This window comes from Corynebacterium sp. HMSC14B06 (assembly GCF_001807075.1).
Classification (GTDB): Bacteria; Actinomycetota; Actinomycetes; order Mycobacteriales; family Mycobacteriaceae; genus Corynebacterium; species Corynebacterium jeikeium_D.
The window spans coordinates 1-57,671 of sequence record NZ_KV787356.1 but is presented as its reverse complement, the minus strand read 5'-3'; the positions used below and the strand labels follow the sequence as shown (position 1 = coordinate 57,671).

General features: G+C 58.7%; 46 protein-coding genes, 1 tRNA gene, 1 other RNA gene and 1 pseudogene (1 of these 49 running past the window's edge). 20 read left to right on the top strand and 29 right to left on the bottom strand.

Annotated elements, in window-relative coordinates; genetic code table 11:
- The 3 genes from HMPREF3130_RS01165 to HMPREF3130_RS01155 all read left to right on the top strand — a co-directional run.
- A protein-coding gene (locus tag HMPREF3130_RS01165) for a dicarboxylate/amino acid:cation symporter (protein WP_070429152.1) crosses the window boundary here: on the top strand, positions 1 to 326 show its end. 1,039 nt of this gene lie to the left of the window's left edge; only the last 326 of its 1,365 coding nucleotides appear in the window; its start codon lies off the left edge, out of view; its stop codon occupies positions 324 to 326.
- Positions 327 to 336: 10 nt separating this feature from the next.
- Positions 337 to 1,191: a serine hydrolase domain-containing protein gene (locus HMPREF3130_RS01160; RefSeq protein WP_049170149.1), complete on the top strand. Its 855-nt coding sequence runs from the start codon at positions 337 to 339 to the stop codon at positions 1,189 to 1,191.
- Between the two features lie 267 nt (positions 1,192 to 1,458).
- Entirely contained in the window at positions 1,459 to 2,082 is a 624-nt protein-coding gene (locus HMPREF3130_RS01155; protein ID WP_070429151.1) for a DUF3145 family protein, read from the top strand.
- Here HMPREF3130_RS01155 and HMPREF3130_RS11000 read toward each other — a convergent pair.
- Both HMPREF3130_RS11000 and aceE read right to left on the bottom strand, forming a co-directional pair.
- Positions 2,058 to 2,423 carry an acyl carrier protein gene (locus HMPREF3130_RS11000; protein WP_083276308.1) on the bottom strand — a complete coding sequence of 122 codons (366 nt, stop codon included), beginning with the start codon at positions 2,421 to 2,423 and terminating at the stop codon, positions 2,058 to 2,060. The genes HMPREF3130_RS01155 and HMPREF3130_RS11000 overlap by 25 nt on opposite strands.
- A complete protein-coding gene (gene aceE, locus HMPREF3130_RS01145; protein WP_016423080.1) occupies positions 2,423 to 5,179 on the bottom strand; it encodes a pyruvate dehydrogenase (acetyl-transferring), homodimeric type in 2,757 nt (918 codons plus the stop codon). Before aceE ends, HMPREF3130_RS11000 begins: the two co-directional genes overlap by 1 nt.
- 276 nt (positions 5,180 to 5,455) lie before the next feature.
- Between aceE and HMPREF3130_RS01140 the strand changes: the two genes are divergently transcribed.
- The 4 genes from HMPREF3130_RS01140 (at position 5,456) to HMPREF3130_RS01125 (ending at position 7,764) form a co-directional block, all read left to right on the top strand.
- Positions 5,456 to 5,866, top strand: coding sequence for a DUF3052 domain-containing protein (locus tag HMPREF3130_RS01140; protein WP_005511050.1), 411 nt, complete (start codon positions 5,456 to 5,458; stop codon positions 5,864 to 5,866).
- A 187-nt stretch (positions 5,867 to 6,053) separates the two neighbouring features.
- Positions 6,054 to 6,125 (top strand) — tRNA-Val (locus tag HMPREF3130_RS01135).
- A gap of 72 nt (positions 6,126 to 6,197) precedes the next feature.
- Positions 6,198 to 6,803, top strand: coding sequence for a zinc metalloprotease (locus tag HMPREF3130_RS01130; RefSeq protein WP_141698021.1), 606 nt, complete (start codon positions 6,198 to 6,200; stop codon positions 6,801 to 6,803).
- Between the two features lies 1 nt (position 6,804).
- A complete protein-coding gene (locus tag HMPREF3130_RS01125) occupies positions 6,805 to 7,764 on the top strand; it encodes a cobalamin biosynthesis protein (protein ID WP_222865368.1) in 960 nt (319 codons plus the stop codon).
- Here the strand turns inward: HMPREF3130_RS01125 and HMPREF3130_RS01120 are convergent.
- Positions 7,761 to 8,747: an SURF1 family cytochrome oxidase biogenesis protein gene (locus HMPREF3130_RS01120; protein ID WP_049170162.1), complete on the bottom strand. Its 987-nt coding sequence runs from the start codon at positions 8,745 to 8,747 to the stop codon at positions 7,761 to 7,763. The genes HMPREF3130_RS01125 and HMPREF3130_RS01120 overlap by 4 nt on opposite strands.
- Positions 8,748 to 8,886: 139 nt before the next feature.
- Between HMPREF3130_RS01120 and HMPREF3130_RS01115 the strand changes: the two genes are divergently transcribed.
- Positions 8,887 to 9,465: a GtrA family protein gene (locus HMPREF3130_RS01115; RefSeq protein WP_246815084.1), complete on the top strand. Its 579-nt coding sequence runs from the start codon at positions 8,887 to 8,889 to the stop codon at positions 9,463 to 9,465.
- Here HMPREF3130_RS01115 and HMPREF3130_RS01110 read toward each other — a convergent pair.
- Both HMPREF3130_RS01110 and HMPREF3130_RS01105 read right to left on the bottom strand, forming a co-directional pair.
- Entirely contained in the window at positions 9,462 to 9,971 is a 510-nt protein-coding gene (locus HMPREF3130_RS01110) for a low molecular weight protein-tyrosine-phosphatase (RefSeq protein WP_016423075.1), read from the bottom strand. The genes HMPREF3130_RS01115 and HMPREF3130_RS01110 overlap by 4 nt on opposite strands.
- Positions 9,972 to 10,033: 62 nt before the next feature.
- Entirely contained in the window at positions 10,034 to 10,714 is a 681-nt protein-coding gene (locus HMPREF3130_RS01105; protein WP_049192884.1) for an HAD hydrolase-like protein, read from the bottom strand.
- A 35-nt stretch (positions 10,715 to 10,749) separates the two neighbouring features.
- Here HMPREF3130_RS01105 and cobC point away from each other — a divergent pair, with 35 nt between their 5' ends.
- From cobC to rnpB, 5 genes are all read left to right on the top strand, one after another.
- Positions 10,750 to 11,883: an aminotransferase class I/II-fold pyridoxal phosphate-dependent enzyme gene (gene cobC / locus HMPREF3130_RS01100; protein WP_070429149.1), complete on the top strand. Its 1,134-nt coding sequence runs from the start codon at positions 10,750 to 10,752 to the stop codon at positions 11,881 to 11,883.
- 69 nt (positions 11,884 to 11,952) lie between these two features.
- Complete coding sequence (locus tag HMPREF3130_RS01095) at positions 11,953 to 13,140, top strand: Nif3-like dinuclear metal center hexameric protein (protein WP_070429148.1); 1,188 nt, start codon at positions 11,953 to 11,955, stop codon at positions 13,138 to 13,140.
- Between the two features lie 5 nt (positions 13,141 to 13,145).
- The gene (locus HMPREF3130_RS01090; protein WP_016423071.1) at positions 13,146 to 13,889 is read left to right on the top strand and encodes a zinc ribbon domain-containing protein; all 744 of its coding nucleotides are present in this window, start codon (positions 13,146 to 13,148) and stop codon (positions 13,887 to 13,889) included.
- On the top strand, positions 13,890 to 14,579 hold the full coding sequence (locus HMPREF3130_RS01085; protein ID WP_049192887.1) for a histidine phosphatase family protein: 690 nt from the start codon (positions 13,890 to 13,892) through the stop codon (positions 14,577 to 14,579). It abuts the gene before it with no gap.
- A gap of 59 nt (positions 14,580 to 14,638) precedes the next feature.
- Positions 14,639 to 15,103: RNase P RNA component class A (rnpB, locus tag HMPREF3130_RS01080), an RNA gene on the top strand.
- Between the two features lie 11 nt (positions 15,104 to 15,114).
- On the opposite strand, the gene HMPREF3130_RS01075 is transcribed toward rnpB, so the two are convergent.
- Positions 15,115 to 16,278 carry a galactokinase family protein gene (locus HMPREF3130_RS01075; protein WP_049170173.1) on the bottom strand — a complete coding sequence of 388 codons (1,164 nt, stop codon included), beginning with the start codon at positions 16,276 to 16,278 and terminating at the stop codon, positions 15,115 to 15,117.
- A 263-nt stretch (positions 16,279 to 16,541) separates the two neighbouring features.
- Here HMPREF3130_RS01075 and HMPREF3130_RS01070 point away from each other — a divergent pair, with 263 nt between their 5' ends.
- Positions 16,542 to 16,745 (top strand): SPOR domain-containing protein, encoded by a 204-nt coding sequence (locus HMPREF3130_RS01070; RefSeq protein WP_016423068.1) that lies wholly within the window; start codon positions 16,542 to 16,544, stop codon positions 16,743 to 16,745.
- A 12-nt stretch (positions 16,746 to 16,757) separates the two neighbouring features.
- Here HMPREF3130_RS01070 and HMPREF3130_RS01065 read toward each other — a convergent pair whose 3' ends face one another.
- Both HMPREF3130_RS01065 and panB read right to left on the bottom strand, forming a co-directional pair.
- Positions 16,758 to 18,578, bottom strand: a complete 1,821-nt coding sequence (locus HMPREF3130_RS01065; RefSeq protein WP_049189595.1) for a CYTH and CHAD domain-containing protein — start codon at positions 18,576 to 18,578, stop codon at positions 16,758 to 16,760.
- A 30-nt stretch (positions 18,579 to 18,608) separates the two neighbouring features.
- Positions 18,609 to 19,418 (bottom strand): 3-methyl-2-oxobutanoate hydroxymethyltransferase, encoded by an 810-nt coding sequence (gene panB / locus HMPREF3130_RS01060; RefSeq protein WP_224783789.1) that lies wholly within the window; start codon positions 19,416 to 19,418, stop codon positions 18,609 to 18,611.
- Between the two features lie 140 nt (positions 19,419 to 19,558).
- Between panB and HMPREF3130_RS01055 the strand changes: the two genes are divergently transcribed.
- The 3 genes from HMPREF3130_RS01055 (at position 19,559) to HMPREF3130_RS01045 (ending at position 26,455) form a co-directional block, all read left to right on the top strand.
- Positions 19,559 to 20,899, top strand: coding sequence for a glutamine synthetase family protein (locus HMPREF3130_RS01055; protein ID WP_005511085.1), 1,341 nt, complete (start codon positions 19,559 to 19,561; stop codon positions 20,897 to 20,899).
- Positions 20,900 to 20,966: 67 nt separating this feature from the next.
- Entirely contained in the window at positions 20,967 to 24,143 is a 3,177-nt protein-coding gene (locus HMPREF3130_RS01050; RefSeq protein WP_210387115.1) for a bifunctional [glutamine synthetase] adenylyltransferase/[glutamine synthetase]-adenylyl-L-tyrosine phosphorylase, read from the top strand.
- Between the two features lie 98 nt (positions 24,144 to 24,241).
- The gene (locus HMPREF3130_RS01045; protein ID WP_049189592.1) at positions 24,242 to 26,455 is read left to right on the top strand and encodes a hypothetical protein; all 2,214 of its coding nucleotides are present in this window, start codon (positions 24,242 to 24,244) and stop codon (positions 26,453 to 26,455) included.
- 29 nt (positions 26,456 to 26,484) lie between these two features.
- Here the strand turns inward: HMPREF3130_RS01045 and HMPREF3130_RS01040 are convergent, their stop codons facing one another.
- The 9 genes and pseudogenes from HMPREF3130_RS01040 to HMPREF3130_RS01005 all read right to left on the bottom strand — a co-directional run bounded on the left by HMPREF3130_RS01040 (position 26,485) and on the right by HMPREF3130_RS01005 (position 39,853).
- Complete coding sequence (locus HMPREF3130_RS01040) at positions 26,485 to 27,912, bottom strand: MFS transporter (protein WP_070429146.1); 1,428 nt, start codon at positions 27,910 to 27,912, stop codon at positions 26,485 to 26,487.
- Positions 27,913 to 27,990: 78 nt separating this feature from the next.
- Positions 27,991 to 29,724 carry a thiamine pyrophosphate-binding protein gene (locus HMPREF3130_RS01035; protein ID WP_239271815.1) on the bottom strand — a complete coding sequence of 578 codons (1,734 nt, stop codon included), beginning with the start codon at positions 29,722 to 29,724 and terminating at the stop codon, positions 27,991 to 27,993.
- Between the two features lie 135 nt (positions 29,725 to 29,859).
- Positions 29,860 to 31,308 (bottom strand): threonine synthase, encoded by a 1,449-nt coding sequence (gene thrC / locus HMPREF3130_RS01030; protein WP_069359210.1) that lies wholly within the window; start codon positions 31,306 to 31,308, stop codon positions 29,860 to 29,862.
- 123 nt (positions 31,309 to 31,431) lie between these two features.
- Entirely contained in the window at positions 31,432 to 32,676 is a 1,245-nt protein-coding gene (locus tag HMPREF3130_RS01025) for a dicarboxylate/amino acid:cation symporter (RefSeq protein WP_070429144.1), read from the bottom strand.
- A gap of 80 nt (positions 32,677 to 32,756) precedes the next feature.
- Positions 32,757 to 34,160, bottom strand: a complete 1,404-nt coding sequence (gene brnQ, locus HMPREF3130_RS01020; protein WP_070429143.1) for a branched-chain amino acid transport system II carrier protein — start codon at positions 34,158 to 34,160, stop codon at positions 32,757 to 32,759.
- 467 nt (positions 34,161 to 34,627) lie between these two features.
- Positions 34,628 to 36,319, bottom strand: a complete 1,692-nt coding sequence (gene ptsP / locus HMPREF3130_RS01015) for a phosphoenolpyruvate--protein phosphotransferase (protein WP_070429142.1) — start codon at positions 36,317 to 36,319, stop codon at positions 34,628 to 34,630.
- 88 nt (positions 36,320 to 36,407) lie between these two features.
- Positions 36,408 to 36,674, bottom strand: a complete 267-nt coding sequence (locus tag HMPREF3130_RS11440; protein WP_224433282.1) for an HPr family phosphocarrier protein — start codon at positions 36,672 to 36,674, stop codon at positions 36,408 to 36,410.
- A 177-nt stretch (positions 36,675 to 36,851) separates the two neighbouring features.
- Positions 36,852 to 37,667: pseudogene (locus tag HMPREF3130_RS11435) on the bottom strand (PRD domain-containing protein); the annotation flags it as partial.
- 65 nt (positions 37,668 to 37,732) lie between these two features.
- The gene (locus HMPREF3130_RS01005; RefSeq protein WP_070429140.1) at positions 37,733 to 39,853 is read right to left on the bottom strand and encodes a glucose PTS transporter subunit IIA; all 2,121 of its coding nucleotides are present in this window, start codon (positions 39,851 to 39,853) and stop codon (positions 37,733 to 37,735) included.
- A gap of 261 nt (positions 39,854 to 40,114) precedes the next feature.
- On the opposite strand from HMPREF3130_RS01005, the gene HMPREF3130_RS01000 reads away from it, so the two are divergent.
- Together HMPREF3130_RS01000 and HMPREF3130_RS00995 are read left to right on the top strand one after the other, a co-directional pair.
- Positions 40,115 to 41,032 (top strand): 2-dehydropantoate 2-reductase, encoded by a 918-nt coding sequence (locus HMPREF3130_RS01000; RefSeq protein ID WP_048732590.1) that lies wholly within the window; start codon positions 40,115 to 40,117, stop codon positions 41,030 to 41,032.
- 52 nt (positions 41,033 to 41,084) lie between these two features.
- Positions 41,085 to 41,702, top strand: a complete 618-nt coding sequence (locus tag HMPREF3130_RS00995; RefSeq protein WP_049192898.1) for a DNA-3-methyladenine glycosylase I — start codon at positions 41,085 to 41,087, stop codon at positions 41,700 to 41,702.
- 86 nt (positions 41,703 to 41,788) lie between these two features.
- On the opposite strand, the gene HMPREF3130_RS00990 is transcribed toward HMPREF3130_RS00995, so the two are convergent.
- The 6 genes from HMPREF3130_RS00990 to glnA (HMPREF3130_RS00965) form a co-directional block, all read right to left on the bottom strand.
- On the bottom strand, positions 41,789 to 42,415 hold the full coding sequence (locus HMPREF3130_RS00990; RefSeq protein WP_049192899.1) for a hypothetical protein: 627 nt from the start codon (positions 42,413 to 42,415) through the stop codon (positions 41,789 to 41,791).
- A 309-nt stretch (positions 42,416 to 42,724) separates the two neighbouring features.
- Positions 42,725 to 43,015 carry a PspC domain-containing protein gene (locus HMPREF3130_RS00985; RefSeq protein ID WP_070429139.1) on the bottom strand — a complete coding sequence of 97 codons (291 nt, stop codon included), beginning with the start codon at positions 43,013 to 43,015 and terminating at the stop codon, positions 42,725 to 42,727.
- A gap of 52 nt (positions 43,016 to 43,067) precedes the next feature.
- Positions 43,068 to 43,262, bottom strand: a complete 195-nt coding sequence (locus tag HMPREF3130_RS00980; RefSeq protein ID WP_048732581.1) for a PspC domain-containing protein — start codon at positions 43,260 to 43,262, stop codon at positions 43,068 to 43,070.
- Between the two features lie 163 nt (positions 43,263 to 43,425).
- Positions 43,426 to 44,883: a type I glutamate--ammonia ligase gene (gene glnA / locus HMPREF3130_RS00975; protein ID WP_048732579.1), complete on the bottom strand. Its 1,458-nt coding sequence runs from the start codon at positions 44,881 to 44,883 to the stop codon at positions 43,426 to 43,428.
- 72 nt (positions 44,884 to 44,955) lie between these two features.
- Positions 44,956 to 46,128 (bottom strand): ornithine cyclodeaminase family protein, encoded by a 1,173-nt coding sequence (locus HMPREF3130_RS00970; protein ID WP_049170206.1) that lies wholly within the window; start codon positions 46,126 to 46,128, stop codon positions 44,956 to 44,958.
- Between the two features lie 957 nt (positions 46,129 to 47,085).
- Positions 47,086 to 48,522: a type I glutamate--ammonia ligase gene (glnA, locus tag HMPREF3130_RS00965; RefSeq protein ID WP_070429138.1), complete on the bottom strand. Its 1,437-nt coding sequence runs from the start codon at positions 48,520 to 48,522 to the stop codon at positions 47,086 to 47,088.
- A gap of 404 nt (positions 48,523 to 48,926) precedes the next feature.
- Here glnA (HMPREF3130_RS00965) and HMPREF3130_RS00960 point away from each other — a divergent pair, with 404 nt between their 5' ends.
- Positions 48,927 to 49,445: an RDD family protein gene (locus HMPREF3130_RS00960; RefSeq protein ID WP_016423046.1), complete on the top strand. Its 519-nt coding sequence runs from the start codon at positions 48,927 to 48,929 to the stop codon at positions 49,443 to 49,445.
- Between the two features lie 2 nt (positions 49,446 to 49,447).
- On the opposite strand, the gene HMPREF3130_RS00955 is transcribed toward HMPREF3130_RS00960, so the two are convergent.
- The 6 genes from HMPREF3130_RS00955 to sucB all read right to left on the bottom strand — a co-directional run.
- The gene (locus HMPREF3130_RS00955; protein WP_172954657.1) at positions 49,448 to 51,067 is read right to left on the bottom strand and encodes an aspartate:alanine exchanger family transporter; all 1,620 of its coding nucleotides are present in this window, start codon (positions 51,065 to 51,067) and stop codon (positions 49,448 to 49,450) included.
- A 268-nt stretch (positions 51,068 to 51,335) separates the two neighbouring features.
- Positions 51,336 to 52,115 (bottom strand): DUF4191 domain-containing protein, encoded by a 780-nt coding sequence (locus HMPREF3130_RS00950; RefSeq protein ID WP_069359204.1) that lies wholly within the window; start codon positions 52,113 to 52,115, stop codon positions 51,336 to 51,338.
- A gap of 93 nt (positions 52,116 to 52,208) precedes the next feature.
- A complete protein-coding gene (gene lipA / locus HMPREF3130_RS00945; RefSeq protein WP_069359203.1) occupies positions 52,209 to 53,267 on the bottom strand; it encodes a lipoyl synthase in 1,059 nt (352 codons plus the stop codon).
- Positions 53,268 to 53,276: 9 nt separating this feature from the next.
- Positions 53,277 to 54,080, bottom strand: coding sequence for a lipoyl(octanoyl) transferase LipB (gene lipB / locus HMPREF3130_RS00940; protein WP_048732570.1), 804 nt, complete (start codon positions 54,078 to 54,080; stop codon positions 53,277 to 53,279).
- Between the two features lie 152 nt (positions 54,081 to 54,232).
- Positions 54,233 to 55,858 (bottom strand): inorganic phosphate transporter, encoded by a 1,626-nt coding sequence (locus HMPREF3130_RS00935; RefSeq protein WP_016423042.1) that lies wholly within the window; start codon positions 55,856 to 55,858, stop codon positions 54,233 to 54,235.
- 569 nt (positions 55,859 to 56,427) lie between these two features.
- Positions 56,428 to 57,671 (bottom strand): 2-oxoglutarate dehydrogenase, E2 component, dihydrolipoamide succinyltransferase (sucB, locus tag HMPREF3130_RS00930; RefSeq protein WP_070429137.1); only part of this gene is annotated, 1,244 nt, incomplete at its 5' end.

Genomic DNA, 57,671 nt, shown 5'->3' with positions numbered 1-57,671 from the left:
TCTTCGTCTCCGTCATCGGTTCGGCTGCAACTGCTGGCACCACCGGCGCTACTGTCATGCTGACCCTGACTCTGTCGACCCTTGGCCTGCCACTCGCCGGTGTCGGCCTCCTGCTGGCTGTCGAGCCGATCGTGGATATGGGCCGCACTGCGGTGAACGTTACCGGTCAGGCCGTGGTCCCGTTGGTCGTCGCAAAGCGTGCGGGAATCTGGGATAAGGACGAGTGGGACGCCAGCGCCAGCGCCGACCTGTCGCCAGCGGACGAGTCGGACGACGAGTCTGCGGACGCGCCTGCTGGGAAGTCCACGTCTGCCGCGCTTGCGTAGTCTTGAGGACATGACTTCTTGGAAGCCCTCTGTTCTAGCGCAAGTTGACCAGTGGCCAGTCGACGCGACCGCAGCTGCCGTGCGTGCCGACGATGGCAGTTGGCACACCCACGGTGATAGTGGCCGAGTTTTTGAACTGGCCAGTGTGACCAAGCTGTTGGCGGCCGTGGGAATGCTTGTGGCCGTCGAAGAGGGTGCGCTGGAGCTCAATCAAGAGCTCACGCCACCCGGTCGTGGTGCGACTGTGCGTCACCTACTGGCGCACGCCGGCGGGGTGGGGTTTGCCAGCCGTGAGCTGGAAAAAGAGCCAGGGGAGCGGCGTATTTACTCCTCCGCGGGTTTTGACATCATCGCCGATGTAATCGCCGCGGAGGCAGACATGCCGTTTAGTGAATACCTGCGCCAGGCTGTGTTTGAGCCGCTAGGGATGGCGGATTCCGTGCTGGATGGATCGGCAGGGCATGGCGCGCGTAGCAGCGTCGCTAATCTCATGGCCTTCGTCGATGAGATTCTCGCCCCGACTCTTCTGCATCCCGATACCGTGACTGAGGCGTTGACGGTGCAGTTCCCGGGGCTGAATGGTGTTGTGCCTGGCTATGGTATGCAACGTCCGGCCGATTGGGGCCTGGGCTTTGAAATCTTCGGGCACCCCGATTCCAAGCAGGGGCTGTGGTTTGGTGCCTCGATGCCCAAGGATGTCGCAGGCCATTTTGGGCAAGCGGGCACATTCCTGTGGCTGCATCGTCCAACCGGACGGGCGGCAATCGCGCTGACCGACCGAGATTTCGGCGAGTGGGCAAAGCCTCTATGGGCCGACTTCAACGACGAACTCTGGAGTGAGCTGGAAGAACACGCTGAGGATTAAGGGGATGTGGAGTAAGCCGGCGTCGCTTGCGGCGCCGATTTTTCGTCTCAGCGTTAAATCACATCTGGGGGATTAAGGACAACTTGAGGGTTGCCAGCAGCCGTCTCGGAAATAACAATCATAAACACGTGCAACGTAAACCTCAGAAGTGTTGTTTTACCGCAGTGCTTTTTCTGCAGTGTGGCAAGTGTCGTTGGATGAGTTCGTAGGGGAAGACGAATCTCGTCTTACACCAATTGACCGCAACTTTTCCGAGGACCTTCGTCTATGCGCACCCAACTTTCAGGCGTTCTGTGGATTCACAGCATGCCAGGGCCGCTGCAACCACACATCACGTGGGCGCTGGCCCGACTCAGCATGCCCGATGGCACTAAGCCAGGCCGGGATATTTGGCGTGCGACCGACCAGGATGCCACTTTGTGCGCCGAGGTGCCTTTCACTGCAAGTGCTGACACCATCGCCACACTGGTGGACAACCTGGCTAGGTGGCCGCGCCTCTATTTCGAGCTGGCGCAAGACCCAGCCGTGGATGATGACGGCTACGCCATCGATGGCATGCGCTACTGTCATACCCCGCAGCTGGGGACTTTTGCCGGACAGACTGATGCCGCCGGAAACATCGTGGTCAACGAGGATGCGCTGCGTTCCATCATGGCGCGCGGCGGCGACATCGAAGGGGCCCTAGACGCGGCCATCGGCGGGCCGTGGGACCGCGTGCTAGAGCCGATGCGCATGATGACGGCAGGCTACGCCCCCGAAGAGTGCTTTACGACGTCCGCCCCTGCCGGACCCGACAGTGCCAGCGGCAACTCGACCGCCGGCAATGCAGACCTCGGTTGGGTAGAGGCAGCTAACGTGCTGCAGCTCTACCCGCGCCGGGCGGCGATGTAGTCAACTACATCGCCAAGGGTCTTAAACGAGGAAATGTCCTCGTCCTCAATGCGGACTCCCAGCTCTTCCTCACAGCGGACGGCCAACTCTACGACGCTCAAGCGGTCAAAGCCGTAGTCGGTCAGCGAAGTGGAGAGCTCCAGGGACTCCACCTCGTCGTTAGCCATCTTTTTGACGATTGCCGCGACCTCGCCGTGAAGACCTGCGGGCAGGTCAGCGTCGGCGGAACCCTTCTTCGAGCCCGCGTTCGCTGCATTGGGCGAGGCATCGTCAGCGTCACCGGCGCCGGTGACCTGTGTGCCCAGTAGGGCGCTAAGCTGATCTCCAAGGCTAGAGGTCATTATTCAGCGTCCTGAGTGGTTGCGGTTGGGTCGGTAATCTGCAGCTCTTCGGCTGCTTCCTGGGCGACACTCTTGTCGAGCTTGCCAGCGCGTGCCAGTGCGGCCAGGGCCGCAACAGCGACTGACTCGCCGTCGGAGTTGAAGTAGCGGCGAGCGGCCGGACGGGTATCCGAGAAGCCGTAGCCGTCGGTGCCGAGGACGGTGTAGTCCCCCGGAACCCACTTGCGAATCTGCTCCGGGACCGCACGCTGGAAGTCAGTCACTGCGATGAATGGCCCATCGGTGTCGGACAGCTGGCGGGTTACGAAGGCGTCTTCGACCTCTTCAGCCGGGTTGTGCAGACGCTCAGTGTCACGCTCGTGTCCATCGCGAGCCAGCTCATTCCACGACGTCACCGAGTAAATCGAGGAAGCCACGCCGTAGTCTTCCAGGATGTCTGCGGCACGCAGCGCCTCCTGCATGCCAATGCCGGAAGCCAGCAGGTTGACATGCTTGTCGCCCTCGGCCTTGCGGAAGCGGTAGATACCGCCAAGCAGCCCCTCGACATCGAGATCTTCTGGGACAGCCGGCTGCGAAGTCGGCTCATTGTAGATAGTCAGGTAGTAAATGACATCTTCGCCGCGCTCCGGGCCGTACATGCGGTCGATGCCATCGCAGACGATGTAGGCAATCTCGTAGGCGAATGCCGGGTCGAAGGAGACCACCGACGGGTTCGTAGCCGCCAGCAACTGGGAGTGACCGTCCATGTGCTGCAGGCCTTCACCTGTCAGCGTCGTGCGGCCAGCTGTCGCCCCGAGCAGGAAGCCGCGGGACATTTGGTCACCAGCGGCCCAAATGGAGTCAGCCGTGCGCTGGAAACCGAACATCGAGTAGAAGATGTAGAGCGGAATCATGGCCACGCCATGGGTGGCGTACGCCGAGCCGACAGCGGTAAACGACCCCACAGAGCCCGCCTCGGAAATGCCCTCGTGCAGAATCTGACCGTCCTTCGCTTCCTTGTAGGACAGCATCAGTTCATGGTCGACCGGAGTGTAGTTCTGGCCGTGCGGGTTGTAGATCTTCAGCGTCGGGAACCAGGAGTCCATGCCGAAGGTGCGGGCCTCATCAGGGATGATAGGCACGAAGCGGTCCTTGAGATCCTTATCGCGCATCAGGTCCCTGAAAACACGCACCGTCGCCATAGTGGTGGCAACCTTTTGCTTACCTGATCCCTTGAGGAGGTTTTTCAGGGTTTCCGGCTTTGGCGTTGTCAGTGGTTCGTAGCTAGTGCGACGCTCCGGCACGAAACCGCCGAGTTCCTTGCGGCGCTCCAGCATGTACTGCACTTCCTCGGACTCTGGGCCCGGGTTGTAGTACGGCGGCAGGTAGGGATCCTTCTCCAGCTCCTCGTCGGAGATCGGAATGCGCTGGTTATCGCGGAAAAGCTTCAGATCATCGAGCGTCAGCTTCTTCATCTGGTGGGTCGCGTTGCGGCCCTCGAAGTTATGGCCGAGGCCATAGCCCTTAACCGTGTGCGCCAGAATGACGGTCGGCTGATCCTTGGTCTCCAAGGCCTTCTTGTAGGCAGCGTAAATCTTGCGGTAGTCGTGGCCACCGCGACGGAGGTTCCAAATCTCCTCGTCGGTCATGTCCTCGACCAGCTTGGCAGTGCGCGGGTCACGGCCGAAGAAGTGCTCGCGCACCCAAGCGCCGTTGTTAGCCTTCAGCGTCTGGTAGTCGCCATCGCAGAACTTATTCATCAGGTCGACTAGTGCGCCGTCCTTGTCCTTAGCGAAGAGCTCGTCCCACTCGCGGCCCCAAACGACCTTGATGACATTCCAACCAGCGCCGCGGAAGAACGACTCCAGCTCCTGGATGATGCTGGTGTTGCCGCGCACCGGACCGTCGAGGCGTTGCAGGTTACAGTTAATGACGAATGTCAGGTTATCCAGGTTGTTCAGCGCCGCATGCTGAATGGCGCCACGAGATTCCGGCTCATCCATTTCGCCGTCACCGAGGAAGGCCCAAACGTGCTGCTGGGAGGTGTCCTTGATGCCGCGGTCATGCAGGTAGCGGTTGAAGCGTGCCTGGTAGATGGCGTTGAGCGGACCAAGGCCCATGGACACCGTCGGGAACTCCCAGAATTCTGGCATGCCATGCGGGTGCGGGTAGGAGGGAAGGCCATTGCCCTCGCCGAGGGAGACTTCCTGACGGAAACCGTCGAGGTCCTCTTCGGTCAGACGCCCCTCTAGGAATGCGCGGGCGTACATACCCGGCGAAGCGTGGCCCTGGAAGAAGACGTGGTCACCGCCGCCTGGGTGGTCTTTGCCGCGGAAGAAGTGGTTAAAGCCGACCTCGTAAAGCGGTGCGGCGCCCGCATAGGTGGAGATATGTCCGCCCACGCCGATACCCGGACGCTGTGCGCGATGGACCATAATTGCCGCATTCCAACGGATCCACTTGCGGTAGCGGCGCTCAATGTCCTCATCGCCAGGGAATTCCGGCTCCATCTCAGTCGGGATGGTGTTGACGAGGTCTGTCGAAGTCAGTGGCGGTAGAGCTACGCGCTTTGCCGTGGCACGTTCCAGCAGCCGCAGCATGAGGAAGCGTGCGCGCTCCGGACCTGCCTCTTCTAACAGGCCGTCGAGAGACTCAAGCCACTCCTTGGTCTCTTCAGGATCTGCATCCGTGAGATAGGAGGCGACCCCATCACGGATAAGGGCAAAGTTTGACTCATCAGAGTGGGCTTGTGGCGTGCCTGACGATGTATCGGACATTGTGAGCTCCTTTCAGTCCCTGAAGGAAAGGCAAAGGTTATTTTTCTCCACTCTACGTCTGAATCGTTTGTTGTGCCCCTAGCCGTTTCTTGCACACGCTTTCACCGAACAATCCGGTCGGCTTTACGACGAACATTGCGAAGAACACTGCGAAAACTGCACCTTTTTGGGGAAATTCTTATTTTGCAGCTGTGAAAAATGTATTTGAGCGGTAAAATTTCCCCACATAGCTCGAAAAATCGAGCTGAATATTTTTTCTAGAGGAGGAAAAGGGAAGTGGTCAACGCCACAGGCGCTGCTCATGAATATGCGAGCAGGCTCGGCATCAAGGAAGGTCAGCTAGTCCAGGAGGTTGGCTGGGATACAGACTGTGACTCAGCAATCAGTGAGTCGGTCGAGAATTTCCTGGATGCAGACCTGCTCGACGAAGACACGGATGAGGTTGTCGACGTCGTATTGCTGTGGTGGCGTGAAGAAGACGGCGACTTGGTCGATGGTCTTGTGGATGCTTCCCGCCCTTTGGAGGATGAAGGCCGCGTTTGGTTGCTCACGCCAGGCGCTGGTCAGCCGGGTGCCATTGATCCTGGTGTGATTGATGAGTCCGCACAGCTGGCAGGTTTCTCCAACACCTCGGCGCTTCGTCTGGGGGATTGGCAGGGCAATTGCCTGGTGCAGCGCTCTAGCTAGCCGGTTCTAGCTGATTGGCTTTAGCTAATCAGCTAAATTTGGCCACTAGCTGAGCTGTTGCTGGGTAGGGCTGCCGTGAGGCGGGCTGTCGTCGTTGAGAAAGTCTGCTTAAATAATCTGCATAAACGCTGTGTGTAGTGCGCAATTGGCAATCTATGTTTGCCGTGTGTTAAAGTTTCGCAGCAGCGCGGCGATAGCTCAGCGGTAGAGCTCTGGTTTTACACACCAGCGGTCGGGGGTTCGAAACCCTCTCGCCGCACAGACATAATCCGCCCGGATTCTTGTAATGGAGAAACCGGGCGGATTTTTGTTTGTGCTAAACTCCCGGTCTGTGCGTTTTACCAAATCGCTAGTAACCATCATTGTTGCCGGATCTCTACTTGCGGGCCCACAGGCCTACGCAATTGGAGGAGACGGTAAACCAGTAATCGACGCTGCCACCTGTAAGGCAATGGTCAAAGCCGCAAATGCAGGCGAGCCGGTGGAGGATCCATCGATTCTCCATCTCTCCGACAAGATGCCTTCCTACCTTGCCGACGGCACCCTGGACTACGTTGTTGCTCCAGACTTTCCGTACCGCGCGCAGCTGGACGCTGCTGCCCAAGAGTGGAATGAAAAGCTCGGTGGCAAGGTCGTGCTCCGGGAAGTGACCAAAGACAAAGCTGATTCGGATACCGTGAGCGTTCGCTACGTGCCTAAGCCGAACTCGCACGTTTTGGCTTCTGCATCGGAAATTAGTAAAGAAATGACGGTTTTCGTTACTTCCACACTCTATCCTGATGCAATTCGCAGCACGCTTGCACACGAGTTTGGGCACCTACTCGGTATCCGGCACACCTGTGATTACACCTTGATGGCTGCATCTTCGCACCGTCATCCGGCAGCACATGTCACTCCGCTCGATGTCGTAGCCGTTCTGCAGGGACAGTTCGATTAAATTGCGTATAAAAGCCAGAAGTCGACGCCTCTGGCGACGCGGTGCAGCCATCGCTGCGGGATATGCGCTTGACCGCATTTTCGCAGATCCCACCAATCACCATCCGGTGGCAATCTACGGGCAGGCCGTCAGCAAACTTGAGCGCCGAATTTATGCCGATTCCAAGGCGCGCGGTGTAGCTTTCACCACAATCGCAGTGGCCGCACCGGTAGTGCTTACCGCCGCAGTCAGTACAGTCGCCCCGACCCTCGCACTGACTGCCACCACGTGGGCATCGCTCGGCGGCACTACCCTCCGCCGCACGGGCGAACGTATGGCCGACCGACTTTCCGCCGGAGATATCGATGCTGCCCGAGAGCTTGTGCCGTGGCTGTGCTCGCGTGATCCAGAGGCGCTCGACGCTGATGGGATCGCCCGAGCCACCGTCGAATCGCTCGCCGAAAATACCTCCGACGCAGTCACCGGCACACTCATGTGGGGAGCCATTGCAGGAGCTCCTGGTGTGGTTGCTCATCGAGCGGTCAATACCCTTGACGCGATGGTCGGATACCGCAATGACCGCTATCGCCAGTTCGGGTGGGCCAGTGCACGGCTTGACGACGTCGCCGGGTTCCTCCCCGCCAGGCTCACAGCTGTCGCAACTGTGGTTGCGGGCCCGAATCGTCGTCAAGCATTGGCAGCGTGGCAACGAGATGCCAGCAACCATCCAAGTCCAAACGCGGGCGTTGTGGAGGCGAGTGCGGCCGGCGCGCTGGGGCTGCAGCTGGGTGGTAAGACGGTGTATCTCAGCGGTGTGGAGATGCGCCCAGTGCTGGGCGGTGGCCGGGCGCCTGCGGTGGCGGATGTTCGGCGTGCAGCTGAGCTGAGCAAGCGAGTGCAAAATATTGTTGCGCTCAGCTGTGCGGGAGCTGTGGTTGTGGCCGGATGCGTCCGGCACGCGAAGGCGCGAGCTGCGAGCTAGAAGCGTTCGTCGTATCGGTTGTCGCGGTAACCTGCGGCGCGGTGGCCAGTGTTGCCGTAGCGTTGCGCCATGCGCTGGCGGTGCAGCTCGGCGGCGCGATCCTCTTCGGACTTAGCCTGCGGAGGAGTGGGAGTGGTGGCATCGTCCGATTCGGGTGTTGCGTCCTCAGAGTCATCAGCGTCATCTACTGGTTCCGCGGCTTCGGCATCGCGGAGGTTCTTAGCCATCTCCTCTTGCTCCGCGCGGTCTCGTCTGCGCTCGACGATTTCAGCACGAATGAACCAGACGACGGCCAGCGGCACGAGAGCGCCGAAGAAAATCCACTGAATGCCGTAGGAGAGGTAGGGGCCGGACTCCAGAGTGGGCAGTGGAATGGCCTCGATGACGGCATCGGATTTGTCCGAGAGCTGAAGCCAATCGGGGTTGAGTTCGGTGTCGACTAGCTCGGACACTTCCTTGGTGTTGATTCCGTAGACCTGCGGCGGGGTGCCGGGGATTGGGGCGGTCTCGGCGGGAATCTCGTTTCGGCGGGTAAAGGCCGAGATAGTCAAGGTGCCCTTCGGGGCTGGCTCAACATTGGGGGTGCTGGAGTCTGTCGGGCGTACAAAGCCGCGGTTGACCAGGTAGTTTTCGCCATTGTTAGCGACGAAGACATCGAGTACCTGGACGGCGGGGGCTCCATTGACCGGGCGGTTACGCAATAGCACGCGGGTATCCGGTAGGAAGGACCCGGTGGCGGTAACGCGACGCCATTCGTTGCCCTCGACGAACCCTTTGCCCTTGGGCATTAGCTCATTGACATCTACGGGGTCGAGCTCGAATGAGTGCTCAAGCTGCTGATTGCGATGCTGCGTCGCGGTGTTCTTACCCAACTGCCACGGAGCCAGAACAGTAAATGCGAGATAGGAAAACGCAATGGCGACAATGGCAGTGAGAACCCATCCAGGGGTCAGAAACTGGCGCACATTCTTAAACACATTCATTGAGCTTACCCGGTGGTGTGGATGGCACTAGAGCGGCAGGTGATTGGCGGTGCGGAGATTGAGTGAACTTCGGGTAAAGTTATTTGAGCGTATTTGACGGGGAATCTACCCGGGGATAGATGGAAAGAGAGGTGTCGTGGTGGGCACGCAAACAGCGAAATCTTCGCCTTCACGCCGCTTCAGCACAGTCTCGCGCCAGTTCATCAAGTTCGGCCTGGTCGGCGGCACAGGTGTGGTTGTCAACCTGATTGTCGTGATTATTGCCCGCAAGTTGGGCCTCAGTCTGGGCACCAATGAGCACGACGTGTTTATGAACTTGTTCGGAACGCGGTGGAATATCCGTTACTCCCACGTCTATGCAACTCTGGCGTTTGTCGTGGCTAACATCTGGAACTTCCAGCTCAACCGGTCCTGGACCTTCCGAACTGACAATCGCCCGAACTGGTTTAGACAGTTCTTCCCGTTTTTATTTGCAGGTATCTCAGCACTGATTGTGAACCTGGTTGTCATCACGCTGCTGACTAACCCCACCTCGCCACTGGCACTGCCGGTGGATATTTTCGACGACTCCACCGGCTTTAGAAACCGCCTCTACTGGGCAAACCTCATCGGCGTCATCTTGGGTACGCCCGCTAACTTCATCTTGAATAAGATTTGGGCGTTTCGAAACCGGGGCAATGCCAGCAAAGCAAAAGAAAAGGTTGTTTTGAAACCTTAACGCTCAGAGGCCAGCGCCAGAGTCTCACGCAACCATGCGATGATTCCCGGCGTCGCGGCCTCAATTTCGTTTCGAGTGCGGACGAATCCCTCCGGACCTCCGTAGTAAGGATCAGCCACGACGGCCCCCTTCGGGGATGCCGGGTCGAAGGAACGCATCAGGCGAATCTTCTCTTTTGGCACGCCAGCGTGGAGTAGACCATTGATGTGCGATTCATCCATGGCGATGAAAAGCGTTGCATCCATGTGCTCATCGCCCAGCTGTGCCGCGGTGTGGTTCGGATCGTAGCCAGCATTTTCCAGCTCGGCTTGCGCTCGCTCGTCGGCGGGTTCGCCGACATGCCAGCCGCCGATTCCGCAGGAGGCGAGCAGGACATCGTCGGCAAGCGCATTGGCTTCAACCGCGTCACGGACGATGATTTCAGCCATGGGGGAGCGGCAGATATTTCCGGAGCAGACAAACACGACGTACACGGACTCAGTACGATGCGACGAGTTCATAAGCATAATAGGCAAAACCAAACTTCTCGGAAAATAAAAATAGGATTGTCACTAATCGTTGACGAGTCTTAAAGATACAACATTTCCCGCACAACACGATTCAGGTCCCCAGGCGACGACGCCACCGCCGCTGCCGATGCCCACTCAGATTCCGAGCCGTAGCCCCATTTAACAGCGATGGCGGGGATGCCGAACTGTGCGGCGCCCTCAAAATCATGGATGCGATCGCCAACCATTACGACCGAACCGTGCGGACGCACTGCTTCATCGGTTTCAATGCCCAACTCCTTGAGCGTGTACTCAATGACCTCGGTCTTTGTCTGTCGTGAGCCGTCGTCGCTGGCGGCGCCGATGAAGTCAAAGGCGTCGAGAAGCCCGAAATTGTCCAAGGTTTTACGGGCGAAGTAGTCGCCCTTGGAAGTCGCAGTGGCTAGTTGGACACCAGCTGCCCGCCAATCGCGCAGGAGCTCCGGCCAGCCGGGGAACATCTCGGCACGCTGCCAAGCACCGGCGTGTTGATGCTCCATGTACACAGCGAAGGCTCGGTCGACTTGTTCGTCGGAAAGCCCGAGGGATGCGAGTGTCTCCACCATTGGCGGGCCTGGGATCGTGTTGATAAAGCTCTCGGGCGGAAGTGGGTGGTCAATTGCCTCCAACGCAAGGCGGAATCCATGTGCGATTGCGGGGAGAGAATCGGCGATGGTGCCGTCGACATCAATAAGGACAGTGGGACGATGGCCAGTGGACATATTGTTCATCCTAAAAGGTCATTAGGCTGGATGGCATGTTAGACGACCCGCTGCGCTATCACGGCGATCAGGCCGCCCATGGCGCTGACCTGGACTTTGCCGTCAATGTTCACGGCACCACACCGCAGTGGCTGCAGGACTCGCTTGCCACGTCCCTTGGAGAACTTGCCGCGTATCCGTCTGCGCAGCTCGATGCCGACGTCCGCGCCGCCATCGCCGCCAATCACAATCGCAGCGCCGACGAGGTTCTGCTTCTTCACGGCGTCGCCGAGGGCTTTTCGCTCTTGCCGCACCTGGGCTTGCCCGCCACCATCGTCCAGCCGCAGTTCACCGAACCTGAAGCCGCGTTCCGCGCCGCGGGAGTCGGGGTGGATTCGCTGGTACTACCGTCGCCGTACACGCTCACGCCTACGCTTGCCGACGTCCACGAGAACGCCTCCTCCCCGCATTCCCAGCAGCTTGACGGTCGGATGGTCATCATCGGCAATCCGACTAACCCCACCGGTGTTGCTCATTCAGCGGATGACCTGCGGGGGCTCGCCAGCCGTTGTGGGATCTTGGTCGTGGATGAGGCATTTATGGACATCGCCGATGGTGAGATTATTCGGCGGTGCTCGCTAGCTGATTGCAGGCCGGGGGAAGCGAACAGTATCCCCGATAATGTCATCGTTTTCCGCAGCATGACTAAGACCTGGGCAATCGCAGGCCTGCGCTGTGGTTACGCGCTGGGAACCCCTGAGCTCCTGGCGCAGTTGGGGCGACTGCGTCCGCACTGGCCACTGGGCACGCTGCAACTTACCGCTATGGCGGCAATCGCGCGTCGCGAGGCAGAGCTGTTGCCACAAATCCGCGCTGAGATTGGTCAGCAGCGCGAGGCTATGACACAGCTGTTAGTAGCCGCCGGCTGGCAGGTGTTGGATTCCAAGGCTCCCTTTGTGCTGGCACGCCCGGGGGTTGCCCTGAGCACGCATGATGGTCCGGGCGCTGCGGAGGTTGACGTCGTCAAGCACGAGCGCCTGAGACAGCGGCTCGCTGCGCGCGGAGTAGCCGTGCGGCGTTGCGACACCTTCGCCGGTTTGGACGGTTCGTGGTGGCGGCTGGCTGTGCGGGACGAGACGAGTGTGCGGCGGCTTATTGCGGAAGTAGCGGATTTGCTGTCGCAGAACTGATGGGGCGGGGCAGAGTTCACTACGCTGGAAGAGAAGCTGGAGAGAAATGCATGTTGAAGGGATGGATGTATGACGGACTCTGCGCAGACCCGTGCCGAGGGCAATAACACGGTGGTGACCGTTGCCGACGTGCGTGCGGCGATGGACGCGGCCTACCCGCCGGCACTGGCGGAGAGCTGGGATAAAGTTGGCCTGATCTGCGGTGACCCGCAGGATGAGGTGCGTCGCATCGCGTTGGCGCTGGACTGCACTGACGAGGTTGCAGATCGCGCGATTGCCTCCGGTGCTCAGATGCTCGTTGTGCACCATCCGCTGCTTCTGCGTGGTGTGAATTCCGTGGCGGCGGATACACCGAAGGGTCGGATTATTCATAAGCTGATTCGGGCAGGTGTGGCTCTCTTTGCAGCGCACACCAACGCTGACAGCGCCCGACCGGGTGTCAACGACCAGTTGGCCACGGTTCTCGGAGTTGAACCGGGTGCGCCGCTAGCTCCGCAGTCGGCTCCCGGCTTGGATACCTGGACAGTGAAGGTTCCGGCAGATCACGTCGATAAGGTCGCGCAAGCCATGTTTGAGGCGGGCGCGGGCACTATCGGCGACTACGACAGCTGTGCGTTTCGCATTAACGGCCGCGGCCAGTTCCGCCCGCTGAGCGGGGCGAATCCCTTCATCGGTGCCGAGGGGCAGATTGAGTATGTCGAGGAAGTACGCCTGGAGATGGTCGCGCCACGGTCCGTGCGCGCGGCGATTGTCAAGGCTCTCGTTGCAGCGCATCCGTATGAGGAGCCTGCCTTCGACATCGTGGACAATCAGGCCACCGGCTTGGATCCGCAGCAGGCTGTGGGCATTGGGCGAGTGGGCACGCTGGATACGCCGATGCCATTTAAGGAATTCGTCGCCCGTGTGGCTGAGCGCCTGCCCGCAACGGCATGGGGCGTGCGAGGCGCAGGCGATCCGGAGCGGATGATTCGCACGGTTGCCGTCGCATCTGGTTCAGGTGACTCTTTCCTGGACACTGTGGCAAAGATGGGCGTCGATGCGTTCGTTACCTCTGACCTGCGGCATCATCCTGTCGATGAGACACTGCGAACCGCGGACTTCTGCGTGGTGGACACGGCTCACTGGGCCAGCGAGTTCCCCTGGTGCTACCAGGCCGCAGAGATCCTGGCCGAGAGGCTCGGGGTCGCGACCGAGGTCCTTGAGGTGCGCACCGATCCCTGGACAGTGGCAGAATCGTCGACACAGGCAAGGAAGTGAAGACCATGAGGCTTAGTCCACAAATCCAAGTTGCGATGTTGGAAAAGGCGGAAAACCAAACTCTGTTGGATGGGCTCACCGCCCGCCAGAACGTTCTGCCCGAGCGTGCCGAGTTGCAGGAGCTGCGCAAAAAGCACAGCCGTCAGGCCAGTGAGGCAGCGCGCTCCAAGCTCAGCGCCTCCGATATCGGCCGCGATATTGCCAAGCTGGAATCGGACATCAACAAGCTGAAAGCCCGCGAAAAGGCTGATCGTCTGTCGCTCGGTGCCGCAGAAGACGCATCCACGCGCCGTGACCTCGAGCATGACCTGCGCTCCACCAAGCGCCGCCGCGAACGCGCTGAACAGGAACTCCAGCAGTACGAGCGCATGCAGGAGGCCTATCAGGTCGACGCTGAGCACGAATACGACGCCGACGAGGCGCACGATGACATCGTCGCCGCCAAGCAAAGGCTTAACGACGCCGAGGTTGACCTCATTGCGCGCATTTCCATCGCAGAGACCCGAATCGAAGAGGCTGACAAACTCATTGATGGTTCGGCAGCCAAGCTTTACCGTCGTCTAGCGCTTGCTAATGGGATCCCCGTTGCCCGCTTAAACGGACGCACCTGCGGTTCCTGCTTCATGGAGCTCGATGTAGGAACCGTGCATGAATTCACCACGCTCGCGCCGGAAGAAGTGACGTTTTGTCCTGAATGTGGCGCGATGATTGTGCGTGCGGAAACGCTGGGAGCGGTGAAAGGCGCGTAAATGAGCCAGGCTGCAGACAAGCGCGATAGCGCGCCGGGCTGGACGGGTGCGACTACGGATCCCACGCGGTTGGTGCTGCTGCGCCATGGGCAGTCGCCAATGTCGATTCGCCGGGAGTACTCGGGAAGTCGTTCGAACCCCGACCTGACAGAGGTGGGCAGACAGCAAGCGGAAGCGGCAGCACGTCACCTGGCGACGTTGGTCGATAGCGGCAACATGAGTTTCTCGGCGATTGTGGCCTCTCCACAGCGTCGTGCACAGCAGACAGCAGAGGCGGCAGCCAAAGCGCTCGGGCTGGACATCCACGTTGAAGAGGATCTGCGCGAGACCGACTTTGGGCAGTGGGAGGGCATGACTTTCTCCGAGGCTCACAACGCCACCCCTGAGCTGCACAGTTCCTGGCTTGCGGATCCGGCCGTGGCGCCACCGGAGGGGGAGGATTTCCGCACGGTCGATAGCCGAGTGAGCGCCGCGCGTGAGCGCATCGCTCAACAATTCGGTGCCTCGGATGTGCTGGTAGTCAGCCATGTCACACCAATCAAGTCGCTGCTGCGCCAGGGGCTCGGCTGCGGCTTTGAAATCTTCACTCGCCTGCACTTGGACCTGGCCAGCCTCTCCATCGCGGAGTTCTACGCAGATGGGCCGACATCAGTGCGGCTGATTAACGACACCAGCTACCTGCGTGGTTAGCAGCCGAGCACGGCGGGTTATTTGAATTGCGGTTGTGGCGGGTACACTAACCATTCGAGCGAGCCGGCCGGGTGATCGCGGCAGTTAACGGAACCGGACGCCTCTTTTACAGAGTGTGTCCAGGCCGCTGTCGAGGAAAGTCCGGACTCCACTGGGCATGGTGGTTGCTAACAGCAACCCAGGGTGACCTGCGGGAATAGTGCCACAGAAAATAGACCGCCGGGCGCACAGCCGATGTCTTTGACGTAAAGCTGTGGAGATCCGGTGAGGGTGAAAAGGTGCGGTAAGAGCGCACCAGCGGGGCAAGTGATTGCACCGGCTAGGTAAACCCCACCAGGAGCAAGGCAAAATCGCGCATGCTTCGTCGTGCGCGTGCGCGAGTGTTTGAGGGCTGCCCGTCCGATACTCGCGGGTGTGCTGCTTCAGGCTGTCAGCAATGGCAGACCGAGATGGATGATCGCCACCCGGCGCTTTCCGAAAGGAGCGCCGAGGGACAGAATCCGGCTCATAGGCCGACTCGTTCACACAAGCTCTATTACTCGACCACCGCGCCGGCTGCAGTGTTCTCCACACGGATGGTCTCGGAACCGCCGTCGTTAAGCGCGGAGGCAATCCGATCGGCGTCGTCGACGTGGGACCACATCACCAGCGACGCACCCGGGCATGGCGCACAACGGGCAATCTTCTCGCAGTCAATGGTGTCGGTCAGCTCGGCAATCTGCCCCAGCACAGAGCTTGCCGACGGCGCGGAGCCACGCTCACTGACATCGCGCGAAACCCCTGCGATGGCTGCTTGAATATCGCTGTGACGGATGTGGCCGATGACTGCGCGGGCACGGTCGGAGGATGCGTCGGCTTCGTCAAGCCACTGAATGGCACGGCCGATGGTCGGGATGTCTTCGTCGTCCGGGTGCACCTCGTGACGAGCACGCACCCAGTCCGCGACCCGCTCCTGTGAGTCGGGGAGGCTAGCGAGAGTCGGCACGCCAAAAGCGGCGCAGGCTTGCTGGAAGAACTCGTAGCGCTCCTCGTCGGGCGAACCGCCGGTGACATCGGGGGAGTAAGCGACAGTCAGCGCCAACGACTGCGGGAACGCCGTCTGCGTGACTGCCTCATCGGAGTGGTTGATGCACAGTAGGCTGTCCGGGCGGCTGCGCAGCGCCGTGGTGTAGGGGTACAGCGGCCACGACTGTCCCTTAATCTGCACCATGGTCTCGTGGATAGCGGTGGCAATACGCGTGCGGGTGGGCACATCATCGCGGTCGCCAAAACGCGCATTGAGAGCCAGCGCGAGAGCACACTGAATTGCCGGAATCTCTCCAAAACCGCGACCTGGCGCGATGGTGGAGGCAATGGTGACCTTCAGGCCGTTGCTGTTGCGCGGAACGAGATGCAGCGAGTGTTGCAATGCGACAATGGCAGCCGCGACAGCGGTCGGCACCTGAGAAAAAGCGGCGGGGACGCTATCCGGGAAATCCATCTTGGTAGTTTCGCGCTTGTACACGACAACGAGCTGCTGCTCGTCAATTTCCTCGATGCCGACCGCAGCATAGGCCGGAATGGCGGTGGCTAGGAGCATGCCGCCGGAGGACGCGCAGTCCTCACCCAACAGGTTGATGGAACCCGGGGCGTATGCAACTGAAGCATTAGAACCGACGGCATCGAAGACGTCGTTTACGACAGCGGGTGCGGCGGGCATGGGTGAAACCTCTCCAGAGATCGGACTCATAGTGCTGGTGTGCAGTGTTCGCGTTCAACGCTTGTGTTCTAAGGTGAACAATTCCGTCGATAATACCCGGGTCGGGGGACAGTGACAAACCTATATACTGGGATTTTATGTCGCCGCAGCGCACATGGCAGGCAAATGGTTGCCTCTCTGCAAGTTTGCTTATGTGTGGAGTTGGCGGTGACAGAACCGCTTGATAACTCGACAAGTTCTCGATGTGGAAGAGGAGAAAAATCGTGAGCGACAACAGCAGTAAGTGGTACTACCAGCCGTCGACGGGCACGGTGTTTCAGGGAAAGAAAACCGGTTGGGACGACCGAATGGGCCCCTACGATTCCGAAGAGGAAGCCCGCGCTGCCATGGAAAAAGTCGCCGAGCGCAACAAGGCGGCCGACGACTGGGATGAAGAAGATGACGACTGGGGAGTAGCTGAAAAATAAGGCTCTACGCCTTTAGGCCTTCTTGCCCTTCTTAATCTTCTTCTCCATCTTGCGGAAGGCCTTGAAAACCTTTGCCACGGCATCGTCGTACTCAGCCAGGGCCTTCAGGCCGTCGTAGTACTCCATCTGGTAAAGCACGCCGTAGCCGAAGGTGTCCCTGCCCGCACGGGAGGCACGCTTAGCGCGAGCCAGCACGAAGTCGCGCGCAGTACAGGTGTCCTGGAAGTCACCGAGAACCGACTGCAGGTTCTTGCAAGCAGCGTAGAGCTTCTCGGTCGGCAGGTCCGCGTTCTGAGCAGCTTCCGCGCTGTAGCGGAGCTTCTTCGCAGCCTTGCGGACATCGTGGTAACGCTCGTCCAAATCTGCCTCTGGCAGGTCAGCATCCTCGCGGCCATCGAGTACCAGGTTGTGGCGACGACGGAACTTCGAAAACGCGCTGCGCAGGTGATCAAGCAGCACCGCAGTGGTGTCGAGTTCCTTCGGTGCCGCTACCTTCTCCGGCTCGGCCTTGTCTGAGGTCGTGGAAGCTGCTGCATCGGCGGCAGTATCAGCCTCAGCCGCGACCTCGGAACCAGCTGCCGACGTATCCTCGGAGTCTGCGTTCTCCGCGCCGTCGACAAGCGATTCGTCCTTCTTCTTAGACTTCTTTTCCCCAGCCTCGGCCTCGTCCGCATTTGCGGCAATTGGCGGATTGGCGAGGAACTCATCGAGATCGTCGAGAAGTTGCAGGTACTCGCTTGAATTGAGTGCGAAAATGACGCGCTGATGAGCGCGGTCGTAGTCCTTCTGGACATCTTCGACGAGATTCGCACGCAGCTCCTCGCCCAAAGCGGCGCTTTCGCGATTGGCCAGCAGCTCCTCCCAGCGCATAGCGACGACCTCAGCGTCACGAGCCACGCCGAGAACACCCGCCAGCTGCTTGAGGTTGCCCTCCAGTTCAGCGACCTTATCGCCCACAACAATGCCGTGGAAGGTCTGCATATGACTGCGCAGCTCACGAGTGGCGACGCGCATCTGATGCACCGAGTCAAACTCATCGCGGCGTACCTTCGGGTCGTACTCGACCATCTTGGCCACGTTAGCGGCCAGCGCATCGACCACAGTGCGCCCCGGAGTACCCTTCGGCAGCTTCGCTGGAACCGGCGGCAGGGGAGCGGAGTCGATGGAGTCACCCAACGCCGTCGCCAACTTCGAAGGGCTTTCCGACGGCACGGCGCCAGCCACCTCAGCGACCTTGGACATCGCTGCCATTACGGCCTTACCGTCCGGGTGATTTGCCCAATCCCCGAGCAGCTCAATCTCCCACTCACGCCAGGTAGTGGTTTCGCCGCCATCGAGGAAGGAAGTCGCCGTGACGTGATCATCCGCAAACTCCGCCATGGGCGTGCCATCGAGGGCAAACACCGTGGTGACGTGGCGCTCATTGTCTACCTGCGCGATTGGTTGCAGCGGGTGATTGCGCACAATTGCGCGCACGGGGGCAAGCAACTCGGTAGGCACGATGTAGTCAGCATCGCGGCCTTCACCGTTAACAGAGCCCTCTTCCAGGCCAACGCCATATTCGAGGCGACCGCCGGTACCCGGCGCCTTCAGATGCCACCCCTCATCGGGGCCGCCCGTGCGGCGACGCAGAGTGTGCTTGGACCGGGTCAGACGCAGGTCCGCCGTGTCCAGGTAAATCGCGGAGAGATTTCGCACCTCAGTGGTGGTGGAGCCAACCTGTGGAACGAAATCGAACGATGGGGCTACCACTTCTGGGGTAGCTGAGAACTTAGATTCCACCTCCAACGCCGCAGTTGGAGTTTTGGACTTAGAACCAGACTTAGATGCCATAACCACTAATCCTACCCCCGAATCGAAGAGCTAACCCGAGAAGTTCTGCGCCTCAGTAGGGAACTCGCGGGAGTGCACCTGGTCGACATACTGCTTCGCTCCCTTGGTCAGCATCTCGCCGACCTCTTCGAACACCGAACTAAACGACGGCCTGCGGCCATCGGCCGGAACTGCAAAGGCATCCTGCCAGACGAGAACCTGGCCATCGCACTGGTTACCAGCGCCAATGCCACAGGTTGGGATGGATAGCTCGCGGGTAATCTCGGTGGCCAGATCCGCAGGCACCATCTCAAGGACCACGGCCGCGGCACCAGCATCGGCTACCGCATGGGCGTCGGCACGCAGCTGGTCCGCCCCCGCACCGCGCCCCTGGACCTTGAAACCGGACAGCGCGTTGACGGACTGCGGGGTGAAACCGATGTGCGCCATGACCGGAATGCCGGCGTTGACCAGCGCACGGATGCGCGGGGCGATACGCACGCCACCTTCGATCTTGATCATGTGTGCGCCGGTTTCGCGCATCATCTTCGCGGCGGACAGCACGGCCTGCTCATCGGAGGCCTCGTAAGTGCCGAAGGGTAAATCGGCAACCACAAGTGCGTTGCCAGCGCCCCGGACGACACCGCGAGCAAGCGGGATCATTTCTTCCAGCGAGATCTCGGTGGTGGTGTCGTAGCCGTAGACAACGTTTGCTGCAGAGTCGCCGACCAACAGCAGCTCGACACCGGCGGCGGAAAAAGCGCGCGCGGTGGAGTAGTCGTAGCAAGTCAGCATTGCCCAGGGGCGAGACTCAGCCTTCCATTCGGCCAGATTATTCAGACGAATCTTTTTTCCGCTCATGTCAATAGAGCATGCCATAGTCACCCGCAATTCGAGGCCACGAGGGCAGCGGTTATGACACGGGCGCGGCAGTTGGCTAGCCACGCCGGATGGTCAAAATGTGTACCGCGAATCCGGGCACCTGGGTAACGTTGGAAAGTATGAACAGTCAGCAGGAATTCGTCCTCCGCGCAATCGAAGAGCAAGATATCCGTTATATCCGCCTCTGGTTTACCGATATTTTGGGGTATCTGAAGTCCGTTGCCGTCGCACCGGCTGAGCTCGAGGGCTCCTTTGAAGAGGGCATTGGTTTCGATGGCTCCGCGGTGGAGGGCTTTTCCCGCGTTTCCGAGGCTGACACTATCGCGCAACCGGATCCTTCGACGTTCCAGGTCATGCCGCGTCTGCATAAAGAAGACACAATCACGTCCGCGCGCATGTTCTGCGACATCGTCATGCCCGATGGTCAGCCGTCGTGGGCAGATCCACGCCAGGTGCTGCGCCGCCAAATTAAGGCGCTTGCCGACGAGGGCTTCCACGCGTTCATCCACCCGGAGATTGAGTTTTTCCTAGTAGAGAGCCTGGCTACTGATGGAAAGCCGCCGGTGCCAACGGACAATGGCGGTTACTTTGACCAGGCGGTCTACGACCGCGCACCCCGCTTTCGCCAAGAAGCGATCACGGTGTTGGAAGACATGGGAATCCCTGTGGAGTTCTCCCATCACGAAAATGCGCCGGGTCAGCAGGAAATCGATCTGCGCTACGCCGATCCGCTGACTATGGCGGATAACGTGATGTCTTTCCGCTACATCATTAAGCAGATCGCAATGAAAAACGGTGTGCAGGCGACATTCATGCCGAAACCTTTCCAGGATTTGCCGGGCAATGGCATGCACACTCATATTTCCCTCTTTGAAGGGGACACTAATGCATTCCACGACCCGGATGATGAAAACCAGCTCTCCGACACCGCAAAGGGTTTCATTGCCGGCATTCTGACTCACGCCAGCGAAATTTCCGCTGTGACCAATCAGTGGGTCAACTCCTACAAGCGCACGGCATTTGGCGATGAGGCTCCGACGTCCGCGACATGGGGCATGGCCAACCGCTCGGCTCTCGTGCGTGTGCCCATGTACTCACCGGGTAAGGCACATTCGCGCCGGGTGGAAATTCGTTCCTTGGACTCGGCCTGTAACCCGTATCTTGCTTACTCGGTGATTTTGGCCGCCGGTTTGAAGGGAATTAAGGAGGGCTACCAGCTTCCGGAGCAGGCAGAGGACAACATCTCCGAGTTGACCAAGCGGGAACGACGTGCGATGGGCTACCGCGATTTGCCGACATCCCTGGAGGTGGCGCTGCAGGAGATGGAACGCTCCGATCTGGTGGCCGATGCTCTCGGTGACCATGTCTACGAGTTCTTCCTGCTCAATAAGTGGCGCGAGTGGCGCGAGTTCCAGCGTCAGGTGACGCAGTGGGAGCTGCGCACAACTCTGGATTACTAGTTTCCCCGTACCGCCCCCTTCCTTTTTCGTCTTTAATTTGTTTTTTGGGTGACCAGTTTCAATGGTGATGAATCGACCTCGCACATCTCGCCAATCAGTGCCGCGGCCCGCAGCGCTGGGCTTGCGTAATGACGATCGGACGCGGGCTGACCTGGAAGATTTGGGGTGGTACAACGAGGAGTCCCTACATCTGTTGTGGGGTCTTGCCGGAGCCAGCGACCCCAAGCTGGCGCTTATGGCGCTAGTGCGGCTGAAAGGCGCTCTCGACGAGCTGGAGCAGCAGGGAAAGCTGGAGAACTGGGCCACCTGGTCCGGTCTCGATGAAGCCATGCGCGAGCAGGTGCCGCTACGTACGCGTATGTTTGCGCTGCTCGGCGGCTCGAGTGCACTGGGCGATCACCTGGTTGCACACCCAGAAAAGTGGGTTCTGCTCCAAGCTGAGTTTCCAACTGAGGCAGACATGTTCCGCGAGATGCTCTCCAGCGTCGGGGCTGTGCCCGAGGTCATCGAACTCACTGATGAGGCCAGTCTGGAAAAGCAGGAGGATCCCGAGTATCGCAACCCCGTCGTTGCGCCCGCCACGCTTGAAGGCCCCGGTTTGTACCGTGCGAAGCTAACCGGCCGTGAGGCCGAAGTTGCGATGCAGTGCGCCTACCGCGACTTGATTATGCGTATTGCGTGCTACGACTTGGCTGGCACGTACCCACGGGGCCCTCGCCGTCCGGGACAGCCACAAGTCCCATTCCGTCAGGTCTCGGAGGCACTCAGTGATCTGGCTGATGCGGCGTTGACGGCTGCACTCTCTGTCGCGGTGCAACAGGTCTTTCCTTCGTCGCCGGTCTCAACACGCCTGGCCGTAATCGCCATGGGCAAGTGCGGTGCGGAAGAGCTGAACTACATCTCCGATGTGGATGTCATTTTCGTCGCAGAGCCGGCGGATGCCCGAGCCACCCGTTTGGCCAGCGAATTTATCCGGATTTCTTGCCACTGCTTCTTTGAGGTCGACGCGAATCTCCGACCGGAGGGTAAGTCGGGTGCACTCGTACGCACCGTGGATTCCCACGTCGCCTACTACAAGCGGTGGGCTGAAACCTGGGAGTTCCAGGCGTTACTGAAGGCGCGGCCGATGACAGGCGATATCGAGCTGGGCCGCGAATACATCGATGCTCTAGCTCCGATGGTGTGGACCGCCTCTCAGCGGGAATCCTTCGTCGATGATGTTCAACGCATGCGCGCCCGTGTGGTCCAAAACGTCCCCGAAGAGCTTCGCTACCGAGAGCTCAAGCTCGGTCGCGGTGGTCTGCGTGATGTCGAGTTCGCGGTGCAGCTGCTGCAGCTGGTCCATGGTCGCTATGACGATAGCCTCCGCGTGCTGCCAACTGTGATGGCACTCGACGCACTTGTCGAGGCTGGCTATATCGGTCGCGAAGACGGTGCCGCGCTGATTAACGCCTACGAGTTCGTCCGTCTGCTGGAGCACCGCCTGCAGCTGCAAAAGATGCGGCGGACGCATTTGTTGCCTGCCGACGACGACACCGAAGCTCTTCAGTGGCTCGGTCGCGCCTCTGGCATCGTCGGTGAGGGCGGCACCGATGCCAGCAAACCGCTGGCCAAGCAGGTTCGACTGGCCAGCTCACAGATCCGCTCCCTGCACAACAAGCTTTTCTACCGTCCACTGCTGAACTCCGTGGTGGAGCAGGACATTGGAACCCTGCAGCTATCGGCCGATGCGGCAAAGCGCCAGCTGGCCGCGCTGGGCTATCAGTACCCGGATCGCGCCTACGAGCATCTTTCTGCGCTGGCGGCGGGCACCTCGCGCAAGTCGCGTATTCAGGCGATGCTGCTACCGACGCTGATGGAGTGGCTATCGTCGACGCCAGACCCCGACGCGGGTCTGCTCAATTATCGCAAGCTCTCTGAGAAGCTCCACGACGAAACGTGGTTCCTGCGTACGCTGCGCGATGAGGGCGTCGTCGGCCAGCGGTTGATGCGGGTGCTCGGTTCTTCGCCGTACGCGTCTGATCTGATTATGAGTGCGCCGGACGTGATTAAACGGTTCGGCGACGGTGCATCCGGGCCGAAGCTTCTGAATACCGACTCCGATGCAGTCGGGCGTGCGCTGGTCGCAGCGGCTGCTCGTCACAACAGTCCAGCTAAGGCCATTGGTGTGGCACGTGCGTTGCGCCGTGCAGAGCTCGCGCGCATTGCCTCCGCAGATCTCTTCGGACTGATGGATGTGCAAGAGGTCTGTCATTCTCTGTCGATGGTGTGGGACAACGTGCTCGAAGCTGCCCTTGCCGCCGAAATCCGTGCGTGGTCGCTGGAGCATCCTGACTCGGAGGTCCCGGGCGTTATCTCCGTGATTGGTATGGGGCGACTCGGCGGTGCTGAACTGGGCTACGGCTCCGATGCCGACGTGATGTTCATCTGTGAACCCCGCAAGGACGCCGATGGAGCGCCGCTTGTCGACGATTCCGAGGCGGTCAAGTGGGCAACCAGGATTTGTGACTCGTTGCGTCGTCGGCTGGCAAAGCCAAGCCAGGACCCGCCATTGGAGGTCGACGTGGACCTGCGCCCAGAAGGACGCTCGGGCCCGATTGTCAGGACCCTGGATTCCTATGTGACCTACTACGAGCGCTGGGGTGAAACCTGGGAGATTCAGGCACTGCTACGGGCTACCTGGATTGCCGGCGACAAAGACCTGGGCACCCGCTTCCTTAAGGCCATCGATCCGCTGAGGTACCCACAGGGCGGAGCTGATGCCAAGATGGTCCGCGATGTCCGTCGTATGAAAGCGCGTGTTGATTCCGAGCGACTGCCTCGCGGAGCCGATCGCCGTACCCACACCAAACTCGGTTCCGGTGCACTGACCGATATCGAATGGACTGTGCAGCTGCTAATCATGCTGCATGCCCACGAGGTGCCGGAGTTGCACAACACGTCGACGCTGGAGTGTCTGGAAGTGCTGAAAGACCGCGGAATTCTAGATGCGGAGGATACCGACGCACTTCGGGATGCCTGGCTGATGGCGACGAATGCTCGCAATGCGCTGGTGCTCACCCGTGGTAAGCGCACGGATCAGCTGCCCCAGCCGGGGCGTCAGCTGACTCAGGTCGCCGGTGCGGCGGGGGGGGAGGCATCGGATTCCAACGGTTTTATTGAGCACTATTTGCGTCTGACTCGTCACTCCAGCCGTGTCGTCAATCGTGTGTTTTGGGGTGAGGAGAACCCCGACCACGAGTAGGCCGGGCAGAGGTCTGCCGCACCTCGCTGCGAGGCTCAATATGTGGCAGCGGGGTGCAGCCTTTGTCTTAGCACGGCGACCGGGCATAATGGTGGGCTATGGAACGCAACGTCGATTACTCGGTACGCCCTAGGTATGAGGATTTCATTCTCAACCTCGATGGCACTGACCTGCGTTTTTTATTGAGCCGCACGTGCCCAGCCGCTGATACCTCAGCTGCTGGGCAAGAGGCGGTGGAATTGCTGATGTCACAGGATTCAGCGCATACGGCGCTGTCTTTTTGTGATCCCGATGTTCTCGATGTGGCCCACTTGGTTCATATTCTGGAGGATTCCGCATCGCTGGATACCCTCACAGAAGTGGCCTATTGGGCATCGGATGCGGACGTGATGGCGCACGATACGCCGAAGGGCGTTGACCGCAAGCGTCGTCGCGTCGGCAAGCAGCAGCTTGAGCATGTGCTACGCCGTGGCCAGCGCCAGGGGCTCGTGTGGGAGGAACCGGCGGGCGTGTGGCATGTGCCGCCACATATTTCGGAGGTGTTCCCGGCGGAACCGAGCCTTAGCTTCCGCGTCGCCGACTTAGTGGCGAATATGCCAGCGGATGTGCTGAGTCGCCGTATGGAGCGCATGGGGCTGGAGCCGGATAACGCGCCGGGAGAGGGCACACCGCGAGCCCTGAACGCCAGCGATTTAACGGTGCGGAATGTGCAGGCTCGCCAGGTGGAGCTCATTGCAGGCTTCCTCTGCGATCCGGTGAAGGTGCGGGCTCTGGTGATGACAGCTCCGGTGGATATTCGCAATGAGCTGCGCTGGATGGCAACCGACGAGAAGTACTTGCCCTCCTATATGTGGTCTGAACTACGTGCCGACGCGGTGCGCTGGGCCGAAGAGCGTCTGCTGCTGACTGTGCTAGAAGAACCGGCGATGCCGACATTTGAGCAAGAATCGGAAGCACGCAACGAATCGACAGTGGTTGCCCGCCTGGTGGGCGCAGTCGCGTTGGCGCTCAAGGGCGACATGTGGTCGATTCGTAAGCCGCATCCGACGGAGTCTTTCCCGGCAACGCTGGAGTCAAAGGAATTGACCGAAGCTTCGGTGGCTGCGGTGGCGTTTGCTTCGGCGTTTATGGATGCTGCGGGCAGCGGCGACGGACGTCTGAAGGACCCGTTGCACATGTATGAGGAATCGAGCCTGCTGTGGATTCAGGACTTCGCAGCGTCAATAGGGGCGAGTGCTTTCGCGGCGCCCTGGATTGTGGAGATGCTGGTCAACGCGGGATTGATTCACGCTGACAGCGGGCATCCGACGCCGCGCGCACTGCAGTACTGGTACAACGCTGATGCCTCGACCCGATGGGCGTATCTCGCGGCGGGCTTCCTCGTTGGTCGCGGTCCGTGGCACGGCGAGTTTCCGTGGGTGACCATGGGCGTCGATGATCTGTCGCATGCCACCCTTGCCTACGGCTACCCGTATGCCGCGCGTGAAGTAGTGTCACTGGCCGCGCAGCTGGAGGAAGATCAGAAGTTCTATGGCTGCTGCGTCGAAGGGCATATGGCTTGGAATGTCGACAACCTCTGCGCTCGCAATGGCGCCGATGGGGAAGCGATGGTCGGTTGGCTGCTGGAGCAGGCCGGCATCTTGGGCATTCTCTATCATGGGCACGCCTCCTGGCAAGCCATGGCCATCATGTATGCCTTGCACGACATCTGGCTGACTGATCAGCACGTCGGTGCTCAGCGCATGGCCGAACTCATCGCTGAGTATGCCGCTGGCCAGGTGCCGACGGCGGAGGCAGTCCAGATTGCCCGCCTGTTCAAGGATGCCGCACCTAACGAGCGCCTGGCTGCCACATTGGATGGCGTCGCCAGCAACCAGGTTGCCCTCGCGTTGGACTTCATCGGCGACCGCGAAACCTGCGCGGAAACTTCTCGCTGGATTATTTCCGAGGAGAGCCTGCGTCGCGCTTGCCTCGCGGTTGACGGCGACGTCGATGTCCTGTTTTCCCAGCTGGGGCCACTGGTCAATAGTTCTATGAAGCTGGTCATCTACGCCGAGCTAGTCCGCATTACCAAGACCGAGAAGCTGCAGGAAATGTATGAGCGTGAGGCCGTAGCATCAACGCCTTCGCTTGACGACGTCCCGGAGAACGCAGCCTCCGAAACTGACACCGGTGAGCGCGCTTCCCATGGTGCTCAGACCGATGGCAGCGAACGCACGGCGGATAGCGGCCGCGCAGACTCCTCTGGGCGATCGGAGGACTCGGATGACTCGGAGGGACTGGAAGGGCCAGAGCAGCTTTCGCTGTTCTAGCCGCTCCGTCTTTCGGCTTCCTGTAGTTCCTACTCCGTAGGTTCCAGCTCAAAACGGCTTTGCTGGGCGACAAAGCGTGCTGCCGCACGCTTTGCCACCAGCAGGCCAACGAAACCGATCACCCACACACCGACGACAGCCAACCAGCCAATGCGGAAGGTCTCCCAGGTGTAGTTTCCATCGGGAGCTGCAATATCCAGCAGGAAGCCGACACCTTGTGCAGCGAGCATGGTGGCCACAAAACCGCCCATATTCGCCAACCCAGTGCCGGTGGCGAGTACCTTGCGATCGACCTCTTCGCGCACTGAGTCAAAGCCGAAGTTGGACATTGCACCAAGACCGGCCATTAGGATGTTGACTACAATAATTGCCCAGTACGCTGGTGGGTTGCTCGGTGCCAGGAACACAATCCAGACGGCCATGTTGATAAACGCGATTGCGACAACAACCTTGATACGGTCGCGGCCGGTGCGTGCCGAGACCATGCCCATCAACGGCCCGGCGATAATTACTGACAGCGTGTTAACGACCAACACCACACTGGCCTCGGAGGGCTTAAGACCCATACCTAGCATCATCAGAGGCATGCCCCACAGCAATGTGAAGATGCACTGATGCATCAAACCAGTCCAGTGAGTGAAGAAACCCTGCCAGCACACCGGGTGAGTGGTCACAATCTTCAGAGTCTGGCCGATAGTTAGTTTCTCATCGGCTGCGGCAGAGGCTCCGCCATCGGCAGCCGTTTTCGCGGCCTTCTTGGCGGCGCGGCGTTTACGAAGTGACATCTTGGCTGTGGAGGAGTTTTCCGGGACGTCGGCAAGCGCGATCATGCCTACGATAGCGATGAGAAGACCCGCGGTGCTCAGCGACAAGAACGCGGGCACCCACCCCGCGGCGTGCAGAATCGCGAGGAACGGGACCGCAGAGATGAACTGGCCGAGCTGGCCAAGACCAGCCGTGAGCTGCGTGAACAGCGGAGTGACGCGCAGTGGGAACCACGCGGGAAGCAGCCGCATAGCACCGAGGAATGCGGTGGCATCGCCGGCGCCGATGAATACACGAGCGATGACAGCCAGTGGATACGATGTCGTAAACGCGATGATGACCTGGCCCAGCGCCATAATCAGTGCGCCCACGACCATGGTTTTCTTGGCGCCGACGCGGTCAATGATGATGCCCGTCGGAATTTGTGCCAGAGCGTAGACGCCAACCTGCACGGCGGTGAACAGCGCGAGTTGGGAGGCGTTGATATGGAAGCGATCGAGCGCCTCGACGCCAGCGACACCCATGGAGGTGCGGCCGACGATGGCAACGATGTAGGTAATCAGCGCCGCCAGCCAGACGGCAATCGCGCGGCCAGTGACGTGCTCGCGCGGGTCCTTTGCCACCGCTGTGGCGGGCTGATCTGTTGATGAAATTTGATCTTTACCGTTACGCTGCTTTACCACTCGCCACATTGTAGACCCCATCAACCAACCGGCCTGAAGTTGGGTCGCACCGGGGGTTCTAGGCAGCCCGATTATGCCTGCGGCAATCTACCTTTGTGCCTTAGCCAGAACTTCCTTCACGAAGTCCGCAACCACCAGCCGTGAGACCTTGAAATCAATTACGGCAACGGAGGCCTCATCGGAGTTGGAAACGTCATGGAAATAGGCGTCGAGCTGGGCAAAGTCCTCAGGTGTGCCGACACTGAAACCGTGAGCGCCATAGGCACGTCCGACTGCGGCGAAGTCGTAGTCGGCAATCTCCATGGACGAGGTGTCCAACCCGACATCGCCAAACTGGTGCAGCTCCGCGCCGTAGGCAGCATCGTTAATGAACACCACGCAACCGCCACGACCACGTCGCAGCTGCTCAATCGCCGCAGGTAAATCCGCAATACCCATCGTGCCGCCACCGTCACCGGCGACTAGCACGCAATAGTCCTCGGGCCGCGCTGCCGCGAGGCCGACAAGCGACCCCATCCCCAAACCAATTGACTGAATCGCCGTGCCCACAATCACTTGCTGCTGCGGACCAGGCACATCGAGATACTTCGGTACCCACCCCAGGAAATGGCCACCGTCAGTACACACAGCGCGCTGATTGGGCAGGATACGATTCAGATACTGCAGGCACGCCCGCGGATCCAACCGGCCATCCGCGCACGTCAGCGACTCGACCTCCGCTGTCGTCGGCAGTGTCTTCAACTCCGCACGCCATGTGCTTGACGACGCCCGGGGCTTCTCCAGCTGCTCTGCCAGTACGGGCAGAAGTTCCTCCAACTTAGCCAATAGCGGTGTCACGGACGGCTGAGCGGCGGGATGGGGTTCGTCGACAACCTGGATAATCTTCGCGTCCGGTGCAAACATGTTGCCGCCACGGTTTTGGAAAGCGTTGAAGCTTGCTCCCAGGAACAGCACCACATCGGCCTGTCGAGCTAGCTCCACCTGCCACGCATGCGCAAAACCGCCCACGGTGCCGATCTGCCACGGACTGGAAAGCACATGACGAGCCATCGCTGAGTGCATAAACAGTGCCCCCACGCTGTCCCCGATGCGGCGGACTAGCTCTGCGGTATCAGAGAGCAGCACACCTCTACCAGCAATAATGAGAGGGCGACGGGCAGTCTGCAGTTCCTCGGCCAGCGACGTGACAGTTGACTCCAGCCATTCTGGTCGGCCCGTGTGCAGATGTTCCTGGTTAGCCGACTGTGTTTCAGATGCAGATGCCGTTATCGGTGCTTCTTGGATGTCATAGGGGAGCAGCAGCACGACAGGCTGCCGAGAGCTCAGCGCGTGCTGGACCGCAAAGTTTGCGTCGTCAAGCGCGGACTCGGGAGTAACAGTGCGATGGCAGACGTCGAGGGCGTCGAGGAGCGCCGCCTGATTGAGGTCAAAGGGGCGGGGGCGTTCCGGGTGCGTGCCGACGACAAAAATAAGCGGGATACGGGCTACGCGAGCCTCCGCCAGAGTGGTTAGCGCATTGGTGAATCCTGCGCCACAAGTGGCGGTCGCGATAGCAAGCCCTCCGCCTGCGCGGTGGAAGGCATCGGCGGCCCCGACAGCAGCCGATTCGTGTCGGACGGAGGAGTAGCCGAATCCCGATTCAGTAAGGGCTGACGTGAAGTGGGAGTTCGCATTGCCGACGAGACCGAAGCAGTGGTCGCAGTGCTGGGCCAGTGTGTCGGCCAGCGCCCGCGAGACCGTTGTGGTCTTTTGGGAACCTTCCTGCGGGGAAGACGCGGGCGCGTGGGGCATAGGACGGCTATTAACTCGAGTGAAACTCATGTGAACAATTGTGAGGTAATCACGGGGGTAATAACAGCCCTATAGCCCAAGATAATGCTGTTTGCCCTTAAAAAAGAGGGCACTATTCCACATTGCCGCTGCGCGGATGGGGGTGACGTTGGGCTTTGCCAGGTTTTAAGCCACGTTGTCGTCGATGAACTTCTTCACCACATCGACATCGTTCGGAAGCTCGGTAACGCGGCGTGGGGCATTCATGATGTCCGCGAAACGCTCCGGGCAGTCCGGCTCGCGGCCGGTGGCTTCCAGGATGGTCTCGGAGAATTTCACCGGCAGGGCGGTCTCCAGGCAGACAATTGGGGTGGATACCTGGTCTACCAGGCCACGGGCGACGTGGATACCGTCAGCGGTGTGCGGATCGACCATGACCTCTAGGCGCTCCCAGCAGTCCTTGATGGTCTCGACGCGGTCAGCGTGAGTCGAGCGACCGGAGAGGAAACCGTACTGGGCAGAAGCCTCTGGGAAGATCGGATCAGCAGTAAGAGAGAAGCCGCCCTCCTTGACCTTGACACCAAAGAGGTCTGCAGTGCGCTCAGCATCGCGCCCCAGCAGATCGAAGATGAAACGCTCGAAGTTAGACGCGCGGGAGATATCCATCGATGGGGAAGAGGTAGCCTGCGTCTCCGCAGCGCTGCGCACGCGGTAGGCACCCGTGCGGAAGAACTCATCCAAGACATCGTTTTCATTGGTAGCCACAATTAGGCGGTCAATTGGCACACCCATCTGGCGCGCAATATGGCCGGCGCAAATATCACCGAAGTTGCCGGTCGGCACACTGAAGCTGACCTTCTGCGCGTTGTTCGCCTCAGCACCGTTGCCGCCAGTGACACGAATCCACGAGGAGACGTAGTACACGATCTGAGCCATCAGGCGAGCCCAGTTAATCGAGTTGACTGCACCAATGTGGCGGCTGGCCTTGTAATCCAAGTCACCGGAGACGGCCTTAACGATGTCCTGGCAATCGTCGAAGACACCGTCGAGGGCGACGTTGTGAATGTTGGCATCCTGCAGACCAAACATCTGAGCCTGCTGGAAGGCGGTCATTCGACCAGCCGGAGTTAGCATGAACACGCTGATTCCCTCACGGCCGCGCATTGCATACTCGGCCGAGGAACCCGTGTCACCAGAGGTGGCGCCGAGGATGTTCAGGGTCTCGCCACGACGAGCCAGCTCATACTCGAAGAACTCACCGAGCAGCTGCATCGCCATATCCTTGAATGCCGCTGTGGGGCCCATGGACAAGTGACCGATGTAGAGCTGATCTTCCAGCTTCGTCACCGGCACAATATCCGGATCGGAGAACTTCGGGTAGGTGTACGCCCGTGCACAGATACCGCGCAAATCCTCCAGTGGAATGTCGTCCACAAAAAGGCTGACGACCTCTGCAGCCAAGGCTGCGTAACCGTCGTCGACAAGCACGGAGCGCCAACGCGTCAAAGTGGCATCGTCAACCTGTGGGTACTCGACCGGCAGGTAGAGGCCACCGTCGTTAGCGAGACCTCCCAGGAGAATGTCTGAGAACTTGTGCGGCGTGCGCTCTGGGTCGCGAGTCGAAATGAAGTCCAAGGCGGGCCCCTTACATGTATGCCAACACCCGCCGCATCGGCCCATAAGAAGGCCTTTTGAAAGATTGCGACGGGGTTGACCGGTGGATGTTTTCTTTAATTTTTACATATGCACCGAAGCCAGTTAGGCCTCGGTTGTGGAAGATGCGGAATTGGCCGCTTCAGCGTCGAAGCTGAGCTCTTCGGAACGGTCGATGACATCATCCTTGGCAAAGCGATTAACAATCATGGCAATTGCACCGTCACCAGTGACATTACATGCGGTACCGAAGGAGTCGATGGCGATGTAGGCGGCAATCATCAAAGCGACCTGCTCCTGATCGAAGCCCAGCATGGACTGCAGCACTCCGACCGCGGCCATAATTGCGCCACCTGGAACGCCCGGAGCCGCGATCATGGTGATACCCAAAGTGAGAATGAAGCCGATGGCCATGCCCGGCGAAAGCGGCTTGTCCGCCATAAACATCACAGCAAACGCGAACAGGGTGATCTTCATCATCGAACCGGCCAGGTGAATGGTCGCGCACAGCGGCACGGTAAAGCCTGCGACCTTCTCCGAGACACCATTCTTCAGCGCGGCCTTGTAAGTCACCGGAATGGTAGCGGCCGAGGAGGAGGTACCGAGTGCGGTGGCGTAAGCCGGCAGCATGTTCTTCAGGGACGTCCACGGGCTGCGGCCAGCGATGGCGCCAGCGATGGAGAACTGGATTGCCAACAGGAGCACGGTGCCGATGACTGCCAGAAGCAGCACCTTGAAGAACATCGACAGCGTCGTGGTCAGGTTGCCGTTCATGCCCATAGACAGGAACATGCCAAAGATGTAAATCGGCAGCAGCGGGATGATAAACGCCGAGATGATCTTCATAATCACGTCGCGCAGCTGCGTCGCACCGCGGTAGAGCGAGTCCGACTTCACGGTGGTCATCGCCACACCGACCGTGAAAGCCAGCAACAGGGCGGTCATGACGTCAAACGGCGGTGGCATCTCCACATTGAAGAAGCTCTCCAGCGCGCCCTCATCAATATCCACCGATGTGCCGGCCTGATCAGCGCCGAGCAGCCAAGGGTAGAGCCCCTGGGTGGCGGCGTAGGCCAGCAAGCCTGAAAACACCGTCGAGCCGTAGGCGATAGCAGTGGTAATACCCAGCCACTTTCCGGCGCCGCGGCCCAGGCTGGCAATCGCCGGCGTGATGAGGGCAAAAATCAGCACCGGGATAAAGAAGCCCAGGAAGTTACCAAAGAGGCCATTGAAAGTGACAAAAATTCGAGCCAGCCATTCCGGGAAGAAAAAGCTGCAGACAATGCCCAGAATAATCGCGACAATAACGCGGAATAGGAGCGTTTGCGTAAAACGCATTCGGGTACTCATAGTCAATCCTTGTTCGGATGGAATTTACTTCTCTAGCGTGCGGTATTTACGTTATGCAACGCAAATAACCGGGTGTGGTTTTACGCCTTTTCGGCTACCTCTTCTGTAACGGTCTCGTCGGCAAGCACACTCGCCGGGCGATTTGCGCGCTGCTTTCGCGTGACGACGTCAATTGCGTATCCGATCACCGTCGCTGCCAGAGTCGGCAGGAACCATCCGAACTCGATGCTCTGACCAGGTACGAGACTGAGGAAGTCCGCCAAAGCAGAACCACCGACACCCAAACCGGAGAGTACTGAGATACCCGACCAGATGGTGGCAACCCAGACGCCCAGGCGGTAGGTGTAATGCAGCTTGAAGGAGTAGGAAATGACCGGGTCGAGAAGAGTCAGTGCAATCAGAGTGATAGCCGGCGGGTAAATAAAGGTGATGATCGGCGCGGCAATCGCCAGTACCTGAGACAGCCCCTGTGTTGCCATTACGAAGGACATGACCGTGAAGATAATGGCCCAGGCCTTGTAACTGATGCCCGGAAGCAGCAGGTTGAAGAACTCACTGGTGGCGGCAATTAGGCCGACAGCCGTGGTCATACATGCGAGCAGAACGATGAGGCCGAAGACAATCTGTCCGACCTGGCCCATGGCCAGCTTGGAAGCCTCTGCGAGAATGCCCGAGCCGTTATCGAAGGAGGCGGCATTCGGCAGCACCTGGCCGACATAGCCCAGACCCAAGTAGATGATGGCGAGCAAAATGCCGGCGAACAGTCCTGCGGTCATGGTTCCGCGAACCATGCGCTTGCCTTCTGGGACACCGCTGACGCGCAGGGCGGAAATCACAATAATGCCGAATGCCAGGCCGGCGATGGAGTCCATGGTGAGGTAGCCCTCGACCAGGCCGGAGGCAAATGGGGTAGAGGAGTACTTCTCAATTGGCGCAGCCGGAGCGGCATCGAATTTGAATGCCGACATTCCAACCAATACAACCAAGAGAATCAGCAAAGCCGGGGTGAGAATCTTGCCCAGTTTGGACACAATTTCATTCGGATTCCACGCAAGTGCTAAGGCGATACCGAAGAAAACAAAGTAGAAGGCCGCAGCGACGGCCAGTGAATCACTGCCGAAAATCGGCTGGACACCGGTTTCGTACGACACGGCACCGGTACGCGGCAGAGCGTAGAAAGCACCGATGGAAAGGTATGCGATTACCGGGAAGCCCAAGGAAAAGATGCGGCCCGCGCGGAACGCTAGGTCACGCAGGTTGTTGCCTGAAATGGCGATAGCGATGATGGCCAGAACTGGCAACGCCACACCGGTGAGCAGGAAGCCGGTGATTGAGGGGCCAAAATTGGTACCGGAATCCACTCCGAGCTTCGGCGGGAAGATGAGGTTGCCCGCGCCGAAGAACATCGAAAACAGCATGAGAGCTGTAACAACGATAATGGAAGCGAAAGACTTCGGGGACTCCACTCCGCTCGACTTGGTCATGAGAATTGTGTTCTTTCTAAATTAGTGTCGCCCGTAAGGTCAAGGGCGATGCTGCAAGCTGCTGTGGCGATGCCATTGTTGCCGGTGCTGCGGTGGCGCAAACGCCCGTTACAGCAGCGCAATTGCAGTTCGTGTGCCCATGTAGATGAAAGGCCACGATGTCGAAAACTGACACTCTTAATGTGAAATTGTGAATTTTCACGGGCTGGGTGGAGCCTGATGCGTGAATTAAGTTGCGGCTTGTATGATCCGTCTTTATTTGAATTATTAAGGGGCTTCGACGGCGTTGGTGGTGCCGACGAAGGCACTCTATTTATCCTAATGGGGCGTTCGAGAGAGGGAAAATCAAGAAATTTCCCAGAAAATTTGCTGCCTGTGATGGGGCAGCGAACATAAGAGAAAGAGCCTGGCGCACACGTTTACGCTGACAGCGTGTGTACGCCAGGCTTAGTGCTAATTCCGTCGCTCTACAGCAGATCCTTCACCTTCGGATCCACCAGCGCGGTCACTGCGGCCTTCGCATCGGCCGCAGTTTCGGCATCGACAGCGTATGCTGCCATCTGCTGGCAGGTAGCGCGGTCGTGGAGGCGGAGAGCGGCGCGGACGGCCGGCACCTTCTTGGAAGCCATGGACAGCGAGCTCACGCCGAGGCCCACCAGGACCAGTGCCAGCAGCGGGTCACCGCCGGCTTCACCGCAGACACTAATGGGCTTGCCGGTAGCATTGCCGCCCTTGCATGCGGACTTAATCATTTGCAGCACAGCCGGCTGCCATGGCGATAGGAGATCCGCCAGAGCCCCCTGCATACGGTCGGCCGCCATAGTGTACTGCGACAAGTCGTTAGTACCAATGGAGGCAAAGTCCACAATGGACAGCAGCTGCTTCGCGCGAATTGCTGCTGCGGGGACCTCAATCATGATGCCGACCTTCGGCAGGCCACGCTCCCGTGCCTTGTCTGCAAACCACTTTGTTTCTTCGACCGTTGCGATCATCGGAGCCATAACCCGCAGGTCAGCCTTACGGCCGGTGGCGTCAAACGCAGCGGCGAGTGCATCCAGCTGCGTATCCAGCAAATCTTCCCGAGCCTGCGACAGGCGCAGTCCGCGGCGACCCAGCGCCGGGTTTTCTTCCTCGCCTAGGTCGGCAAAGCTCAGCGGCTTATCCGCACCCGCATCCAGCGTGCGCACAACCACGCGTCGCTCACCGAATGCCTTCAGCACACGAGTGTAGGTTTCCGTTTGTTCCTCCAAACTCGGAGCCTTGTCGCGGTCGAGGAAAAGGAACTCAGTACGGAACAGGCCGGTGCCCTCATTGTCCTGCGCTGCTGCAGACTCACCATCCTCCGCCGTACCAATGTTGGCCAGCAGATTCACGGGGTACCCATCAGCGGTCTTGCCTGCGCCCACAGACTGCGCCAGGGCTGCTTCCCGGCGTCGAGCGCGCTCTTCCAACGCGGCGACCTCATCGGCGGTCGGATTCGCAATTACCTCACCGGCGCCGCCGTCAATGGCGACGAAGGTACCGGCCTCGAGTTCCATGGCGCCCTTCGCCTTAACGACGGCTGGAATGCCCAGCTGTGCTGCGAGGATAGCCGTGTGACTGGTCGGCCCGCCACCGGCGGTGGCAATGCCTACGACAAACTCGGGGTCAAGACCCACGGTTTCGGCGGGCGCGAGATCGTCGGCAAGCAGAATAGTTGGGGTGGAAACATCCGGGACGCCCGGTTTTGGCAGGCCACGCAGCTCGCAAATTGTGCGGTCGCGAACATCGTAGAGGTCGGTGACACGTTCAGCCATGTAGCCACCGAGACTGGTTAGGAGCTGCGCGTAGTCTTCAACGGCATCGTGAACGGCCTGGGTGATGCCGGAGCCTGCCTTGAGTTTCTTCACCACGGCCTTGGCGAGCGCCCTATCGGAAGCCAGTTGCGCAGTGGCCTCCAGAATCGGGCGTGCCTGCGGGCTGGAGTGCTCAGCCTGCTTCTTCAGCGACTCTGCGACGTTGGCCATCGCCGCGCGGACGCGCTCACCATCGGCGACGGGATCGGTCGACGACGGCTCTTGAGTATCAACTCCCGGGGCGGGGAGTACCTTTACTACTTCAGCGCTGGCCGTACCGGTCGAGACACCGATGCCATAGATGACAGTGTGCTGCTCGTTCATTGCTTCCGATCTCCTTTTCGGGACCTCTGCGGGGATACTCGTCGGTCGTGGTGTGCCGTGGTGTTATCCAGGAGCGTTCTAGCTGGGCTTACTCGGCATCAAGGTCGCGCTCGAGCATGGCTGCAAGCTCGTCCAGAGCTGCAGCTGCGGAGTCGTCCTCGCAGCTCAGCGTGACTTCGTCGCCGTGCTTAGCGCCGAGGGTCATGACCTCCAGGATCGAGGCGGCATCGGCCTCTTCGTCGTCAAGGGAAATGACAATGTCGTAGTCGTACTCAGCAGCAGCCTGAGTGAACAGGGAAGCCGGGCGAGCGTGCAGGCCTACGGAGGAACCGATGGTAGCGGTACGAGTAATCATGGTTGAATCCTTTCGGGTCGAATATGTGAAATTTTCTGACTCAGGCACAGTGCCTGTACACCCCACCGCTGGTGCGCCGCCCGCTGGTGCTTGCTTAGCATCAACGTCGCGCACGCTCCGGGAAACCCTGGAGGCGGTGGGAGATACAGCCGCTGCCTGCACAATGCGTGCAATGTGCAGGGTGAGGTAGGAAACTTCGTCTTCCGTCAACCCCGACCCCAGACGCAGTTCAATGACTGCGGAGATACGCTGTGCGCAGCGAAACGCCTCTGGGGCGGAGTCACGGATGGCCTGGCCAATAGCGGAGGAGTGATCTTTCAACTGCTCATGCTTGGCAATCCGGACGAACAGGTAGCGCAGGTGTGTGATGAAGCGCCCCACATTGACAGTCTCTGGCTCCAGCGTGATGCCAAAATCACTTTCAATGATTGTGAGCAGCTGCTGCAGGACGCCCGTCATGGTGTAGGTGAAGCTCAAATCACCCGTGGCAAACCCGGCGTTGACCAGGTGCAACGTAATAGCCACTGCTTCGGAACGGGGCAATGGTGCTATACGACGGTCATTGAGAGCGCGATTGATATGCGACAAAATCGCCTGCGCCTGCGCGTATTCTTCACTATAAAGTTGGCTGACTTCCGCGAGCAGCGGGTAATCTGCTCGCTGCCCGTTAGCTGCCCTCATGATGGCGAAACCAATGTGATCGGCTAACGCCACAAGGAGGGAAGCGTTCTTCGTCATCGATTCCGGCAGGCCGGCTGCGGTTACCGCATCGGTCACAAGAGTCATGTGAGCCAGCGGAATTTCTGTGAGCATCGTGGCAATATGGTCCGGATCACGGCCTTCCGCTGGGACAAAGATGCGAACAACTTTGCTCGAATCAACCGGCTTCCCCGGGCGGGCCTTGAAGCCAATGCCGCGGCCGGTGATGATTTTCTCGCCGGTCGCGTCCTTGGCCAGGACCACGTTGTTATTGAATACTCTCAGGATTTCCATGTCGGTAACCGTGAACTCCTCCATAAGTTGAGGGATTTCAGGCCGGTATGCCTTCTAGAAATCAATTATGGCTGAACTTCGATGACCATGTCGCCGGCTTGGACAGAGATGCCGGTGACCGGGGAAACCTTGGTTAGCTTCTTGGTATTGGTGATGGTCATCAGTGTCGTGGTTGGGTAACCAGCTTCCTTGACCTTGTCGAAATCGACCTCGGCAAGTACATCGCCGGCCTCGACGTGCTGCTTCTTGGAAACCTGGACATCGAAGCCTTCACCGGCCATCTTGACCGTGTCGATACCGACGTGGACGAGTACCTCTACACCGTCATCGGTCTTAATACCGAAGGCGTGACCGGTCTTTGCCACAGTCATCAACGTGCCCGATACGGGTGCGACCACGGTAGAACTGGTTGGCTTGATACCGACACCGTCACCGAGAGCACCGGAGGCAAAGACGGGGTCGCCGGCCTCGGCAAGGCTGACAACCTCACCGGCAACCGGGGCCTGCACCTGTACAGGCTTGGTATCAACGGCAGTTGCGACACCACCGGCGCCAGCTGCCGCAGCAGCCGGTGCGGCAGCCTCGGCGTTGGTACCAGCGTCACCGGAAGCCTCAGCTGGAGCCGAATCGGAGCCACTGGTGGCAGCGTGTGGGGTGGCGTCGCTGGGTTCGTCGTCAAGCTCTGCGGCGCGTGCGGCCTCGGCCTCAGCCTTCTCTTCCGGCGTGCGGTAGTCGGTGAGAATGATGGCGAACATGGCGACGAAGAATGCCACGGCGACGGAAATCAGGTAGACCCACATCGGTTTGAACACGACAGTGGTGATGAGGGAGGTGAAGACGAAGGCGTTGGTTGTCACACCACCGAACGGAGCCGACAGGATGGCGATAGTCAGACCGCCGGCAAAACAACCGAGCAGCATGCGTGGGTAGATCCGCTTGAAGCGCAGGTGAATACCGTAGAGGGACGGCTCGGAGATACCACCGAAGAGACCGGCAGCGAGTGCACCCGTTGCAGTTTGGCGCATCTGAGTGTCGTGGTCGCGCATGGAAAGAACCAGCACACCGGCAGTTGCTCCGAAGCAGGCGAAGTTCCAGGCACCCATCGGGCCTTGGATGAAGTCGTAGCCGAGAGTCTGGATATTGACCAGCATCAGCGCATTCAGTGGCCAGTGCAGACCCAGTGGCACCAGGAACGGGTAGAGCATCGGGATGAGAATTGCGAACACAAACGGTGCGTTCGAGTTCATCCATGCCAGGCCGGAGCCGATGCCGTTACCCAGCCAGATTCCCAGTGGGCCGATGAGGAAAGCGGTCAGCGGAATCATAATCAACATGGAGATAAACGGCACGAAGACCATCTGCACATTCTCCGGGAAGATCTTCTTCAAACCGTGGTAGACCACTGCCAGGATGGCGACCATGATCAGCGGTACAAAGACCTGTCCGCCGTAGTCATTGAGCTGCATTGGCAGGCCGAAGATGTTGGCGGTGAAAGTTTCGGTACCGAGTTCCTCGTTGACTGTCTTGATGGTGTCCGAGAAGCGATCGGTATCCTGCAGACTCATAAACTCCGGCGTCATTAGGGCAGCCATGATGGCTGCGCCCAGCCATGGATCTACCCGCAGCTTCTTCGCTGCGTTGTAGGCGACCATGATTGGCAGGAAGTAGAAGACGCTGCGCCACATGGCGTCAACAAAGATCCAAGTAGCGGACTTATCCTCAGCGCGGAAGTCGACGATGTTCAGACCGTCGAGAACCGCGGCAATAGCGATAATCAGCGATGCGCCCAACAGCACGCCCAGGATTGGGCGGAACGAATCGGAGAGGTACTCGAAGAAGTTGTCCAACCAGGAGTACTTGCCGCGTGCCTTCGAGCGAGCTTCTGCCTTAACGTCTGCGTCGGACTTAGTGGCGACTGCGCCGGCGCCCTTCATTTCCGGTAGATGCTTAATTGCCGTGTACATCGATTCGACGCCACCGCCACAGATGACCTGGTAGCGGTTATCGCCCTGGTGAACGACACCGAGTACGCCCGGCACCTTGTCAATCTTGTCCTCGTTGATCTTGGAGACATCACCGAGTTCAAAACGCAGACGCGTCGCACAGTGCGTCATGCTTGTGATGTTTCCGGGTCCACCGAGGTTTTCAACTATTGCCCTCGCGCTGGAATCTTTTGACGACCCCATCGTGACCTTCCTTCACAGTAAGCAGGGCCGTTAAACGCAAAAAGACCCGAGGCGCCACAAACTGTGGGCCTCAGGTCTTGCCTCAAAAGAGTAACAACCCTGGGTTGATATCTATTAACTTCGACCCTACTCCGCTTTACATAGTTTTGACAAGGTAGTAAATCAAGCTCAAATTTCACATTTGGGGATAGCCTGGATTGCCTGTGGACAACCGCATGCAACCTATTTCGCGCTCAGTGCGGAAGCCGTAAGGTGGCAGCTATGAGGATTGGAGTTTTAGGTGTAGGAGCTGTCGGCGGCTGGTTTGGCGGTCGCCTCGTGCAAGCGGGTTATGATGTCGTCTTTCTCGCCCGCGGCGAGACTCTGACACGTCTTCGTGAGGTGGGGCTCACGCTTATCGACGAGCACGGGGAACGCAGCATTATCCCCGTCAAAGCAGCCGACAATTGGGGTGAACTCACTGCCGATGGCGTCGACGTCGATGTTGTGATTGCGGCAACCAAGGCGCTGCCGGGCAACGATCCTTTCCCGCAAGTTCCGGCTGGTGCAGCAGTGGTGACCACCCATAACTCGGTGGAAATCCCTTATTTGGCAGCGGGGCGGTTCGGTGAGGACAAGGTGTTCCCGGGTGTTATCCGCGGTTTCTTTATCCACACTGGTCCGGCAGAAGTCACCTTCCGACCAGGACCGATGAGCCTGAACATCGGCACATTCGATGACTCCACTAATGACCTGGTCGGGGCAGTTATCGAGGCATTGCACATGGCTGGGCTCGGTGGCGAACAGCTCCCGGATATCTGGGTCGATATCTGGGCAAAAGCGATGTTCGTGGCTAACCTCGGTGCCCTAGGTGCCCTGGCTGATAGTCCGATTGGTTACTTGCGTTCGGAAATGCGCGACAGCTTGACGCGGATGTTTGAAGAAACCGAGGCAGTCGGTCGAGCCTGCGGCGTTGCGCTGCCAGAGGACATCGTGTCGCGGACCTTGGCCTTTACTGATGATCAAGGGTACGACAACACCTCGTCGATGCAGCGCGACTACACCGCGGGACTTACCAATGAGCTCGATGCCCAGATTGGCGCAATCCGCCGGATGGGGCAGAAGGCGAAAGTGGAAACGCCGACGCTGGATCTGGTGTATGGCGCTCTGGTTGGGCGTCAACACAAGCATAAGAATTAAGAGCTGCGGTGCTCAGCTAAGTCAAACCGGAATTGGGGGATTGGAAAGACTGATGAAAATTGGATCGGACTACACGGAAAACAATGGGCTCATCATCGGTGAGGATGGATTGGCTCGACCGGCATGGGCTGCTCACAGTGAGCTGCTGAGAGAGTACTACGACACCGAGTGGGGGATGCCGGTGCGCGATGAGCAAGGACTATTCGAACGGCTCAGCCTGGAGGTATTTCAGGCGGGGTTGTCGTGGGAGACAGTGCTGAAGAAGCGGCCCGCGTTTCAGGAAGCCTTCGCGAACTTCGACCCCGATGCGGTTGCTGATTTCGATGACGAAGATGTCGAAAGATTGATGAATGATGAACGAATCATTCGGAATCACAGGAAGATTACCGCGGTAATCAATAACGCCGCCGCGACTATTGCCTTGCGTGAAAACGGCGGCTTAGCCGAGTTGATGTGGTCGTTTAAACCGGAGAAGTCTCCCGAGCCACGTTCAATCGAAGAGGTGCCCAGCTTCTCCGAGGAGTCCGAGGCGCTTGCCAAGGCATTGAAGAAAGCTGGTTTTAAGTTCGTAGGCCCCACCACGGTCTTTGCATCAATGGCTGCCGTGGGGATTGTCGATATCAACATTGTTGGCGCACATCGGCGCGGTGCCTCTGGCGTTTTTGACTAGGGGGGGGGAGAGGAGCTTGACTAGTTAGGGGGAAAGAAAAAGAGCGTGCCAACCGGCACGCTCAAAATCTTTCGGTTCGTGTCGAACTACTTGTTCTCGTAGGAGTCGGAGTAGTTCTGGCCGTCCTCAGAGGTCCACTTCATGGTGTCCTTAGTGAACGGCTGCTCCCAGCCGTTTTCAATCTCCGACTCCGGTGCGGTCGGCAGACCAATCTCGTTTTCCAGTGCACCGTTGGCAACCCAGGTCTCGCGAATCTTACCGATCAGCGGCTGTGCACCATTAGTCTCTGGGGACTCAACGAAGGTGACGTTCTCGTATTCAGCGGCAACCGCGTCGCCGACCTTCTTAGCGGACTTGAACTCGCCAGCCTCAGAATCGTACGGGGAGGTGAAGGAAGAAGCTGCCTCGGTGATGGACTCAGGCAGGTCAGCCTCTGCCACATCCTCGCCAGCAGCGTCGCCCAGCCCCAGACCGTTCATAGCCTCGTTAGCCTTGTCCTTAGCGCCATCAGCAGCCTCGCCAGCCTTGTCCTTAGCTCCGTCCATAGCGTCGCCAGCCTTATCAGTGGCGTCGGTTGCTACCTGGCCCGCCTGATCCTTGGCGTTGTTAGCAGCATCCTGTGCGTCATCGGAAGAACATGCAGCCAGGCCGCCGAGAAGAGCGGCGGAGCCAACGATTGCGGTAGCGATACGGGTCATCTTCTTGTTCTGCATTTCAAAACCACTTTCTTGAGAGCTAACTAAGTTACCTATTCAATTATTGGCATCTTCCACTATTTGTCCGAATTAAATTCAAAGAGAAATTGACAATTCTTTTGAATATCGGACATTCGAAGATGGTGTGGCTTCAAAGCCGTACAGAAAGAACACTAGGTAATTCTGGGGCCTGTGCAAGTCAAATGGCGCGAATCTGTGCACTCTATGCTCTATTTGTTACCGAATTTGCGTGATTGCGAAATTGGAATAGTGCTGGTGAGGGCGTTGCGAGTAACGGAAAGGTATCAATCTTATTAAGCTTGACGTTTATTGCTTATTTTCTTTCTCTGCGTGGTTGGAGCCGCGGGCATCGTCGTCAAGCGTGTACTCGCCATCTGGCAGGACGAACCAGGCCAAGAGGTAAAGAGCTAGGAACCCAGCGCCAATCTTCCAGCCAATCATCGATCCAACGCAGGGAAGGATGATGTAGACCATTCGTGTGAAAGTGATATCCCAGCCTTGGCTTTCCGCGATTCCTGCGAGGATGCCACCGAGGAGGCGGTCATTACGCGAGCGGTAAGTTTTCTTGGTGGGTTTTTCGGGAGCGGCGTCGCTCATTAGATAAATACTCCAAGGTATGGCTATTTAGGTATTTTTCGGTCGACCGCGCTTATACGTAAGTTTCCTTCGGCATGATAATCCATGCTGCGAGGTAGAGAAGAAACTGCGGACCAGGCATCAGGAAAGACGCGACAAATATAACGCGCAGCAAAGTCGCATCCCAGTTGAAATACTCAGCGAATCCACCGAGTACACCTGCAACCATTTTGTTATTGGTGGAACGGGTCAGTGACTTGTTGTTCATAACAATCAAGGGTAGCCCCAATCCGTTTAGTTCGCAGTGGTGCTAGCTCTACTAAATGTGCCGACTAAAAACAGCGTGTCCCAGCTAAAAACACCGCTACCCCAATACGGTTAGGTGGGGTAGCGGTGTGGGCGTCGTCAAGCGAGCTTTTACGGGGCGAATGCTAGCAGTCGTAGTAGAGCTCGAACTCCTGCGTCGTCGGGCGCAGACGTGCCGGCATAATCTCCTGCTCGAACTTGTAGCGGATATGCGCGTCGATGAGATCCTGTGTGAAGACATCGCCGGCAAGCAGGAACTCGTGGTCCTCTTCCAGCGCCTTCAGCGCACCCTCCAGCGAATGCGGGACGGTGGGGACGTCCTTGAGTTCCTCTGGTGGCAGCTCGTAGAGATCCTTGTCAATCGGCTTGCCAGGCTCGATGCGGTTCTTGATGCCGTCGAGACCAGCCATCATTGCGGCGGTGAAAGCCAAGTACGGGTTGCCCGACGGGTCCGGAGCGCGGAACTCGATGCGCTTGGCCTTCGGGTTTGCGCCGGTAATCGGGATTCGGATGGCGGCCGAGCGGTTCTCCTGGCTGTAGACCAAGTTGACGGGAGCCTCGAATCCCGGAACCAGGCGGTGGTAGCTGTTCATTGTCGGGTTGGTGAAAGCCAGGACTGCACCGGCGTGCTTCAAGATGCCGCCAATGTAGTAGCGCGCCATGTCGGACAGGCCACCGTAACCGTTTTCATCGTGGAATAGTGGCTTGCCATCCTTCCACAGTGACTGGTGGATGTGCATACCAGAGCCGCCATCGCCGGCCAACGGCTTCGGCATGAAGGTAGCGGACTTCTGGTTGAACTTGGCGGTGTTCTTCACCACGTACTTGAAAGTCTGCATGTCATCGGCGGCGTGCAGCAGGGTATTGAAACGATAGTTAATCTCCTGCTGACCGCCGGAGCCCATCTCGTGGTGGGAGCGCTCAACATGGAAGCCAACATCCTGCAGGTGCTCGCCGATTTCGTCACGAAGATCCTGCATGTGGTCATACGGAGCAGTAGGGAAGTAGCCGCCTTTGGTGCGCACCTTGTGGCCGAGGTTGCGCGATCCGTCCGGGTTTACCTTCACACCGGAGTTCCACCAGCCCTCAACCGAGTCCACCTCGTGGAATGACTTGTTTGAACTGGAGTCGTAGCGGACGGAGTCGAAGATGTAGAACTCTGCCTCAGCGCCAAAATTACAGGTATCGGCGAAGCCCAGTTCGTTCAGGTAGTTCTCGGCCTTACGGGCAATATTGCGCGGGTCGCGGCTAAATGGCTCGCGGGTGTGCGGGTCATGGACGAAGAACTTCATGTTCAGCGTCTTCGATTTGCGGAACGGGTCGATAAAAGCCGTGTCCAGGTCGGGCAGCAGCATCATGTCGGAGTTATCCACCGAGGTGTAACCCGCAATGGACGATCCGTCGAAGGCGAGGCCCTCATAGGCTGAGTCCTCATCAAACTCGGATACCGGAACGGTTAGGTGCTGTTCGATGCCGGGAACGTCGGTGAACTGGACGTCTACCCAGCGAATGTCATTGTCCCGGATGTATCGTTGGATTCCTTCCGGAGTTGTCTGGTCACTGCTGGGTTTGAACTTACCCATTGGTAAAACTCGCCTACTTCGCGTCTAGCTTGTTGAGCTTACTAATCGTGTTATCGAACTTGCTGGTCACTACTACTTCAGCAGCGGAACATCCCACAGGTTCAGCTTGGTGCCGATGCCCTTTGCCAGGGCGTTGTCGTAGACATCGGTGGCCCAGGCGACGTCCTCGACTGGCATGCCTCCGATGGAGTAGCAGAAGATTTCCTCGTCGTTCTGGCGACCCGGGGCCTTACCGGAAGCGATATCGCCGATGTTGACAAGCTTCTCGGCGGGAAGAGTGCCCTCTTCCTTCATATCCCACCAGCGGTTACCCGGAATACCGAGCAAGCGCTCATAGGTCACGTCTGGGCCGTTCTCGTTGAACCACTCTTCGTACAGGCCGGTGTAGTCAACGACGAGGTTGCAGTCGTCGGAACGCACGAAGTCGTCGTCGAGGCGTGCAGCGGCCGGCATGAGCAGCAGCGCGCCGGGCTTCAGATACTCCTTCTTGAAGTACGGGAAACCGGACGGGCCATCGGAGGAAGTCGAGGTGCCGGCGATGAGGATGTCGGAGTCGCGGATGGCCTCTTCTTCGGTCTCGACGATACGGACCTCTTCCAGCTGCGGGAACTCGTTCTTAATCCAATCCACAGCCTTCTGGGTCGAAGCCTGGGAGCGGCCCTTGACCTTAACCTTCTTAATGCTCGGACGCTGCGACATAGCGGAGCCGAGAATGGTGCGGCTCATAACACCCGGGCCAATGATGCCAACGACCTCGGCGTCTTCGACGGCAAGGTGCTTGACGCCGACACCCGGAACAGCGCCAGTGCGGTAGGCCGACAGGAGGTTTGCCGACATGACAGCCTTCGGGGCACCCGTAATTGCATCGTTGAGAATGAACAGGTGGATCGAACGTGGCAGGTCGTTCTGGCGGTTATCGGCATTGGAGCCGTACCACTTCACACCTGCGCCGTTGAAGCGACCACCGAGGTAAGCGGGCATTGCCATGAAACGACGGTCAGGGCCATTTGCCGGCATACCCTCATGGATTGGGTTATCCGGGAAGTTGATCTGGGCACCGTGGGAGTTAGCGGAAGCGCCGGCCATCCGGTAGTCGCCGTCGGCCAGCAGAATCAGGGTTTCTTCCATGGTCTCAACACACTTGGCGAAATCCGTGACACCAGCTTCAACCATGTCAGGTTCGCTGAGGTAGAGAAAATCAATGCGAGTTGAGTTTTCTGGGTTGGCAGCGTTTTCGTTAGTCAAGAATGCTCAAATCCTTCTTAATGTTCATCGGCCACCCTATGCGGCGGCTCTGCTTAAGAAATTCCAGATGCATGCTCTCCAGAATCAATCAAATCGCCTCGGCGTGGGCTCTCGAGTCGCCATTTCCGAGGGGTATGGCGTACCACCATACGGAAAAACCACAGCGTAGGGGCGTTTACGCAGTTTTCAGCACGACATTCCCGCTTTACGACGGTCACAGCGACAGTGCCCAATTCCCGTCAATAAGTTGCCCGTAATAACTGCTTCGACATGCACAATTGATACTTATTGAGAACGATTACCGATGTGTGAGTTATTCTCTCATGCATCAATGTTTATGAACTTTGTCACATGTCATTAAGTTGCGACACATTTCTGGTTCAACGGGCGTGATTGCCTGGCGTCCTACCTTCGCAGCATGCCCCATCCGCTCTTGGTGTCCGCCCCCTTGCGGTGTCCCTCGCATCCGTCCCTCGTGTTGTCCCTAGCGCCACCCTCGCACGTATGGCCAATTTCCTGGCACTTATCGATGATTCTCCTTGACTTATCGACGATTTTTCGTCACTTATCGACGGCTGTCCGGCACTTATGCGCACGGTATCCTCCCCACCCTGTCACTTGTCGATGCGCTGTTCACTTATGGCCACGCTATAGCGCATCGACAAGTGAATATTGCATCGATAAGACTGGGGCGGAGAGTGTGCAACTCTACTCGTGCAGGAGTCGCGGCCCTTTTGTGGTGGTGTATGGTTCTGTTCCGAGAAGTGGCCTGGAATCGCGCACAAATTCGTGCCCACATACGCGCGCGTATGTGGGCCCAGGCACCCGCAGCCAGCATGGCCGCAACGAAAAACCGCCTGGCCACATTAACTGTGGTCAGGCGGCATCTAACAAGCTCGTCGGGCGGCCACTAGGAGCAGGGGGGGTGCTCGCTGCGGCCGTCGTAAAGCGAAAACTTTAGCAGTCGTAGTACATTTCGTATTCCTGCGGAGTCGGGCGCAGGCGAACTGGCTCGATCTCGTTTTCGTACTTGTAGTCGATGTAGGTCTGGATGAGGTCCTCGGTGAAGACATCGCCCTCGAGCAGGAACTCGTGGTCATTGCGCAGGGCCTCGAGTGCGGCCTCGAGAGAGGTCGGAGCCTGCGGGATGTCGGCAGCTTCCTCCGGCGGGAGCTCGTAGAGATCCTTGTCGACCGGAGCGTGCGGCTCGATGCGGTTCTTCACGCCGTCCAGTCCGGCCATCATCATGGCAGCGAAGCCAAGGTACGGGTTGCCCGACGGGTCCGGGGCGCGGAACTCGATGCGCTTTGCCTTCGGGTTGGAGCCGGTGATCGGAATGCGAACAGCGGCAGAGCGATTGCGCTGCGAGTAGACCAGGTTGATCGGAGCCTCGAAGCCCTTGACCAGGCGGTGGTAGGAGTTCAGGGTCGGGTTGGTGAAGGCCAGTACCGCACCTGCGTGGTGCAGGATGCCGCCGATGTACCAGCGAGCGATGTCCGACAGTCCTGCGTAACCGGCCTCATCGTGGAACAGCGGCTTGCCGTCCTTCCATAGCGACTGGTGAGCGTGCATGCCCGAGCCGTTGTCGCCAGCCAGCGGCTTCGGCATAAAGGTGACGGACTTGCCCTCTTCCCAGGCGGTGTTCTTGATGATGTACTTGAAGGTCTGCAGGTCGTCTGCAGCGTGCAACATCGTGTTGAACTTGTAGTTGATCTCCTGCTGGCCACCAGTGCCGACCTCGTGGTGGGCGCGCTCCAGGTCGAAGCCGGCGTCAGCGAGCTTCAGGCACATCTTGTCGCGCAGGTCCTGGTAGTGGTCGTACGGAGCGGTAGGGAAGTAGCCGCCCTTAAGACGGGTCTTGTAACCCAGGTTTGCAGAGCCGTCCGGGTTCTGGTCCTTGCCGCGGTTCCACCAGCCTTCGATGGAATCAACTTCGTAGAAGCCGCGGTTGGTGTCGGTCTCGAACTTGACGTTGTCGAAGATGTAAAACTCCGCCTCAGCGCCGAAGAAGCAGGTGTCGGCGATGCCGGTAGAGATGAGGTATTCCTCCGCCTTCTTCGCGACGTTACGCGGGTCGCGGGAGAACGGCTCGAGGGTAAACGGATCGTGGACGAAGAACTTGACGTTCAGGGTCTTTGCCTTGCGGAACGGGGCAATGCGCGCAGTGCTCAGGTCGGGTAGCAGTGCCATGTCGGACTCGTCGATGGAAGTGAAACCACGAATCGAGGAACCGTCGAATGCCAGGCCTTCGGCCATCGCGTCCTCGTCAAATGCGGATGCCGGGATGGTGAAGTGTTGCTCGATGCCGGGAACATCCGTGAAGCGGACGTCTACGAACTCGACGCCCTCTTCCTTGATATACGCGACTACTTCCTCGGGAGTTTTGAAGGACATGTGCGGTCTCCTTAGTTGGCCTTGTTTAGTACGCAGTAGGGAATTCTTGCACGATGTTTCGTGCACCTGCCGCGCTGTCAAGGACTGGCCGGTTGACGCCTTCAAGCTTAACGAACCACGCATTCATTCTGGAATTAGAACCACGAATTTCTGGCATGGTGCGTGAGAAATTCGCCAATACGGAACAGGTTACGCAAATAGGGAGCAGGTTATCTATTTGTGGAAACAAGGCAATACCCTGCGCATTCATGTCACACACGCTTTACGACGCGCCTTTAGCTCCCGTGCTGATAAGAAAATGGAAAAGGCGACGCAACATCGCCCCCGGATTACCCCCGCACGCGCTGAATGGCTGTCCCAGCCCGTGATTTGATAGCCGGATTGCTGCATTAGACTATGAACCCATGGAAGAAAAGCACAGTTGGCTAGATGGCCCTCAGATTCCGGGAGAGTTCGATAATCCGGACAAGCTCTCGGACTATCCCGGCCAGGCATTGGGTCTTGCCCCCGATGGCCCAGGATCGCAAGCGACGTTGATGCGTCGCGTCGGCGGCATTCTCATTGACTGGATTATTTCCTTGATGATTGCCGGCGCTTTTTCGATGTTCTTCGGCCCGAGCGAGGCGCAGATTGACCAGTTCGGGGATTCGTTTATCGCCTGGCAGTCATTCCTTGCGACCTATTCGCCAGTTGTCTTCCTCATTATTGGTACGGTGTCGGTTTGGCTGTTCGCCCGCACTCCGGGCCAGTGGATGATGAAGATGGGTGTCGCTCGCGTGGACAAGCCCGGCGAGCGAGTTGGCTTTGTTCGTGCCTTCTTCCGCAGCTTGCTTACTCTTTTCTTGCTGCCGCCAGCAATCACCGACTCGGATATGCGCGGCATGCACGACCGTGCCACTGGCACGGCCGTCATTTTGGGTTAGCGCTATAGCACCAACACGACCAGGACCTGGGCGAGAATAATCTTCATGATCATGGCCATTGGATACACCGTTGTGTATCCCATTGCCGGCAACTCGTTCTTGGCCTGGTCGTTGACGTATGAGAGCACTGCCGGGTGAGTCTGCAAGCCCGAGAGGATACCCGCAGTTTGGCCGAATGGAATCTTCAGCACACGGTGACCGACAATGAGGGTCAACAGTGCGGAGCTAAACGCGATGATGGCGGCAAGACCCAGAACTGTCAGTGATGCCGGGTCAGACAACGCAGCCTGGAATCCCTTACCGGCAGTGGTGCCGATACCTGCCAGGAACAGTGCTAGACCCATGGTGCGGAACGCCAGGTTGGCCGAGTAGGGGATAGGCCAGACCAACGGGCCAGTGCGACCGACAGCACCCAGAATCAGCGCCACAACCAGTGGACCACCAGCGGACCCCAGGGCGAGCGAGCTGCCGCCCGGAAGCGGAATCTTGATGAGACCCACCAAGACACCCAGCGTAAGCCCAAGGGTGAGGGGCAAGAGGTTGACGTCGGAAAGCTTCTTGTAGGAGTCGCCGAAGAACTTTGTTGCGTCCTTGATTTTCTCTGGCGGTGCAACCACGCGGACGCGATCACCAAGCTCTAGGCGCATGTTTGGCTCTGCGACGATGTCGTGGTCGCCGCGGCGAATACGCGTAATGATTATGCCGTCCATGCGAGTCTGAAGTTCCGCAATGGGTACACCGACCACGTCAGATGCAGAGACGAAGATGCGACGGAAGTCCAGGCGACCGTCGTGTGTCGGATCACCCGGCATAAGCTCGCCAATGTACTCGGCGGCACGAGCAATTTCTTCCTCTGTACCGACGACGGAAATAATATCGCCGACGGAGACAGTGTCACCCGGAGACGGAATGTAGAGGTGGCCCTTGTACTCAATGCGCGAAACCGTGATGTCCAAACCGAACTTCGACGGAAGGTCAGTGATGGAAGGCAGGTCGTCCTTGAGAATCTTGATGTCCCGAGTATGTAGCGGAAGCGCGGCGACACCTGCGTCAATAGCTTCCTGGTCGTGATCGACGCGGAAGACCTTCGACATAATACCGATAGAGGCAATCACTGCCAGCACGCCGATTGGGTAGGCCAGGGAGTAACCAATCACCGGCATATCGTGGGCAGCGGCCAGCTCGCCCTTATCCGAAATGAGGCTAGGAAGAGCATCGACGATTGCGGCCATAGCCGGGGTGTTGGTCAGGGCGCCTGTGAAGGCGCCTGCGCCCTCCACCGGGTCGATAGGCAAAAACTTGATCAGCAAGAAAGACTCGATAGTGACAACTGCGAGCACACCAATGCCGAACAGGTTGTGCTTGATACCGCGCGAGCGTAACGAGCTGAAGAACTCGGGGCCCGCCTCCAACCCGATGGTGTAGACGAATAATGCCAGGCCCACGATGTAAATCAACGGGGAGATTTGAATTTCCGGCTCAATAGTCGCGAGGATAAGGCCGACGAAGAGGACGGCAGCCACGCCAAGCTTGAAGCCGAAGATCTTGATCTGGCCAATTGCCAGGCCAAGAAACAAAATCACTAGAAGCGCTAAGAGTTCATTTTCAGCCAAGAGTTGCACATATCCCATGGTGGCACAACTAGCAGTAATCTTCATTAAGCATTGTTTCCAGCAAGGATACGACCTTTGCTGACAGCGTGATAAGTGAGAGCAATCACTTCAACAAGACATCAATAACTGTGTGTGAAGACATGGCTTTAGGCATCGTTTTAAAGCTTTAAAGCACAAAAAAAAGGGGGCCCGAAAGCCCCTTTTTTCTGCTTCAACCTAGATTGCCCCTCGGCGGGTTGCCCGAGCAACCGACCCTGGTGAAACCTAGCTAAAACCTCTAGTGCTTCTTGCCGCGATTGGCGGCACGGCGCGCACGACGGTTCATGCCGGCCTGTGGGTTAGCGCCCTTCGGCATTGGCCCCTTGGGCATGTTCGCGCGCGCATCGCGAATACGGTCCATCGACTGGATGCGCTCATTCAGAGCGTTGGCCTGATCCTTATTCAGGTTGCGCGGCAAACGCATGAGTTCGCGCTGCAGCTTCTTCGGCGGGACCTGGCCCTCGTCGCTACCAGCAATCATGTCGTAAATCGGCGCTTCGCCCGCAATGCGTGCCAGCGACTTCTTCTCACGAGCAATCATCTGCTTGACGCGGTTCGGATCACCTTCACCGACCAGCACAACACCGGCGTTACCAATAACACGGTGAACAGCATCCATGTGCTGATTAGCGACAACACCGGTCTTGACGTGCCAGACATAGCCAACGCCCTGACGCATATTGTCCAGCGTCCACGCTGCAGCGCCGGCCTGGCCTTCCGCCTCTGTGTAGAAGGACGCCTCAAGACGCTTAGAGAAGATGTACATCGCGACCATAAAGCCGATCGAGATACCAATAATCGTCAGAATCCAGGGCCAGACTCCACCAATGAGCAGACCAAGCAGTAACAGCAGGATAATTGGACCGAAGAAGCCCAGCGCCATGTAAGGCACGAGCTTGTTGTCCCGCGAGCGCTGCAGCTTAAACGCCTGCCACATCTGGCTACGAGTCTGCTTACGCTGAGCGCGCTTGGCGGCGCGGTTCGCCTTCTTCATTTCTTTCGCATCATTGGTCGCCATAATCACCAACTTTAGGGCATGCGATGTAGTTTTAGGCAATAGACCGCGCCGTAGCGCCGTTTCGCTTTACGACGGCGCTGCGGCCGTCAGCCTCTAGGAAGCCGGAATAGCCGAAGTGACTGGCGTATCCTCCGATGCGCCATAGCGGTCAAGCAGAGTCGAGGCTTCCTGAAGTGCGAGGTTGTTGTCGTTTTCGTCGGCAAGCGCGGACAGATGCGCAGGCAGCTCCTGACCGCGGTGCGCCAGTGCGCGGGCGTAGAGCCGTCCAGCGCGGTAGGAAGAGCGGACCAGCGGGCCGGACATGACGCCGGCAAAGCCCATCTCTTCAGCGGTCTTGGAGAGTTTGACGAACTCCTCCGGCTTAACCCAACGTTCAATTGGATGGTGCAGTGGAGTGGGGCGGAGGTACTGAGTGATTGTCAGAATATCGCAGCCGGCATCGTGCAAATCTTGCATAGCGGAGATGATCTCGTCGTAGGATTCGCCCATGCCCAGGATGAGGTTGGACTTGGTAACTAGCCCAGCTTCGCGAGCGCGAGTGATGAGTTCCAAGGAACGCTCGTAGCGGAATGCGGGACGGATGCGCTTGAAGATACGCGGCACCGTTTCCACGTTGTGGGCGAAAACCTCGGGCTTGGCGTCGAATACCTGCTGTGCTGCAGATTCGTCGCCACGGAAGTCATCGACAAGGAGCTCGACTCCGGTATTCGGGTTGAGTTCGTGGATCTGACGGCAGGTCTCAGCGTAGAGCCAGGATGCACCGTCGGGCAGATCGTCGCGGGCGACACCGGTGATAGTGGCGTAACGAAGACCCATCTCGCGGACGGATTCCGCAACACGACGCGGCTCATCCTTATCCAATGGGTCGGGCTTGGCTGAGTTAATCTGGCAGAAGTCGCAGCGGCGGGTGCACTTATCGCCGCCGATGAGGAAGGTGGCCTCGCGGTCTTCCCAACATTCGTGAATGTTCGGGCAGCCAGCCTCCTGACAGACCGTGTGCAAAGAGGCACCCGAGACACGGTTTTTCATGTCCTTGTAGCTGGGGCCCGGACGAACCTGGTTGCGAATCCACCGGGGCTTGTTCTCGATAGGGGTCTCGGCATTTCGTGCCTCGACGCGCAGTAACTTACGTCCTTCTGGCTTAACAGTCACAGTTTCATCCTACTCTTTTGTTGATGAGTACTCGAATATGCCGGTGGTGGAGTTGTGCTTCACCCGGTGTGGCAGGTCCTTCGTGGGGTCGGGCGCGGAGCCGAAGGAATGGTCGGCAACGGTCAAACGGCCTTCCAAAGCATCTTGCAAATCTGCCAGAAGCGACTCTGTCATCTCTGACACGCTAACATCTCGGTCAAGCTCCCGGGATAGGGTGGTCACTCCAGCGTCGGAGATGCCACACGGGATGATGTAGTTGTAGAACTCCATAGAGTTGTCGCAGTTCAGACTGAGTCCGTGCATGGTTACACCATGGGTCACGCGGATTCCCAGTGCCGCAATCTTTCGGTCGCTCAGTCCGTTTGATGCGGGAACCCATACCCCCGAGCGGCCATCGATGCGGCCAGCAGCCGCGATGCCGGCTCGGCGAACGGTTTGAATGAGGGCTTCTTCCAGTCTGCGGACGTAGTCCACCACATCGACCGGCTGAGCGAGCTTGATGATGGGATACATCACAAGCTGGCCCGGGCCGTGCCAGGTGATGCGGCCACCGCGGTCGACATCGACGACCGGCAACCCATTGGTAGGACGGTCCTCCGGCTGGGTGCGCTTTCCTGCTGTGTAAAGACTCGGGTGCTCAAGCACGAGAACCTGATCTGGAATTAGGTCTTTCGCACGCTTGGCAGCAAGGTCTGCCTGTAGGTGCCAGGTCTCTTCGTAGTCGACAAGGCCGAGATGTTGAATCTCGATGTCGGAGCTTGATTCCCGAATGGATTTATCTGCGCGAGTAAAAGGTTTTCTTGGGGCAGTCATGGTGGCCTATAGGATACGCCGAAATTCTGTAGGCCTCAGATTACTTGTTACTTGGATAGCGCCAAACTTACTTGGATAGCGCCAGACGTAAAAATACCCCGGTGGTCACTAGAAAGTGACCGCCGGGGTAAAAGTGGCGTGCTTTTGTGGGCTTAGCCGAAGACGACGCGGAGGATGGAAACGGTGATTGCCGAGATACCTGCAGCGGCCGGAAGGGTAATAACCCAGGCCAAACCAATCGGCTTCATCAGGTTCCAGTTAGCGGCACGGTTAACGATACCGACACCGAGAACGGCACCAATCAGAATGTGGGTGGAGGAAACCGGCAGACCCAGCAGGGAAGCAATCATAACGACCACAGCAGCGGAAAGCTCTGCGGCAAAACCCGATGCTGGGTGAATCTCAGTCAGGCCGGATCCGACGGTCTTGATAACGAAGCGGCCGATAAACCACAGACCGGAGATGAGAGCGACACCCATGGTGGTCATGACTGCCAGCGGGACGCCGGACTCGGAAGAGATCTCGTTGGTACGGAGAACATCCAGAATTGCCACGAACGGGCCAAGCGCGTTAGCGATGTCGTTCGAGCCGTGGGAGAAAGCGAACGCAGCAGCGGTGAAGACCTGCATCCAGCTGAACAGCAGGAAGGTGGAACGATCCAAATCCTGACGCTTCAAAGTACGCGCGAAGATGTAAACGGCAAGCCACACTGCGGTGGCGATCATGCCCATAATCAGGAAGTTGTCCAGGCTGGAAAGCCCTAGGTGAAGGTTCTTCAGACCCTTGAACAGCATCATCGCGGAGATGACAATAGAGCCCAGGGCTGCTAGACCCGGAACCCAAGCTTCCAGCGCACGGTGAGCGCGGACATCATCAACCTTGGATTCGATGTGGACGAGCTTGCGGAAGTACTCAGACTCCAGGTCATCCGGAGTCCAGTCGTTGTCACGCATCGTCGTAGCGTCGCGAAGCATCGCGTTGGTGTACGAGATCTGATCGTGCTCAGGGAGCTTTTCGAAGTCGTCGCGGTGCTGCGCCTTGAGGTCCGCCTTTTCCTGGTGGATGGCCTGCAGCTGCTTGGAAGCCTTGTCGTTGTAGACGAGAATCGAGTTCTTAATGCCGCCGAACAGGAGGAACGCGACCAAACCGCCGAGGAGCGGAGAGAGGACCCAGGAAACGGCGATCTGACCAATCTGATCCCACTGGACCATGCTCCAGCCACCCTTGCCGGTGATGAAACCGACCGTCAGTGCGGCACCGACGATACCGCCGACGATGGAGTGGGTAGTGGAGACTGGCCAACCCATGCGGGTGGCAACGAGGAGCCACACTGCCGCGCCGAGAAGCGCGGACATCATGATGAAGGCGAACTCCATCGGGTCCAAACCGTGGATTGCGTTCAGGTCCACAATGCCGGAACGGACGGTGTCAGTAACCTCGCCACCAGCGAGGACGGCGCCCGAAACCTCAAAGACTGAAGCGACAACAAGCGCCTGCTTCATGCTCAGGGTGCCGGCACCGACTGAAGTACCGAAGGAGTTAGCAACGTCGTTACCGCCGATGTTGAACGCCATGAAGACGGCGAACGCGATGGTAATCAGAAGGATTGCCGTATTTGCCTGCGGGCCCACAAAGTCATAAGCCCAGAAGACAAAAATTACGATGTTGATTGCGAGAAGCCCGCCGAAGAAGAGGTGCCACCACTTATCTGAGGAGCTCGATTGCTCAGATGATGTGGTCCCGGTCGACGAACTAGTATTCGCTGGAGCCGAGGACATGCTCCACCTTTCTAAGTTACGTACAGAGAGCAAAAATAGGCACGCCAAAGAAGCCTGCTGTCTAATGATTTCTTAGATTGGTAAAGGCTAATTGCTAACTAGGTGACGGCGAGGTTAACAAATAATGAATTTAATTATCGCTATCTTCAGCTCTCGTCGGTGTAGCTGAAAGCGATAGCCGGAACTGTGTGCGGGGGTGTGTGGTGTTCTCGCATTTCGGCAGGACAAAAAGTATGCGCATTTGCTACTTGCAGCTTTGCTTTCGGTTCGACCCTCCCGCTGTCTGCTAATGGCTTAACGGCGCAATAACAGCACGTTAATTCTTTGTGCCGATGGAGCCTTTGCTAGCTATGTGTGGCTACGTGAAATCTGAGCACTAGCCAAGAATAGGGGGCCTGCGCATTTGAAGGAATCGCTGATTAGGTTCAACTGCGGGACGAATGCGGCAAAAGAAATACCCGCGTCAGCCGCAAAGTGCGACTAACGCGGGCAGGGAAGAGGCAGAACCTCCTGCTAGCAAGCCAGCTAGATTCCCGCGGCGCTACTACCCCAGGAGGGGAGCAAGCTGCTTAGAGCTGCAGATCCGATTCGAAGTTAGCAACCTCGAGGCGGTCAACAACGGTCGTCATGAAGCGACCTGCATCAGCGCCGTCGATCAGGCGGTGATCGTAGGTAATTGGCAGGAAGACCATGGCGCGAATACCAATGGCATCTGCCTCATTCTCGGTGACGACTACTGCGCGCTTCTTAATCGCGCCGGTGCCGACCATTGCGGCCTGCGGCGGAACCAGAATCGGAGTGTCGGTCAGAGCGCCCTCGGAGCCGATGTTGGTAATGGTGAAGGTGCCGCCGGACAGGTCGTTCGGGGTCAGCTTGTTGTTGCGAGCGCGGTCTGCGATGTCCGCAATAGCAGCAGCCAGCTCCGGCAGGGACATATCCTGAGCGTTGTGGATGACCGGGGAGAGCAAACCACGCTCGGTATCGACAGCGATACCCAGGTTGACCTGCTCGTGGTAGGTAATCTCCTTGGTCTCTTCGTTCCAGGAAGCGTTGACGTTCGGGTGGCTGACCAGAGCCTCAACGATTGCCTTTGCAAAGAATGGCAGGAAGGTCAGCTTTGCGCCGTGCTTCTTCTCGAACTCAGCCTTCTTAGTAGCGCGCAAATCCCAGATGGCAGTCATATCGGCCTCGTGGACCTGGGTCAGCTGTGCGGAAGTCTGCAGAGACTCGAGGGTCTTGGCAGCGGTGATCTCGCGGATGCGGTTGACACGCTGGGTGGTGCCGCGCAGCTCAGCGAGCTCAGGGCGAACGCCCTTGGTGGACCAGTTGGAGCCGGACTCAGCAGTAGTCTCCTGGCCGCCCTCGGCAGCGCGCAGAACATCCTGCTTACGAATGCGGCCGCCGATTCCAGAGCCCTCGACCTTAGTCAGGTCAACGCCGTGCTTGTCAGCCAGCTTGCGGACCAGCGGGGTGACGTAAGGAACGTCCTTGTTAGCGGAAGGCTTGGATTCAGCCTTCGGAGCCTCAGCCTTCGGAGTCTCCTTCTTCGGCTCTTCCTTCTTTGGCTCCGGCTTGGACTCTGCCTTTGGCTCTTCCTTCTTTGGCTCCGGCTTGGATTCAGCCTTTGGAGCTTCCTTCTTCGGTGCAGCCTTCTTTGGCTGGCCACTGCCAACGCGAGCGATGACCTCGCCGACGTCAACGGTGTCGTCTTCGTCGTAGAGGACCTCGAGCAGGGTGCCTGCGACTGGGGAAGGAATTTCGGTGTCGACCTTGTCGGTGGAAACCTCGAGCAACGGTTCGTCGACCTCGACGG

What these genes read in the sequence shown, in the direction of transcription:
- HMPREF3130_RS00935 (WP_016423042.1), bottom strand. Translation starts at nt 55,858, where the DNA reads ATGTCCTCGGCTCCAGCGAATACTAGTTCGTCGACCGGGACCACATCA.
- HMPREF3130_RS01110 (WP_016423075.1), bottom strand. Translation starts at nt 9,971, where the DNA reads ATGCTTATGAACTCGTCGCATCGTACTGAGTCCGTGTACGTCGTGTTT.
- brnQ (WP_070429143.1), bottom strand. Translation starts at nt 34,160, where the DNA reads ATGACCAAGTCGAGCGGAGTGGAGTCCCCGAAGTCTTTCGCTTCCATT.
- glnA (WP_048732579.1), bottom strand. Translation starts at nt 44,883, where the DNA reads ATGGGTAAGTTCAAACCCAGCAGTGACCAGACAACTCCGGAAGGAATC.
- HMPREF3130_RS01005 (WP_070429140.1), bottom strand. Translation starts at nt 39,853, where the DNA reads ATGGGGTCGTCAAAAGATTCCAGCGCGAGGGCAATAGTTGAAAACCTC.
- HMPREF3130_RS01105 (WP_049192884.1), bottom strand. Translation starts at nt 10,714, where the DNA reads ATGTCCACTGGCCATCGTCCCACTGTCCTTATTGATGTCGACGGCACC.
- HMPREF3130_RS01000 (WP_048732590.1), top strand. Translation starts at nt 40,115, where the DNA reads ATGAGGATTGGAGTTTTAGGTGTAGGAGCTGTCGGCGGCTGGTTTGGC.
- panB (WP_224783789.1), bottom strand. Translation starts at nt 19,418, where the DNA reads ATGAGCGGAAAAAAGATTCGTCTGAATAATCTGGCCGAATGGAAGGCT.
- HMPREF3130_RS01160 (WP_049170149.1), top strand. Translation starts at nt 337, where the DNA reads ATGACTTCTTGGAAGCCCTCTGTTCTAGCGCAAGTTGACCAGTGGCCA.
- HMPREF3130_RS00990 (WP_049192899.1), bottom strand. Translation starts at nt 42,415, where the DNA reads ATGCAGAACAAGAAGATGACCCGTATCGCTACCGCAATCGTTGGCTCC.
- HMPREF3130_RS00950 (WP_069359204.1), bottom strand. Translation starts at nt 52,115, where the DNA reads ATGGCGACCAATGATGCGAAAGAAATGAAGAAGGCGAACCGCGCCGCC.
- HMPREF3130_RS01045 (WP_049189592.1), top strand. Translation starts at nt 24,242, where the DNA reads ATGGAACGCAACGTCGATTACTCGGTACGCCCTAGGTATGAGGATTTC.
- HMPREF3130_RS01025 (WP_070429144.1), bottom strand. Translation starts at nt 32,676, where the DNA reads ATGAGTACCCGAATGCGTTTTACGCAAACGCTCCTATTCCGCGTTATT.
- HMPREF3130_RS01075 (WP_049170173.1), bottom strand. Translation starts at nt 16,278, where the DNA reads ATGCCCGCCGCACCCGCTGTCGTAAACGACGTCTTCGATGCCGTCGGT.
- aceE (WP_016423080.1), bottom strand. Translation starts at nt 5,179, where the DNA reads ATGTCCGATACATCGTCAGGCACGCCACAAGCCCACTCTGATGAGTCA.
- HMPREF3130_RS01050 (WP_210387115.1), top strand. Translation starts at nt 20,967, where the DNA reads ATGAATCGACCTCGCACATCTCGCCAATCAGTGCCGCGGCCCGCAGCG.
- HMPREF3130_RS01095 (WP_070429148.1), top strand. Translation starts at nt 11,953, where the DNA reads ATGACGGACTCTGCGCAGACCCGTGCCGAGGGCAATAACACGGTGGTG.
- cobC (WP_070429149.1), top strand. Translation starts at nt 10,750, where the DNA reads ATGTTAGACGACCCGCTGCGCTATCACGGCGATCAGGCCGCCCATGGC.
- HMPREF3130_RS00995 (WP_049192898.1), top strand. Translation starts at nt 41,085, where the DNA reads ATGAAAATTGGATCGGACTACACGGAAAACAATGGGCTCATCATCGGT.
- HMPREF3130_RS00960 (WP_016423046.1), top strand. Translation starts at nt 48,927, where the DNA reads ATGGAAGAAAAGCACAGTTGGCTAGATGGCCCTCAGATTCCGGGAGAG.
- HMPREF3130_RS11440 (WP_224433282.1), bottom strand. Translation starts at nt 36,674, where the DNA reads ATGATTACTCGTACCGCTACCATCGGTTCCTCCGTAGGCCTGCACGCT.
- HMPREF3130_RS01120 (WP_049170162.1), bottom strand. Translation starts at nt 8,747, where the DNA reads ATGAATGTGTTTAAGAATGTGCGCCAGTTTCTGACCCCTGGATGGGTT.
- HMPREF3130_RS01065 (WP_049189595.1), bottom strand. Translation starts at nt 18,578, where the DNA reads ATGGCATCTAAGTCTGGTTCTAAGTCCAAAACTCCAACTGCGGCGTTG.
- ptsP (WP_070429142.1), bottom strand. Translation starts at nt 36,319, where the DNA reads ATGAACGAGCAGCACACTGTCATCTATGGCATCGGTGTCTCGACCGGT.
- lipB (WP_048732570.1), bottom strand. Translation starts at nt 54,080, where the DNA reads ATGACTGCCCCAAGAAAACCTTTTACTCGCGCAGATAAATCCATTCGG.
- HMPREF3130_RS01035 (WP_239271815.1), bottom strand. Translation starts at nt 29,724, where the DNA reads ATGAGTTTCACTCGAGTTAATAGCCGTCCTATGCCCCACGCGCCCGCG.
- HMPREF3130_RS01085 (WP_049192887.1), top strand. Translation starts at nt 13,890, where the DNA reads ATGAGCCAGGCTGCAGACAAGCGCGATAGCGCGCCGGGCTGGACGGGT.
- HMPREF3130_RS01055 (WP_005511085.1), top strand. Translation starts at nt 19,559, where the DNA reads ATGAACAGTCAGCAGGAATTCGTCCTCCGCGCAATCGAAGAGCAAGAT.
- HMPREF3130_RS01090 (WP_016423071.1), top strand. Translation starts at nt 13,146, where the DNA reads ATGAGGCTTAGTCCACAAATCCAAGTTGCGATGTTGGAAAAGGCGGAA.
- HMPREF3130_RS01040 (WP_070429146.1), bottom strand. Translation starts at nt 27,912, where the DNA reads ATGTGGCGAGTGGTAAAGCAGCGTAACGGTAAAGATCAAATTTCATCA.
- HMPREF3130_RS11000 (WP_083276308.1), bottom strand. Translation starts at nt 2,423, where the DNA reads ATGACCTCTAGCCTTGGAGATCAGCTTAGCGCCCTACTGGGCACACAG.
- HMPREF3130_RS00980 (WP_048732581.1), bottom strand. Translation starts at nt 43,262, where the DNA reads ATGAACAACAAGTCACTGACCCGTTCCACCAATAACAAAATGGTTGCA.
- glnA (WP_070429138.1), bottom strand. Translation starts at nt 48,522, where the DNA reads ATGTCCTTCAAAACTCCCGAGGAAGTAGTCGCGTATATCAAGGAAGAG.
- HMPREF3130_RS00985 (WP_070429139.1), bottom strand. Translation starts at nt 43,015, where the DNA reads ATGAGCGACGCCGCTCCCGAAAAACCCACCAAGAAAACTTACCGCTCG.
- HMPREF3130_RS01155 (WP_070429151.1), top strand. Translation starts at nt 1,459, where the DNA reads ATGCGCACCCAACTTTCAGGCGTTCTGTGGATTCACAGCATGCCAGGG.